This is a genomic window from Defluviitalea raffinosedens (assembly GCF_016908775.1).
Lineage (GTDB): Bacteria > Bacillota > Clostridia > Lachnospirales > Defluviitaleaceae > Defluviitalea > Defluviitalea raffinosedens.
The window spans coordinates 1-46874 of sequence record NZ_JAFBEP010000025.1 but is presented as its reverse complement, the minus strand read 5'-3'; the positions used below and the strand labels follow the sequence as shown (position 1 = coordinate 46874).

Genomic DNA, 46874 nt, shown 5'->3' with positions numbered 1-46874 from the left:
TACTTTTGCCCTTTTGCCATTGTAGACACTTCCTTCCCTTTTTATATTTTAAGGTGTTCGGCTTTTTGTGTCTACACTAATATACTAACACCACTCTTTAATAGGTAAATCATCGGTTATAGTGCCGGACCTAATAAAACGGCCTTCTTCAATAGCTGCAAATGTTGCAACAGTACAAACTATAATTGCACTGTATTTCAAATCGACAATACTTAAGGTCAGCAGAAGGATAAATAGCATTAAGCCAGTAACCTTATTCATAATGGTATGTTCTTCCACAAACTTCTTCTGTACAATAAATCCAGAAACCAAGTTGATAACCTTTATTGCTACAATGGCACCGATCCATAAATAAAGCCATACAGGAATATCCAATGCTGGAATCAACTTTATAAGGCATACTACAACAAAAACAAAATCTGCAATGGTGTCTAGCTTAGAGCCAAATTCACTGACGGTATTTGTCTTTCTTGCTACTATCCCATCAACCATATCAGTGACCCCTGCCAATAGATACAATATATAGAACGTAGGAGAAAGTGCTGTACAGAACAACAACGCAATACTGCACAGGATTCTAACGCTTGTTATGATATTTGCCATGTACTTACTTCTCCCTTCAATTTAGTTCAGTTTCAAAAAGCCACAGTCAGCTTCTTCATATAATCAAAAAGAACCGTCCCTACTGATTATACTATTGATTCCCTATTCTGCTGTATATTTCTCTAACTTTTTCTATAAGTTCTTCATCATTTAGTAGCTCTTCTTCATCCTCTTTATAAGGATCATAAGCAGCACATATTTCTGGCATATCATCTAGAGCTTCTAATAAAGCTTCATCTTCTAATTCAAACATTTCATGCGGAAAATCATAAGAAAAATCATTACAGTCATACTCCCCATTAACTAAATCTTCCATCATTTTCAATAACTTTTCTCTCATATACCGATTTCCACCCCCACATATTCTATATATAACAATAACATTTATTTTGCTTCTTCCCTTCTTATTCTTGCTTTTCTTTGTCTTTCAATTAATCTGGTATAATAAATTGCTGAAAACCCGCGAAATCCCTTGACTGGACTAGGCAAAATATTCATGAATAAATTCGTCTATAAAACTCATCACTATTAAAACCTACCCAATGGATAAACTGTTTCTAAAATCTGACGTAAAAGCATGAGTTAAATAATCATTTCTTTATTGAATTTTTTACAGTTAATATATTTGAAATAGTAATTTGCCAACGGCGAAATTTTTCCGTTGGCAAATCGTAGGCAAAACTATATCTTTTATAAATATTACATATCTCAATCTCACTTATTGACGTGAAAGCCTAACTACCGTCTCTACATGCACACTATGGGCAAACATGTCTACTGGCTGAGCTTCTTCAACTTTATATCCTTTTTCACTTAAGATTTTTAAATCCCTCGCCAAAGTTCCTGGGTCACAGGAGACATAAACGATTCGCTTGGGTTCCATTTTGGCCATGGTTTCAAGCAGGGTTTCGTCGCAGCCTTTTCTTGGGGGATCTACGACGATGACATCCGCTTTGATGCCTTTTTCTTCATAGAGTGCAGGGATGACTTCTTCAGCTTTTCCTACGAAAAATTCTACATTATCTATATGATTGATTTTTGCATTTCTTCTTGCATCTTCAATGGCTGCTTCGACGATTTCTACCCCGTATACTTTCTTTGCTTTTTTGGCAAGGAATAATGAAATGGTTCCAATACCACAATATGCATCCCATACCGTTTCATCCCCGTTAAGCTTCGCATATTCCAAAGCTTTTTCATAAAGCACCTTTGTCTGCATGGGGTTTACCTGAAAGAATGACAGTGGGGATATTTCAAATTTTACATCCCCAATATAGTCGGTGATATAGTCTTGTCCCCATAATGTCGTGATGGTATCTCCTAATATAACATTGGTTTTTTGAGTATTGTGATTCAGGACAATGCTTTTCATATTTGGGATTTTGGTAAGCTGGGCGATCAGTTGATCTTTATGAGGAATATCTTTTCCGTTGATAACAATGCAAACCATAAATTCTTTCGTCTTAAAACCTACTCTTGTCAAGATATGGCGGATAAGGCCCTTATGTTTTTCCTCATCGTACACAGGTACATTATAGGTTTCTATATAGTTTCTCATGATCTTAATGATTTCGTCATTTATGGGGTCCTGTATATAACATTTTGGAATATCCACAATGTCATGACTTCTTTGAGCGTAAAAACCGATTTGCACCTTTCCATCTTTCATCTTTACCGGAAACTGTGCCTTGTTTCTATAGTAAAAGGGTTCTTTCATCCCTAAGGTAGGATGAACAACAACATCTGTAAGTTTCCCTATTCGTTCTATACTATCTTCCACTTTTTTTCTCTTAAAATCCAGTTGAGCCTGATAATCAAAATGCTGGATCTGGCATCCACCACACCTTCTGGCATGGGGGCAAAGGGGAGTAACTCTCAAGGGTGAAGCTTCTATGATGCGAATTAGTTTCCCATATCCATAGCTTTTCTTCACCTTCACAATTCTTACCTCTATTTTATCTCCCGGTAATCCACCTTCAACAAAGATTGTAAAGTCTTTGATTTTTCCTATGCCTTCTCCTTTTGAACCTATGTCCTCTATGGTCATCTCAAAATGCATATTTTTGCTGATTGGCAATTCATCCATTGTATTGTTCCTCCGTTGTTTCTAGTTCAGTAAATCCTTGTTAAGAAGCTCTCTGATCGCTTTTGCCAGTACTTCATCATCACTTTTTCTTAAAGCTTCTTCCAAAGGATCTTTTTTATCCCATATGGAATCTGATGGTTGTTCCACTTTTGGTTCTGCTTTATTGATTAACTTTTTAATATTTGACTTGGTTTTATCATCTTTTTTCACAATATCAATCCTCTCCATTATAATGCTCACATACTGTATCTCTACATATACAATATCGGCATTTTATAAAGCTTGGATTGACATTTTGTTCTCCAGTTTTAAGCATATCCCGCATCTGGGCTAAAATTTGCTTCGTTTTCTTTCTTAAACTCCATGTATTCTTTATAACAAACATATAATTGCTGTATATGAGCCGTCCCTCTTTAGGCCTTTTCCCATACACGTCTTCAATGATCAGAAAATAGGCTGCCAGCTGCATCATATCTCCTTCATGGGGATTTATGTCATTTTCATTAATGGTACCGCTTTTTAATTCAACAGGAATCAAGTTTTTGCTCCATCTTTTTTGGAAAATATAGTCCGGTTTCCCCTGAAGATCATATTTTTCCGAATATAATATTGTACCATATTCTATATTTGGATCCTTATTTTTTTCCTTTTGGTCCGTGTATATAATATCCGCCCCAAAAACCCCTATCTTCGGCCTTTTAACCTGAATATCCGGTTTCTTAAATATCAGAAATAAAAGGGATATACCCAGTAAAAAAGATATCCCCCATATCATGTATAAGCTATTCATATCTCATCACCCAAAAAAGAAGAGCACCCAGAATCAGTACACAAGCAATGCCTAATAAAGTAAGAACAAGTTTCTTCAGTTTATATCGAAAATGATAGCGGTTATGAAAGCGATTTCCTTTTTGGAAATGGCTCATTTCCGTATATTCATATCCATATTCTTCATTTCTTCTTTTTACTAATTCTCTTAATTTTTTATTGCCAAATAGTCTTGTATAATACCATTGATAAGGGCAGTAAACATACTTATTAATCTCTCCGGCGGATATGGTTCTGCTGTCATTATGCATAGCATCACCTGATTAAAAATCGCTCTTTCTAATATTTCTTCCCAGCATTCTGTTAAAGCCAACCCAGCTGCCCTTGGAATGATCCCCCATAATGGCTTCATCGAATAGTTTAATCTTAGCATCCGTATTATCTGCACAATGAATAATCATGGCTTCAATGGTTTTGGGACGTTTGGGAGAACCATATTCAAATTCTCCATGATGTGCCAAAATGCAATGCTTTATAAGCGCTTCCAAATTAGGAGGGAAATTCTTTATCTGGCTGATTTTCTTCCCTACCATCTCTGCTCCAATCATAATATGTCCTAAAAGCTGTCCAAGATCCGTATAATCATTCATCGGAAAATCAGACAGTTCTTCTATCTTTCCAATATCATGGAGCATTGCACCGGCAATCACGATGTCATGATTGGAACTGGAGTAATAATGAGATAAAAAATTCGCATATTCCACAACAGATAAGGTATGTTCCAGTAATCCTCCCATATAGCTGTGGTGCACACTTCGTGCAGCGGAATGATATGTGAATTTGCTTAAAAAAGCTTCATCCTCCACAAAAAAGCTTTGAAGCAACTTTTTAATATATGGATTTTCAACTTTATCTATATATCCTCTTAATTTTTCAAGCATTCCGTTGATATCTTTATCCGTACAGGGAACATAGTCCATAGGATCATATTCCCCTTCCATACTAAGCCTGAGCCTTCGAATACTGATCTGATATTCCCCTTGAAATACACTGACAATTCCATCTATCTTTATAAAAGAGTTTTCCTCAAATTCCTCGATCTCATTGTGTATATCCCAAATCTTTGCATCCACCAAACCTGTTTTATCCTGCAGCTTTAGGGATATGTAAGGCTTCCCTGTTCTTGACTTTAAGGTTTGCTTCTGTTTGCAAAGGTAATGTCCTATTACCTGTTCGCCATCTCTAATGTCCTTTAAATACCGCATCAAAATCCTCCATTCAAAATCCTTTGACTTTGCGTCAAAGCTTCTTATAGATTACACACTCTATTAAGTTTATTCACGGCATGAATTGTGTAATCTATTCTGGCAAACAAAATATGATTGAAGTAGTTTCAATTAAAATTTGTCTCCATATGTTTATGATTATACCTAATATTGAACTTAAATGCTATATGTCATTGAAACATCATTTTTATAAGAAAGTTTTATCCTTTATGGGCAAAGCGAACTTTTATTTTCACAAGAAAGAGTTTCGCTCGCGAAACTCTCGCGCGGAGCACGGTCGGCAAAGCCGACAAAATACGATATGTGCGAATGTGCATCCTGCTCAGAGGGTTTTTTATTGTATAGGAAATCCGGAGGAATTTCCTATACAATAAAAAAAGCGAACAATGTTCGCCTAAACACTGTTCGCCTCCTGTTAACGATTTACTTTACTTTTATCCTGAAGCTGAACTGTAACAGTTTTCTTTGTGGTTCCTCCTCTTACGATCTTAACTTGAATTTTATCCCCTACTTTATGAGATTCTATAATCTTTGTCAGCTGTGCCATAGTTGTAATCTTATGTCCGTCAAATTCAATAATGATATCTCCTGCTCTGATTCCTGCTGCATAAGCTCCACTGCCTTGATATACTTCACGCACTAAAACACCTATAGGAATTTCGTATAATTGAGCTGTATCCTCCGTTATATCTTGTCCCAGAATACCAAGATAAGGTCTTGAAACAGAGCCTTTGTTCACTAATTCTTCAATAATCGGTTTTGCATCATTAATTGGAATTGCAAAACCCATGCCTTCAACACTGGTATCAACTAATTTGACAGTATTAATCCCAATCACTGCTCCTTTGCTTCCCACTAAAGCTCCACCGCTGTTTCCGGGGTTGATTGCTGCATCTGTCTGAATTAAAGTCATTTCTTTATCTGTAAGCTGGACGGTACGATTGAGCGCACTGATTACTCCTGCAGTAACTGTATTGCTGTAAGCTTCTCCCAAGGGGTTCCCTATAGCTACTGCCAGTTCTCCTACTTCTAATTCATCAGAATCTCCAAAAGGAGCAGCTTTAACCTGTCCTCTAATTTCATCCGGCAAATCACTTTTTAATACTTTTACGACTGCTAAGTCAGTTTGAGAATCTGCTCCTACTACAGTTGCCGGTGCGGAATAACTTCCTAAAAAGGTAACCACCAGATTTTGTGCTTTTTCAATAACATGGTAATTGGTCACAATCATTACTTCATTTGAAGTAACATTAAATATAATACCTGAACCGGTACCTTCCTGTTGGTATTGTGCATTCCACCAATCAGTTACCGTATAACGGCTTTTAATTGATACCACTGAAGGACCTATTTTTTTGGCAATTTCAGGAATACTTACTTGTCCCGATAAATAGGATACAGGAGCTATTTCAGCCGAACCTTCTTCTCCCTCACTGGTTTTAATATTATCAAATGAAAATGGTTCTTCCATATCTTCTTCTACTTGTGTATTGCCAAAGTATTTCTCGTTAAGTGCTTGTAATGCCGGTTGCAGTAAGAGTTCATTAAATGGTTTTGCCAACCCTATGCCCAGTCCTACTGACGATCCCCCTACAACTATTCCAAGAGCGATCAAAAGAGCCGTCATCTTCTTGAATCTTGGCTTTTTCGTTTCTGTTTTAATAGTTTGAGTATAGTAATGAGGTTCAACATCTACTGTACGCGTTTCATTTACGTCTATAATACCTTCATCAATTTCTTTCTCTCGGTCCATTCCATGAAATTCATCCATGTTATTACCTCCTCCACAATTCTTACTTGATGATTATATTATATCTATCAGTTTTGAATAAAATATGAACTATTTGTAAATCTTTATAAATACAAGGCTTTTTATTGTATAGGAAATTCGGAGGTATTTCCTATACAATAAAAAAAACGTGCTATCGCACGCTTTAGTTTTTCAGCTCCAAAGTAAAGGTAAAGGCTACTCCTTCTTCAAGATTTTCTACTTTAATCGCTTCCCCATGATTTTTAAGAATCTGCTTAACAATCGAAAGCCCTAAACCCATTCCGGTCTTATCTTTTCCTCTGGATTTATCCCCTTTATGAAATCTGTCCCAGATATAAAGCAAATCTTCCTGTGGAATAGGATCACCGCTATTCTTGACAGATATAAATACCTTATTACTAGCGCGGGTTGTTTCAACCCATATCTTTCCTTCTTCCGGAACGAATTTCACCGCATTATCCAAAAGATTATAGATGACTCTTTGGATCTGCTCCCTGTCCGCAAAAACCATGGTTCTTTCTTCGGCTAATATTAAATTAAGCTCAACCTTTTTATCCAATACTCTCTTTTCAAATTTATCCAATACTCTTCTGATCAGATCATTGACTTCAAACTGATCTTTTTTTAATTCCATTTGCCCGCTTTCCATCTTAGTTAAATCCATGATGTCATTTGTCATTTTAGTAAGCCGGCGCGTTTCATCTAACACGATTTCAAGGTATTTCGTCTGTTTTTCCTGTGGAATGGTTCCGTCCAATATGGCTTGTACAAAGCCTTGAATCGACGTAAGCGGTGAGCGAAGGTCATGAGATATATTTGCAATAAATCCTCGCCTTAATTCTTCTAACTTATTCAGCTCCTCCGCCATATAATTAAAGCTGCCAGCCAATTCAGCCACTTCATCTTCTCCAATAACATCGAGTTTCCTTTGGAAGTCTCCTCCGGCAATTACCTTGGCTACTTCGTTCATTTCTTTCAATGGATTTGTAATCCGCCTGGATAAATAGTATATAAACATAAAGGCAAGTAATCCGGACAATCCTAGGCATAACAAAGTAATTTTATATAATTCTTGTACAGTTCTTTGAATTTCAGGGATAGGGGTATGCATAAACAATGCACCATAAGTTTTACCGTCTATTTGAATTGGATAACCTATAGTAAGTACAGGTTCTTTAAAGTAGCCTCCGAAATTTCCTTTGATCGTAACTATTTTCCCTTCAAATACTTCAGAAATATGTGCAAATGTTAACTTTTGACCTATCCAGGATTTATTTTCTGTTCTTGAAACTACATAAATTCTGCCGTTGGCATCCACAATCCAAATCATAGAATCCAAATATTTGTCCAACACTTCCATTTCGAATTTGAGCTGTTCTAAGTCCATGATTCCTGTATAATATGCTTTCGCATACTGCATTGTTATTTTTTCTCCCTGCTCCAGCATGATCTCTTCTTTTTGGTTGATAAAATACCTTTCAAAAGCTTGGGATAAAATCGCAGCCAGCAGAATAAAACTTCCTAAAATGATTCCCATATATGCAGTAAAAAGTTTTCCAAAGAGGGTCTTAGATATTTTCAAATTTATAACCTACCCCCCAAACTGTTTTTATACTCCAGGTTTCTTTTTGATTCAATTTCTCTCTTATTCTTTTGATATGCACGTCTACTGTTCTGGTATCTCCAATATAATCATATCCCCAAATGCGGTCTAAGAGCTGCTCCCTTGTAAATACCTGATTTGGATTAGATGCAAGAAAATATAAAAGCTCCAGTTCTTTCGGAGGAAGCTCCATCTGTTTTCCATGATAGGTCACAGAATAATTTCCTAAATCAATAGTAAGATTAGGTACAATAATTTTTCTGCTGTTTTCTTCTCTGGGCTCATATCTTCTTAATACAGCTTTAACTCTGGCAACTAATTCTTTGGGTTCAAAAGGTTTTACGATATAATCATCCGCCCCCAGTTCCAGTCCTAAAACTTTATCGAAAGTTTCTCCTTTAGCCGTCAGCATGATAATAGGAATGTTGCTCATTTTTCGTATTTCTTTGCAAACATCGTATCCATCAATTTCAGGAAGCATTATATCCAGTATAACCAGATGAGGTGCAAAAGATGAAAATACCTGCAAGGCAGTTTTTCCGCTATAGACTTCCTTTGTTTCATACCCTTCTTTATCAAGATAAAGGGAAATCAACTCAGCAATGTGTACATCATCATCTACTATTAATATTTTCATTTTGGAAGACAATATTCCCCACCTCCATTCATAGATTAAACCCCTACATATGTAGGGGTCTTTTTATAATCTATTTGCCCATTTTCGCCTTAAGGGCAGCCAACTCATCCATCACGTCTAAATCCTGTCTTGCTTTTTCCAGCTGCTCAAATTCTTTATCCAATGTATTTTCCGACACCTCGTTATTTAATTCTTCCTGAGCTTTCACCTTATCTTCCATTGCTTCTATTTTAGACTCCATTCTTGCAAAACTATCAAATGCGCTGGTATCATTTAATTCTGAAAAGGTTTTATTAACTGTTTCCTGGGCTTTAGCTCTTTTGGATCTGGCAATCAATAATTCCTTTTTCCTCTTTGCTTCTTCTATTTTATCATTAAGTTCCTTAAGAGAATTCTTTAATTTTTCTGTAACTTGTTTTTGGTCATCCAAATGTATTTTATATTCTTCTGCAAGCTTTTCATGCTCTTTCTTTCTTTTTAAAGCTTTAATTGCTAAATCGTCATTTTGCTGACTAACAGCCAGTTCTGCTTTCTCAGCCCATTCATTTTGAAGTTTCAGCTGTTCTTCATACTCTCTTTCCAATTTCTTTTCATCAGCAATTGCCTGCGCTACTTGGGCTTTTGCAGCAGTATATTGTTCCTGCATATCCAGTATGAGCTGCTCCAGCATTTTTTCCGGATCTTCTGCCTTATCAATCAAGTCATTAATATTTGCTTTAATTACATTAACCATCCTGTTAAAAATTCCCATGATACCACTCCCATTGGATATATTTTGAACTGCCTGTAATTTATATTATATCTAAAGTGAATCATCTAATGCAACATAACATTTGAACTAAGATCTTTATTTAAATTCAACTATTGTTACACCTGTTTCCCCTTCTCCGTATTTTCCTAGTCTATAGGATTTTACATGGGGATGTCTTTTAAGATGTTGATGAATCGCTTGTCTTAAGGCTCCGGTCCCTTTTCCATGGATAATCGTAACCTGAGGCAGATTAGCCAAATACGCATCATCCAGATATTTGTCTATATTGCTAAGTGCCTCATCAACCATCTGCCCTCTAAGATCTATTTCAGGCTTGATATGAAGGGCTTTTACAGGTTTCCCAGTAGAACTGATTTTTTTCGTTTTTTTATCTTGCTTTTCCTCGGATTCATCCAAGGCTAAATTGGATAGGTGTACCTTGATCTTCATAATGCCTGCCTGAACCATAACATCTCCATTTTGATCCGGAGGATCAACAACCATGCCGCTTTGATTCAAAGAGGAAATGAATACTTTGTCACCTTTTTTCAGGTTTTTAGGCAATTTTTTCAGAGTTTTCTTAGGAAGCGCCGCTTTTGCTAAATCATCCTCAATATCCTGAAGTCTTCCCCTAAGCTGTCCCCTTGCTTCCTCCATTTCCTTCTGATTAATCACTATCTGAGCTTCTCTGGCTGATTTTTGAAGTTCTTTTAAAATTTTATCCGCTTCATCTTTGGATTGCTGCAAAATTCTTCTTGCTTCCTGCTTTGCTTCCAGTAGAATTTTTTCTTTTTGAGCCTCCAATTTTTCCTTTTGCTTTTCCAGTTGCTTCTTTAATTCTTCCGCTTCTCTGCGGTATTGGGCTGCTCTGTCCTGCTCATAAAGAGCACTTTTTTTACTGATTTCTAAATCCATAATTAAATCTTCAAATTTTTTGTCTTCCTTTGCTATCAGCTGTTTTGCATGATCAATGATAAAATCAGGAAGTCCTAACCGTTTGGAAATAGAAAATGCATTACTTTTACCCGGAATTCCTATGAGCAATTTATAAGTTGGTCGAAGGGTTTCGATATCAAATTCTGACGAAGCATTTTCAATTCCTTCTGTAGACAAAGCATAAATCTTCAATTCACTATAATGGGTTGTCGCTGCTGTACGCACACCCATTTTAAGCAAATAATCCAAAATTGCCATGGCAAGGGCGGCCCCTTCTGTAGGGTCAGTTCCTGCTCCTAATTCGTCAAAAAGCACCAGAGAATTAGGCGTAACTTTTTCTAAAATATGAACAATATTTGTCATATGACTGGAAAAAGTACTAAGACTCTGCTCAATGCTTTGCTCATCTCCAATATCTGCAAAAACCTGGTCAAAAACCGACAGTTCAGAATTGTCAAAAGCCGGAATATGAAGCCCTGCCTGTCCCATTAATGTAAAAAGTCCAAGGGTTTTTAAAGATACTGTCTTTCCACCAGTGTTAGGACCCGTAATGAGAAGCGTGGTAAATTGATCTCCCAAATAAATGTCAATAGGTACAACCTTTTTAGGATCCAGAAGAGGATGCCTACCTTTTTTAATGTTAATTCTTCCTTCCTGGTTGAATTTAGGTTCTACAGCTCTCATTTCCAAAGCCAGCTGTGCTTTAGAAAATATAAAGTCTAACTGAGTAAGTATTTCCATATTCGTCTGTATAATTTCTAAATTTTCTTCCACCATAGAAGTAAGCCAGGCCAGGATTCTTTCAATTTCTAATTTCTCTTTTACTTGCAATTCCCTTAATTGGTTGTTCAATTGTACTACCGCCATAGGCTCTATGAATAATGTAGCACCTGTAGAAGATTGATCATGAATGATTCCTGGAAAGCTATTTCTATATTCTTGCTTTACAGGAACACAATATCGGTCTCCTCTCATGGTAATAACGGATTCTTGCAGCATTGCTTGATTACTGGAAGAATGAATTATTCTCTGAAGCTGTTCTTTAATTCTTTCATTGGTCAACTTCATTTCTCGTCTCAGGTTATAAAGTGTTGTGCTTGCTTCATCTGATATTTCTTCTTCTGAGATGATACATCGGGTGATCTCATTTTCCACTGCCGGAAGAGTGATAATGCTTTCAAAAAGAGAGTCTAAGGTTTCATAGACTTCTTGTTTTCTTTCATCTTTGGAATAGTTCTTAACTTTTTTACATACTCGCAGTAAATCTGCAATATGGATTAGTTCTGTAGCAGAAAGTACTCCTCCGATCTTTACTCGACGAAGAGCACTTCTTGTATCTCTAAAGCCTCCCAGTGGGATACTGCCTTTTCTTATAGTCATGCTTACTGCATCGCTGGTTTCTTTTTGCATCCGGATAATTTCATTGTAATCCGAAGAAGGCTTTAAATGCTCTGCTATTTCCTTTGCCATAGGAGAAACAGCATAATTCGCTAATTTGTGTATAATTTTATGATATTCAAGGGTTTTTAATGTTCTCTCTTCCATAAATTAGATCCTTTCTAATTTCACTGTTACTTTTAATAAAAAAATACCATTGACGATTGACTTGTTTAATTATATCATTAAATCAGTTATCCAACCACCACAATTCCTGTTTTAAGGAGGATATTTATGGGTTATATTGATCCCAAATCGATGTATAACGAAATATTATCAACAATTCATTCGAATTTTACTATTCCTATTAGGGTACCTCAAAAAAACACTGACAATTCATCTTCCGATGCAACTGCTAATACAACTTCCTTCAGTGAAATACTTAAAGGAGAACTAGATGAAATAATCAATTCTTCTAATGGAAATGTAAGTACAGCCGAAATTGAAAATGCTATAAAAGAAGCGGCCGAAAAATACAATATTGATGAAAATCTGATCAAAGCTGTTATTAAACAGGAAAGTAACTTTAATCCATACGCCCTTTCTTCTGCAGGTGCCAGAGGCCTTATGCAACTAATGCCGGGAACAGCCGAAATGCTTGGGGTTGAAAATGTATGGGACGTAGAAGCAAATGTAGATGCCGGTACGCGCTATCTTAGAGATATGCTGATTCAATTCAATGGCAATACCTCTTTAGCCTTAGCTGCCTATAATGCAGGCCCGGGAAACGTAGAAAAATATAATGGGATTCCACCTTTTAGCGAAACTCAAAATTACGTTCCAAAGGTTCTGGCTTACAAAAAGCAATATGATGCATTTAAAAAAGAGTGACGAAAGTCACTCTTTTTTTATAAAACTCTAACTGCTTTTACATATGTACGAATATAATAATCTTCATTCAAACTATTAATGATTACTCCTCTGCTGCTGTCGGCATGAATGAACTTGTTATTTCCAACGTATATTCCAACATGAGATATTCTACCGTTATTACTTCCTGACGTATCGAAAAATACTAAATCACCAGCTTGCAATTCTTGCTTAGAAATAGTCACTCCATCATTTGCCTGTGCACTTGAAGGTCTGCTGAGATAAATTCCAAAGTGAGACATTACAGCTTGGGTAAAACCTGAACAATCAACGCCGCTGGTTAAATCTGTTCCAGCGTATCTATATGGAGTTCCAATAAATCTTTTAGCATACTCAACAATCTCTTCACCTAAATTATTACTATTAGAAGCTTGTCCTTTTTTTTCTGTAACGAAAACATCTTCCATAGTCTTAACGTAATCTCCATGAATCCAAGCTTCATTACCATTATACTTAATCTGATACCAATCCCCGGATTTTCCTGTTACAATTAAAGCATCACCTTTGTTTACTTGTCCCAAAACATTACATCTTGTATTGGGTGCTTGTCTAATATTTACATGATCTCCTGTGGATACTGCGTCCACCGATGCAATCTTTAATAAATCTCTTACAACATATCCTTCTTCGCCATTATTTAATGCAATTACGTAATAATCTCCTTCAGTCCCTATGATTTCTACTTCTTCATTCTTATCTAAAGTTGAAATCGCTTCTTCTGTCTGGCTTGCTTTCCCCCACACATCGACATTATTTTCTAAACTCACTGCTGTTGTTTTTGCATATGTATTTGAAACATTCAAAATCGAAAACAATCCCAAAACAAAAGTTATTGATGTCAGTCTGCCCCATTTTATCATATTATGTCCCCCATATCGATTTTGTTACGTAATTGTTACAATATTATTATATAAATATAAAAGCACTTTGTCAATTACTTTTAAAAATGTTGTGGAATTTTAAATTTTATTAAGCATTTTTACAATAAATTAGTATATTTCCGAACATAATCTGCTGGGCATCATATCTAGAAATCGTTTTAATGGGTGAAAAACCAAGTTTTGACCAAAATCTTACTCCAATATCGTTTTTTTCGGCAATACTGACACAAACACATTCTATCTCACATTGTGATTTAAAAAAATTCATGATTTCCGTCACCAATTCAGTACCGTATCTTTTTCTGCAAAATTCTTTATGAATCATGACAGAACTAATCCATAAAACTTTTTTTCTGCCATAATGAATAGTTCCTTCAATACATCCTACTGGGCGATGATCTGAAATAAGTTTTGCAACACAAAAAAAATTCTGTCGCTCATCGTCTTTTTCAAACTGCTTAAGATACTTTTCGCATAGATTAGTATTATGTCCAATAGCATATAAGTAAAAGTCCATATCCTGATACATATGTTTGATAAAAGGCAGATCTTTTTTTTCTATATCTTTGATCAGCAATCTGTTTGAATAAATAACGTTATCTAACATAAATTTTCCCCTTATGCCCCAAAACTACAAAACTACCTTAATGCTACCATATTTTTTATTTTTTATCAATAAAGCCTCTATGCCGTACTTGTAAAACAAAAGTTCAGCTCTTTAGAAGTAGACGAATTTTTTACTTCATTATTTCAAAATAAAAAAGTTCATGGTTGAACCATAAACTCTTTCTTAGTTTTTTTTAGCTTTTTTTATCTTTTTCTTCTTTTTTATCTTTTTTATAATGAACATTTGGTGCAAGTTCTTCTGAAGTTTCCATTCCATAGATCGATCTTCTGTGTTCTTCAGAACTATTTCTTGCTGCTGAAATTGCCATGGACATTACCAATATCCCCAAGGTAGCACCTATAAAAATTCCAATTATGATTCCAGTCCAGAACATAAGCAACCCTCTTTCTTTATACCTTATTTATTTTTAGGGTATGCTATTTTAGAGGGTTTCATTCAAACAGTTTTTGCAATTTAATAAAAAATTAAAACCCGGCTGTACATCAGTCGGGCTCTAATCCCAATTATACTCTCTTAATTTACCTTCACACATTAATCCATCAAAATTCAATTGTCTCATAGCTTCATAGGCCACAATTGCAACAGAATTGGACAAATTCAGAGAACGCGCTTCATTTCTCATAGGTATTCGTATACACGTATCAGGATAATCTTTTAAAATGCTCTCCGGAATTCCCGCTGTTTCTTTACCAAAGACAATAAAGCAATCTTTAGTATAGGATACTTCAGTATATACATGCTTTGCTTTTGTAGTCGCCATAAAAAGTAATGCATCAGGATATTTAGATTTAAAATCCTCAAAATTCTCATGATAATGAATATTTACCAGATGCCAATAATCTAATCCAGCTCGTTTTAAATATTTGTCTTCAACAGAAAATCCCAATGGTTTAATTAAATGTAAATCTGCTCCGATAGCAGCACAAGTTCTCGCGATATTTCCTGTGTTTTGTGGGATTTCAGGCTCTAATAAAACAATATTCATAGCACTCACTCATTTTCTACTTAGCATCTTGTATTGCTACATCAATTTCAAATGTAGCACCTTGGCTGAGTTGTAATGGAATGCAAATCGTCTGCATTTTAGTTGTGGAAATTTGCATATTATCTCCCATCAGCAATGACGGAGGTGTAATATCAACAGAAACTCCATTGTTATAGAATATTGTTGCTGTATTTCCTAAAATCATATTGGTTAATTCGGCAATAGCACTCTTTGCCATTTCATCTAATTCTGGAACTGGCATTCCCATCATCATTTTAGACGCAATCGAGCAAGCTACATCTATTCCCATACTAAATATAATCTGACCTTTAATGTCTCCGGTAACACCAATAATAATAGCAATCGTATTACTAGCGTAAGGAGATTTCTTGAGATATATTTTTCCAAGTTTCGACTCTTCTTGACATACATCTCTTAATATTGATTGTGTTCCTTGAATGAATGGATTAATAAGGTCAACATTTATAGACATTAAAGATCCCACCTTTGATTATTAAAATTAATTTACTAATTCAACAACTAAGTAAATACTCGTTTATTTTAACATATTAGATTATCAATTACAATAGAATTTGATAAGCCTGAAATTATTTCTACCCTAAAATTTATAAGGATCGTTCTGATTTGTTGCTTGACGAAATGTCAAAAATTTTATATTATTACTATGTAAAAATCATTATTAATAAGGTGGTTATTCCGATGAAAGAGCTTGCACAACGTCTAAAGGAAAAAAACCTGAAGGTAACTCCTCAAAGGCTGGCTATTTTTCAAATGCTTTCTAAAACAGAAGAACATCCCAGTGCTGAAACCATCTATAAATCTTTGGAAGCCACACATCCAACGATGAGTTTAGCAACGGTGTATAAAACTCTTGATGCTTTAAAAAAAGTTAATCTTATTCAGGAGTTAAACGTAGGAGAAGATTGTTTTAGATACGATGCAAATACCAATTCTCATCCTCATCTGATTTGTGTTTCTTGTCGTGAAGTATTTGATATGGGTTCGATTGATTTAGACCATATTCGTTCTAACATCGAAAAAGAAACAAATTTCAAGTTAGTAGATGAGAGACTCTATTTCTATGGTATTTGTCCAAAATGCCAGAATAAATAACCACAAAAGAACAGCCTAGGCTGTTCTTTTGTGGTTATTTATATTGTTCCATAAACTTTTCTATTCTCCTTAAAGCTTCTTTGATATTATCAATCGAGTAGGCATATGAACATCTTATAAATCCTTCTCCACTTTCTCCAAAAGCAGTTCCAGGCACTACAGCTACTTTTTGCTCATATAAAAGTCTTTTGCAGAATTCCTCAGAGGTCATTCCTGTTTTTGCAATGGAAGGAAAAACATAAAAAGCTCCTAACGGTTCAAAGCAATCCATTCCCATCTTTCTAAACCCATCAACCATAATCCTTCTTCTTCGATTAAAAGAGTTTCTCATTTCAGCAACATCCGAATCTCCATTCCTCAGTGCTTCTACTGCTGCATACTGACTGGTTGTGGGAGCGCACATAATGGCATACTGATGAATTTTTGTCATCATGGCAATCAATTCTTCAGGCCCTGCTGCATAGCCCAGTCTCCATCCAGTCATGGCATAAGCCTTGGAAAAACCATTGATCACTAAAGTATTTTCATACATGCCAGGTATAGAAGCAATAGAAACATGCTCCTTATCATATGTCAATTCAGCATAAATCTCATCAGAAATTACCACAATGTCTCTATCCCTCAAAATATCAGCTATTTTTTCAAGATCCTCTTTTTCCATAATTCCACCGGTTGGATTGTTAGGATAAGGAAGAATCAACACCTTAGTTCGATCAGTAATATGAGCTTTAAGTTGCTCAGGTGTCAAGCGAAACTCGTCCTCTGCCTTTGTAGTAATTGTAACAGGAACCCCTCCTGCCATAATGGTGCAAGGTTTATATGAAACATATGAAGGTTCAGGTATTAATACTTCATCTCCCGGATTTAAAAGTGCTCTGAGGGCCAAATCAATTCCTTCACTCGCTCCAACAGTAACAAGGATCTGCGTTTTAGGATTATATTCAATGCTAAAACGTCTTGATAAATATTTACTGATTTCCTCCCTTAGTTCCATTAATCCGGAATTGGAAGTATATACTGTTTTACCTTTTTCTAAATTGTATATTCCCTCTTCTCTTATATGCCAAGGAGTATCAAAATCCGGTTCTCCAACACCCAAAGATATTGCATCTTCCATTTCGTTTGCAATATCGAAAAATTTTCTTATGCCTGATGGCGGAATATCTCTAACAGTCGATGCAATCATTTCTGGCTTCATGGAGATACAACCATCCTCTCGTCCTTACGGGGCGCTTCAAAAGGAATACCATGGTCTTTATATTTTTTAAGAACAAAATGAGTTGCCGTACTTAATACTGATTCCAATGGGGCTAATTTTTGCGCAACAAATAAAGCAACTTCCTTCATTGTTCTTCCTTCAATAATTACAGTTAAGTCAAATCCTCCAGACATTAAATACACAGCTTTTACTTCATTAAATCTATAAATTCTCTCCGCAATTTTATCAAAACCTTCTCCTCTTTGTGGAGTTACCTTTACTTCAATTAACGCAGTCACTAAATCTTTTTTAGTTTTATCCCAATTAATCAAAGTATTATAACCGCAGATAATCTGCTCTTTTTCCATTTGCTTAATCTCTTTTTCAACTTCTTCTTCTGTTGTGTTCAACATAACCGCAATATCTTTTATTTGTATCCTACTATTCTTCTCCAGGATTTCCAGAATTTCTTCTCTCATTGCTTGTCCACCTCTTCTGCCTTTATTTTTTCATAATTTTTCTTAAAATTCATCTATATCCAATCACTTCAGAGGTATTAATTATTATATCTATGGATTTGACCTTTTAATCTTTGCATCTGGATTGCTGCTTTCTAACATGCCAACCAGTTTTGACGCTAAAAAGCAACTATGAACATGCATCCACTGAAAAATAACCTATAGCATATAACTAGCAAAATTCCTATAAGTTCTCCTCCACTGGATGCAATATCATTATAAAAAAACCCGAGCAGTCAAATATCCGTCATCTTTTGCAGTCTTTGATATAGGTCCACTAAAAACAAGAAATATTTCAAACTCCTCTCAAAATAAAGGCTTCTTATGATACAGAATTTTTCTTAAGTTCATCTTTTACCAAATGCCATTGATCTCTCGCAAGTTTCTGAATTCTTTCTGTTCCTGTTCTGGAGTTTATTACTTTAGAAAACCAAACCACAGCTTCTTCATTATTACCAAGTCTTCTATGCAATTCTCCAATTAAATATATTACTGTAGCTTCATCCATATTTTCTAAAGGAAATCTTTCATTGGCATAAGCTTCTAAATATTTTTCAAGCGCATTTGAAAGAAAAGTCCTTTCTTTTTCTTCGTCATTCATAAAACGATACAACCATGCAATTCTCAAACATATTGCAGCTACTTCACTTGCTTTTGCCTTGCTGATCTGAGCACTTATTAATGCCAGCTTAAATCTATTAACAGCTTTTTCATAAGTTATAATCTTTTCCGTTTCCCGAGCAACCCACTTGGGGGTAATATATTCCTGAATTAATTTTGCTCTTTTGGGGGTAATATTAGGGAATGAACTTTGTAATGCTGCATATCCACATAATTGACAAATCCAAACATCGTAAAGCATAGGATTCAACGCTTTGTAGTGCACACAAAAATCAGTATCCCTGCTTTCCACCATATATGCCTTTTTCTTTACAGCAGTCACTGTAAAAGTATTGCCACATACAGGACATTCCACACTTTTCTCATAAAGAAAATTATCAACACACATTTTGATCCTCACTCTCCGATATAAAAACTTTATTCTCCCAAATATCTATATATATTTCAACATTTTTCAAAATAAATTTCTTTTCTCCTTGCTAAAATTAATCTTACCACTTTTTCAGCCGTACTTTCAACACCGATTTAAAGTTCATCTTAGAATTTCTAATCCCTCAAAAACTCTTTATAGCATTGATCAGATTCATACTTTAAAAACATTTAATTTAATTCAATTGAATCTCAATCATAAATTTCATTCTGTTTATTATATGGAAAAATCCACTTCTTGTTTCCACCCAAATACTTATTATGTATTCATTCCTTTACACCTCTTTTCTTAACTTTTTAACCTTTTCATAAGTAATTTTCCATAAATGGAATATATTTTCTGGTCTATGACTTTAGTTGTAGTTCTTGAATGACTTGATATATAAAAAATAAGTCCTACGAACTAGGACTTCATTGTCTAAAAAAAATACTATCAAAACCTTAAGAACATAAATTTCGTAACCGTGCATTACACTGGCTTCATCCATGAATGAAGCACTTTTATTATATATCATTTTATTATGTTTTACAACAATTCAAAAGTTTTTTCTATTATCATTATATTTCTACTGGTAAAAATTATTAGATATATTTTAAGACTTTAATAAAATTTAATTATACAAAAATTTAAATATTTATCGAATTCCTTTATAATCCATCATTTTTACTTTAGTTTGACAAGTAACGTATTCCACAGCAATTCCGCCACCACACCTCTTGTAACTTTTTGATTGTAATTGATATTTTCCTCTTGAACAATACCTATCTCTCTTCCTTTATTAATATAATTATATGGCCAAGTTCCTTCAAGATTTTTGTCTTGTTTCGCAAGTCTTACCATCATTGCCGTAGCTTCTGCATATGTTATATCCTGATTAGGTTTGAAACTTCCATCAGGATAACCTGCAATCAGTCCCAATTTAGCTGATTTTTTTATATGAGCTGAAGCCCAATGACTGTCTTTCACATCTTTAAACTTTTGATCCTCCATACCAATAATAATAGTATTTTCATATCCTAAAACTCGCACTAAAATCGTTGCTATTTCAGCTCTTGTTATATTATTATCCAGTCGAAGAGAGCCATCTTCATATCCAGCTAAAATCTTCAGTGTCCTGAGTTTATTTCCAGCCTGTATTTGCGCATCTGTAGCAGCAAAAGAGGGTTTTAATGACACAACGGACAGTAAAACAATAATAAACACAATTTGAATCCTTTTTAACATATGTATCCCCCCAAACATTTATGTCTAAATTATTATACCATAAAATAAAGATCCCCTTCTAGCACTGGAAAAATTTCATCTTTTTATTGCATAGGAAATCCGAAGGGATTTCCTATGCAATAAAAAAAAGCTTCCATTAAAATAGAAGCTTTTATACTAATTAATAATAATGGGGGCATTGGATGTTTCTAAATCTAGACTGATCTTTTTCTCTGCCATGGAATAATGATTAGAAATCCCTTTGACATAGTTTTTTTCATTGACTTTATAATCCATATTGCCAATATTCACTTGTACTCCATTTAAAGATGTATTCGCTTTTAAGTTGTATCCTACCCTTGAATCTTTTAGTGTGTTCATTTTAACGGCTCCATTGGATGTCTCCAAACTCCATTGATAAAAATCAGATTCTTCTAGCTTGCTTAAACTTACATCCAATAAGATTTCAGCTTCAGATGTTGCAAGCTCCATTTTTTCAATATCACACTGCTTGGCTTGAATCTTTCCGTTAGAAGTTTCTGCTTTCATATATTTTCCTGAGATATTTTCAAGAAGTATTCTCCCGTTACTCGTTTCTGCTTCTAACTTTCCTGTTTTAATATTTTTAAGTTCTATAGCCCCGTTAGAATTATAAAGAGTCATTTCCTCTGCTTTAAATCCATCAATAATAATTTGATCATTGTTGGTTTCCAAATAAAGCTTCTTAAACAACGTATCTGGAACAAATGCCTCCACTGCTACCCTGTTAAAATACCCTTCATCATAATTTAAATAAAAAATGTTTCCCGATTCAATCAATGTTATGTCATGACTGGAGTCTTTAGGAATATAATTTATCTTTGCCGTAATTTTATCACCATTATATCCTTTAATATAAATCATTCCATTCTTGCCATTGAATCTTAGTTCCGCATTGTATTTACTTCCTACATGAAGTTCCACTGTCTTTTCTTTACCTCCAATAAAAGGAGAAAAAGTACTTGAATCTGATAAAGTTCTGGAAAGTTTGTCTGCAAAATACGCAGTTTTATCTAATATTGTTTTAGTCGCTTTTTTTAATTTCGGTTCTAAGTCTTTTGAAAGAATTTCAACTTTTTTCCCAAAATCTGTTTGAACAGATGAAGTAGGTCTGACATTTTTTTCTTTATCTTTTACTGCATTCAAAAGTTCTGTTGCTTCACTAGGAGTAATCTTTCCCTGCTCCAACATTTTTAAGATCATCATCTTTTCTTCACTCATATCTTTAGCCTCCTCATAAACCAATTGCTAATAGTATGCTTTATATAGTTATTAATAAATACGTATAGTTCTCTTTATTGTTTATTCAAAGGCAAAGAAAAATAAAATGTTGTTCCTTTTTTATAAGTACTTTTAAACCAAATCTCTCCACCCATTCGGCTAAGAAGCTCTTTTGCAATCGTCATTCCCAATCCACTGCCTTTTTCTTCAATATTGAATTGCTTATTGGATATCTGAGCAAAACGTTCAAATACTTTACTCTGATCTTCTTTTTTTATCCCTATTCCCGTATCCTCAACAGAAAAAATTGCCCTTTGATTTTCAAAATCCGCCCTGGCAGAAATCGTAATACTGCCTTCATTGGTAAACTTTGCAGCATTTCCGATAATATTGTAAAGTACTTGCTGAATTCTTGTTTCATCCCCCATTATTTTAGGTAAGTTGGGATCAAAATTATATTTAATTTCAATGTTTTTATCCCCGATCAGTGATCTTAATGTCATCGCCCCATTTAATACGATTTCGTATAGATCCACTTCTTCATTTTCAAACTCAACTTTTCCGGCTTCAATTTTTGATAAATCCAAAATGTCATTGATGAGTCTTAAAAGGTATTTACCGCTTTGGTAAATATTATTAAGATCTTTCAAATTCTGTTCCGGAATTTTATCTTCCAGACTGGACATAAGAAGTTCAGAAAAACCAATAATCGTATTTAGAGGGGTTTTTAATTCATGGGATATGTTTGCAATAAACATGGATTTTAATCTATCTAACTCTAATAGATTTTTATTACTTTCTTCCAATCGACTTTTGGTTAATCTAAGTTCTTCATTCACGAATTTTGAATTTTGATAAGCATAAGAAAGCTTTTTATATAATTTAAGAGTATGAATGGAAACAGCCGCCTGTCTGCATAAGATTTCCAACATTTTTTGCTCATCATAATCAAAGTGATGAGCAGATCTGTAATGAAGGCTAAGGACTCCTACAACTTTGTTATTGATTTCTATAGGCCCGGAAATCTGTGCCCAATCCTGTAATCTATCCTTTTTTCTGACTGTTTTCATATACGTAATCTTTTCTTTTCTGACTTTATCAATCAACTCCCAATCAATAGGGTGCATCAGTTCACTGAATAACTCTCCTGTATAATCCGAAATCCGAACACTGTGGGTATCATTATAAAAAGTAACCAAAGAACAGTAATCCTGTGGCAGCAGTGAGCAGGTTTTAGATACGATTTCTCCACATAATTCGTCATAATTGTTGAGATTTAAGATAGGCCTTGCTAATGTTTCAAAAGCCGTTTGGAAATCATTCACAGCAATGTCTGTAAACTGATTGATGACATGATCAAAAAAAGCACCCACATACTTTAACTCATGTTCTTCTAAAACTTTCCATTTCGTAATGACTTCCATAATCGAATATTTTAAAAGAATAATCCTATCTTGAATATGATGAATTTTGGTTCCTCTGTGACTATGCTTTTGCACAATATGAAGAACCAAATCCCTAATCATTTTCTTGCATTTATCTGATGGATTCAGAAAAGATTCTTTCTCATTATCAATAAAATATCCCAAAGCAATCAAAACATTTTTTATTGTAATTGAAGGTGCTTCAATGATTCTATTTTGCTGATCGATATATTCTCGGTCCATCATATTTTTTTCCCAGCCAAATAAAATGTCATCCATATATCTTTCACATCTGTTTACAAAATGGCCCAATCTCCTCACCTCTGAATTCAAATACAGTTTTTGATCCATCTACTTCTTTGATCTTTTTCTCTTTTGATTTAATAATACCATACTTGTATTCTCTTTCATTTGTTCTTGGGTAACAGACTTTTGTTTTTCTTTAACCTTTGGCTTTTTCGTTTTAGACCTTTTTAGTTCCTGTTTCTGACTTTTCTCCTTATTGTATTCTTTTTTTCGATTTCTCATTTTTTTAGCAATCAAGAGTATTCCATTGTCTATTATACTGTGAATAAAACCTACTCTTCTATAGGCGATATCCAAAAGGTATAGTAAAAGACTTAGAATAAGCAGGATCTCTGTAATATCTTTTTTCCCATAAATCGAGTCTTCTATAGGCTTAAAGACTTCTTTTGCATCTGTTAAAATCTTTCCCCCTGTTAACTGGGCAATTTTACTTAAAAGAGTAGTTTCTGCAGTGATTTTGCGAATATCGTATTCTGAAGAATAAGATATATTGATTCCCGTATGAATGGATTCTGTTTCTCCATTCCTGTTAATTTGGAAATTCAACATATAAGCTCCCAAATCATTTCCATCAAATCTCCCAGTGTATTTGCCAGGAGCTGTAGGTTTAAGCACCAGAGTCTCTTGAGTTAAATCCGGTTTAACAACATTCACTTCAATTTCTTCTGTTAGATCTGAATTTTGGACTTCTGCACTTAGTTCGATCTGATCACCTATAACTTTTCCCTCTACTTTAATCGTATCACTCATTGGCTTCCTTAAAACCCATGAAATCATATTTCTGATAATTCTAACCCCAGAATCTGAGGACAGCCAATCAGCACTCCACTGATTGTGAACATCCGAAGTCCATACAGCCGTTTTACCTAATCCGTATCTCCAGACAGCTAAAACAGGATCATCCTTTTCGCTTTTTAAAATCACTTCTGCACGGTTTTTAGGCGTTGTGGAAATATATCCATGAAGTGGCGCCAATTCCTCTATATCCTTCAATATAGGAGAAATTCCTGTTACTTTTGGATAAAAAGTTTCGGTATTGATATAAGTTTTTCCTGCCATCATCGTTTCTTTCATAAAAATTTTAGGCAAATCAGAAAACTCATCGGTATAATAATATCTTCCTCCTCCATTTTGAGCCAATTCCTCCAATAAAACTGTATCAGAAGATCTTCCCACAGCTACTGTGGATAAAGTGATGCCTGATGCTTTCATTTGTCCAAGGAGCTCGCTGTATCCTGATCTTTCTGCCTGACCGTCTGTAAGAAGAATAATATGTTTAACTTTAGTATCTGCGCTGTAAAGCGTTTCATAGGCTTTTCTAAGGGCAGGAATAATACTGGTTCCTCCTCCAGGCGAAATACTTGCAATATCATTCTTAATACTTTCAAGATTATTATCTATTTTTTGAAACTTTACAATTTCTTGAGGCATATCATCAAATGCAATAACTCCTATTTGATCAAAGGAGTGCAGAACTTCTGCTGCACGAATAGCCGCTTCTTTTGCCAGTTCCAGTTTTGAGATACCATAAGGGGCTTCTTCCATACTTCCGGACCTGTCAGTGACAATCATAAGTCCCATATCCGGAATATTGTTTTTATCTTTTAACTCCATTTCTACCGGCAGTATTGTCTCCAAGGGAGTATCAAAATAGTTCCCCAGAGCGTAAGCATTTTCTCCACCGGTTACGACTACTCCTCCTCCCAAATGACTCACATAATACTCTAAATTGCCCAGAAATTTTTCGTCCAAGTCATCCCCTGAGATATTGGCTAAAATAACCCCATCATACTGGGACAATTCATCCATTTGGGTAGGGGAAAGATAAGGTTCAATTGCATTGATTTCAACCTTTGTCCCTTCCAACAATTTTCTAATCTCTTCCCCGCTATGGTCCTTCTCAATTAAAAGCAAATGGGGAATATCTTCCACATTAGTATAGCCATAAGCTACATTATTTTCATTCATGCTGTCTTTGTCCGCTTCCAGTTCAACACGATAAATTCTGCCTCCCCCTTCTTCAGCTTTGTCGGAGAAAGCAAATCTATTTTGTCCTTTTCGAATATTAACCTTTTGAGTCTCTACTAAATTTTTTCCGTTATATATTTTCAAAATTCCCTGAGTATCGACTAAGCTGTCCACCCTTATTTGAACACTAAATTCCTGATGCAGATTTAAATACTGGGGAAGTGTTAAATCCGTGATCTGTACTTCATCAGAAACAGACTTCTGGACAGGAACTACATCCACCTTTATATTCTGCCCTGCCAAGATTTTTGCTTGACTTAATGCATCTCCCAGATTTTCTTGCCCATCTGAAATGAGTACAATCCGCTTTTTGGATTCTTCCGGAATAAGAGAAGAAGATAGCTTTAATCCCTGAGAAATATCTGTAAAATGCGCATTAATAATCGTATCAAATCCTGAAAAAACTGGTTCTGACTTTGGGCTCACTTCCACTGCTGCATTGCCTCCAAAACTCACAATTCCAACTTCATCGTGATCACTTTTGAAAGCAATGGCTTGCTGAATAAAATTCTCCGCCTCTTTTATAGATGCTTTAGAACTATCGGATAGATCTACGGCAAATATGGTGGTGGTTGCATCGATCGTCTTCCTGATTTCAAATCCCATCAAGGAGAAAACAAGCAATATCGCAATGATACATCGAATACTTGTAAGAAATACTTTCTTTTCTCTTCGAATGTATAACCACCATTCAAAGACAAGCAAAAGCAACACTAAGAGTATAAATATGTTTTTTAAATTACGATTTCTTGCAATCTTTTCTTCTTCAGAAGCTTTATTACCAACTTGGACATTATCTTGATTAGTCCTGTCCAAATCAGATTCCAATTCTGTTGGAGGATTGACTGCAAAAGAGTAAAAAACATCTCTGTTTTCACCTTTCTGTTCAAGTACATATATTCCCAATTCATCAATATTTTTATAAGGCTGTACCGGAAAAGGAGGCGCTAATTTCTCAATATTCCCTTTAGGATCTACTAAATTGACCTCCCGAGCTTCCGGCAATATATCAAACTCAATGGTATCTCCTGCAGTGATGTTTTTTAGATTATTGGCCTCAGAAGGAATGAACCACTGCATGATGTTATATATAAAAATAGGAAATTCTTTTTTTAGCGGTAAATCTGTATCATGCAAGTCAAAACCGCAGATAAGAACTTTTTGCTCCTGTAATTCTCCAAAGAAAATTAAAGGTGTTTGATCAGAACCAAGAATTTCTTCTCCCCATTCAGGAAGAACCATTTTCTTGGCTTTAGCAATATCAAAATCCATTTCTTTTATAAATTCAAATAGTCTGCTGCCCGACGGCAAAATATGATCAACTTCTACCTCTCCTTCTACTTGAACCAAAGGATTGTTCGCTTCAGGATTAAAGATCAGTATATGTCCGTCCTCAGGCAGAACAGAAGGCATTTTGCCATCAAAAATATACAAATAATATCCCTTGGGTACTTCTTGGTTTTCAAAATCGCCCTTATATAATTCCACTTGGGGAAGTATGGACATCATCTGTTCTAAAAAAATGTTCTGTTCTGTAATGAGTAAAACTTTTTGCTTTACATCTTCTTGTACCACATCGTACATAATGTTGTCTGTTTTTAAAACATCATCTGAATCGATTTCAGCTTTTAAGATTTCTATATTCTTTGGAACTCCTGCAAAAAAAACATTTGATTCCTGATCCGCTGAAAGTTCTGCTTCCTTTACATCAATAAATTCTTCATCTCCATAAAGGGACACAGATACTTTTCTAGGTGTCTTTCCAAAATTTTTTACTCTTACCAGTACAGCTAATTGCCCTTCTTCCTTTGAATGAGATAATAATACAATCCCGCAATTATCAGAGTTCTTACCTACTTTGACAAATTCTATATCTAAATCAGGAACAAACATATTCTCATCAGAAAACAAATAGATTTTTCCTTTTGTCTGCTCATAAAGGGCCTGCACCAACGAAGCTGTTTCTTCACTGTTGGCCTCTGTATTGGATACCTCTACCTCTCTAAGCTTTTTTATGACTGTATTTTTTTCAGTGGACTTGTTCACCAGAATATAAGGTTCTTTTTCCATCACTATAAGAGAAATTTCTGCATTGGGCTCCAAAGAGTTAATAATGTGTTCCATTTGATTCTTTGCGTTTTCAAACCGATTAGGTTTTTCATCTTCTGCCTGCATACTCATGGAACTGTCAAGAATGAATATGTAATTCCCTGACTTTTCCCATTTCCCGGTCAAATAGGGGTTTGCCAAAGCAATTACAAGCAGAGCTGCTGCAAGAAGCTGTATAAAAAGCAAAAGATTTTTCCTAAGCTTTTGCCAGGGTTGATAAGCCTGAGAATAACTTAATGCCTGCTCCCATAAAAATACACTTGGAACTTTTACTTCTTCATACTTTTGCTTTAAAAGATACATCAAAATAATGATGGGTATAGCAATAAGCCCTAAAAAACCCCATGGATTATAAAAATTCATGGAAACACCTCTTTTTAAATGATGCCTGTCTGTTGAGACAGACAGGCACCAAATGTATTATTCCAGGGAAGAGAAATATTCCTCCACTAAATTTTTAATTCCATATGGAATCGTATCGTCTTCTAAAAATTTAATCGCATCTTGTCTATACTGTTGGTAAACCTCTTCATAAGGAACAGATACTCCTCTGTTCCCGATAGTTTTTTGATCAACTTTATGCATATCTCCCGACTGGTTTTTTATTCCGTCAACCTGTGCATCGTAATCCTGTTTATCTTGAGCTTGCCTTGAATAAATTTTCTCATTGGGCTTATGCCCTTGCCCTCGCCCTTGACCACCACTTTTGTTCTGTCCCTGACCTTGACCAGTTCCGCTTCCTTGTCCTTGACCTTCGCCTTGACCTGTTCCCTGTCCTTGGCCCTGTCCTTCTCCTTGGCCTTTACCAGTTTCACTGCCTTGCTTTTGCCCTTCTTCTTCCTCTGTTCCGCTGCCCTGACTTTGCTGTTGGTTTTCCTCATTCTCCTTATTATTTGGGTTATTAGATGCCATTGCTTTGCTGATATTTTCAATGGCTTCTCTTAAATCCTGGTTTTCCATAGACAAATACTCTAATATTTGGCCTAATTTCTCATACTCATCTGCCAAACCTTCAAGATCACCACTTTTCACTGCCTGTGAATAATCATTTAAAATCTGTTGTAATTCAGAATTATTTTCTATTTCATTAGCAGCGTCTTTTAAGATGCTTGCCAGTTGTTGGATTTGATCTTTATCCATTTTCTTCAGCCGGTTTTGGAGATCATCCAGATTTTTTCTGATCTCAGCTATATTCCCCTGCTGTAGCTGGTCACCCAGAGCCCTTGTTAATTCATGGCTTGATAGTTTTTCTCCTAATTTTCTTAAGTCGCCTTGAACCGACTCTTTAGAAATTTTCTTAAGTTGCTGCTGAGTTCTTTGTGATGCACGAACAATTTCTCCCTTAGTATTCACTTTCTTTAAATCCGCTTTTAACGTATCCAGCTCTTTATTAAGCCTTTTTAATTCTTTTGAAGATATTTTAGGGTTATTTTCCAATTCTTTTTGCAACTTTTCTATTTTTACAATTTCTGATTTCGCTTTTTCTTTTATTTCAAGCTGCAATTCAAGTTTTGACTTTACAGGACTAGGAGTAAACCCTGCAACAATCGTTCCAACCATCAATATACCTATGATCCATAATTTTTTCTTAGGAAGTGAAATAGAATAACGTTTATCAAAATCTGCATTTTTAGCTGCATTAACTGCATCCTCCAGTGCTAATTTGTACATGGGAGTTAAAAAGTTATCCCCTTTTTGTGATATTTCAATCGCGGTAATGAAACGCTCTTTATATCCTAAAGCATCACCTTTTTTAGCTATGTCCTCTATCCCAGGCAATTTAAACAATACTGTTACGCTGGCACAAAGCCATGAAAGAAGAATGACAGATGCAAGAATTATAAACAGATTAGGAATCAGTACCCACTTGGACAATACTATAATACCGAGATCCAAAGTCATACCAGCAATGCAGCCAATAACGATATATTGCATCCATTTTTCCAAAATAATTTTCTTTCGTAAAGGTTTTAATGCTTTATAAAGCTCTGTCAAAATATCCACTTCCTTATACTAATATGCATCTTTAAAATTCTGTTACTTTCGTCGCCTCATCACAGGACGGATCCTGATCACGCTAAAAAATATCATTATGCAGGTAATGATAGCATCAAATATCATATTGACCTGCCAAGGTTGAAATGGAATTTTAGAAATATTGTTACGAACGCCAAGTATATCGCTTACAATATTATAGCCTGCCTGATTTTGAATTACGGATAAAAATCCTACAAACGGATTAGCTCCGGCAATTAACAAAGATTCTCCATAGGTCAATCCTTGTTGCCTGACAATATAAGCGTACTGGTTAAGCAAAGCCAATCCCACAAGGGTACCAATGGAAAGAATAAGAATAAGTAAATATGAGACCACTGTAGCAGTAGTAGTTTTTCTAAAAAATGTTGAGCAAAATATGCCTATACTTCCAACCATAACTGCAGTAGCAATGAAAAAGAAGAACAATAGTAAAATATTCGATGCTGAAACGCCTCCAAATAAGAATATAATACTAAAAACAGGCATTGAAGCTAGTATCAGCAAAATAATCTGACTGATAGACGCCATTAATTTCCCGATGATAATAGAAAAAGGCGAAAGTTTAGTAATAAGAAGAAGATCTAGAGTTTGTCTTTCTCTTTCACCACTTATGGTTCCCGAGGTTAATGCCGGGACTAATATAATTATTAATCCCAATTGGCAGCCTGCAAGAAGAAAATATATGGTCAACGCATTTCCAGGATCAAATCCACCGGTATAAGATTCAAGTTCGTTGATTGACAGGATAAGACCTCCGAACACTGCCAATATTGCTAAATATATAACCAGTAAAGTCGGTGCTTTCCATGTTCGCATCTTTGTTTTTAATTCACGACGAAGTACAGGGTTAATCATGATCACTTTCGCCTCCTTCTGTAATTTGCATAAAGATTTCTTCCAAATTTCCTTCTTTTTCTGAAAAGGAAATAATGGGGATATCTTGTTGAACCATATTTTTTAGAAGATAAGCAAGACTATGATCGTCTCCATCATATTCAATTTCAACTTCATCTACTTTTTCAATAATCTCATGAACATTGGGCTGTTCTTTTAAAATTGTAATCAGTTGATCCATATTGCCCATTACTTTGATTTTAATAATTCTTTTCTGAGTCAGCTGCTGCATAATCTGAGCCACAGTACCATATGCCGCAATCTTTCCTTTATCAATAATACCGATTACAGTACATAACTCAGCTAATTCCGGCAGAATATGAGAACTGATAATAATAGTTTTTCCTAAAGTTTTCAACTGCTTTAGTACTTCCTTCATTTCTACTCTGGCCCTCGGATCTAATCCCGATGCAGGTTCATCCAAAATGAGAATATCCGGATCGTGTATAAGACTTCTGGCAAGACATAATCTTTGCTTCATTCCTCTGGATAGTGTATCTACATAAGCATCTTTTTTATGTGATAAATCAACTAACTCCAATAAATTATTAATAATAGTTTCTCTTTCACTATAGGGAATATGATAGGTGCCTGCATAAAAATCCATATATTCATCTACCTTCAGGTTGTCATAGACTCCAAAAAAGTCGGGCATATAACCTATTTTCTCTCTCAATTTTCTTGGATGCGCTGTAACATCTACTCCATTAATTAATACATTACCAGAAGTAGAGCTTAAAAGCCCTGCCATAATTTTCATAGTAGTTGTTTTTCCTGCTCCGTTTGGTCCAACAAATCCAAAAATTTCTCCATCATTAACCGTCAGAGATAAACCATCAACAGCAGTGAACTTGCCATATTTTTTAACTAAATTCTGTATTTCTAACATTATTGTTTATCTCCTTTCAGGCGTAATTTCGGAATTTCCATTCTATTATCTTTCTGGTCATCCACTAAAACATCAAAACGAATCTGTATCTGTCCTTCAGAGTTTCTATACTTTTGAACATTTTCTTCATAAGGCAGTATGCTTAATTCCTCCCATATTCCACTTTCATTATTAAAAATATATGATCCGTCAACACTAGAGCTTTTCATAAACTGTATTTGAAATTCATCAAGCTTTATACTAGGATCAATCGAATAAGTAAGATCCAAACTACCGCTGCTATGAATGTATATAGATTGATCATACTCCTCCACACTAAATCCAAGATTTCCTGTAATATAAGGTTTTATAATGCCATAGGGAATTTCTATCTGATCTGCTTTTGAATAATCAATTTCAAGAGGTATAATAAATAAGTTTTGATTATAATTCCTGATTTCTTTGTCATTAATTTTTACATCCCCAAAAAGAGATTCTTCACTATAACCGTACAGTACAATAGTAGATTCATTATTACCATAAATATTTTGAGCGTTAAAACTATTTGTGGTTATATGGTATCTATCATTGGAATTTACAAAGATTTCTCTTCTTTGTATTAATCTGTGGATCTCTTCTTTAGATAATTCCCGTCCCCATTTTTTATTCATGGCATTTATGTCATATACCGATCCGAATATCTCGTCCAAAGCTTCATATCGATACTTTGCTCTAGAAGAAATCTGTTTTTCAATATACATTGCATCATCATTTTTTAGTGTATCCAGATAGTAATAATGATCTCCTACAACCAGAATACATGTTTCAAGGTCAAACCCTAAGTGATTTTCAATAGTGCCAATTAAATTATTATCTTTAAAAGTAAGGGATGCATTGATGGGGCCTGCAAAATTTACAGTATGACTTGCAGTAACTGTATTCATCGCCCAGCTTTGATCATTATAAAAAATAAGTTCGTTGGCATTTCCTATTCTAATTTTTGCAGAAATTACTTCTGTCTTTATGCCATTATTGATTACTCTGTTTCTAAAATCCCATGAACTGTCTACATATGAGACTCTGGGCTGAATATTTTCAGCAAAAGTAATCTTACTTTCTCCCGTATCAGGAGTAAAAAACCCTGCACTGATACTTAAGGAAGATGTTGTTTCACCCGTATTTAAACGTACTATTCCAATACTGCTTCCAACTGGAGCATTGAAGATCGTTTTATAACTTAATAAGTAAATTCCTCCTGAAAAAGCGAAAGCAAGAATAGGAATAATGAACCAACCATATTCTCTTTTGTCTTTTACTTTTAAAATCCAGTAAAGAATGGGGCCTACAAGAATAATGTATACACTTATTATAATTAAAACCCCTATTACTAAACCTGTTTGCTGCTGCCTGGGAAACAACCGTAATGTATAGGGGTTTAAATAAGGATCATAATCATAGCTGTCTGATGTATTGCTCGTCTGTGCAAAAACAGGTATATGCTTTATATACAATTCAGTAAGCATATACCTATTCCCATCCCACTGTGCAAATGGATTAATACCTAAATCAAAATGATGAATAATAACACTGCCTGTTTCTTCGTGAATTAAAGTAGTAATAGGCAAATTGCCTAAAAATAAAATGTCCTCTCCATTTTTGATGTCCAAAAGAGCAATCTGAAGAGGCTGACCAGAATCAAGAGTTTTTTCTCCTAATTGCTCCATTGCAGTAAAATCTGTGGTATGAGTAATTCCTTTATTAACTACAGAAGCAATCTCTGAACCCAAACCTTTTAAAACCTTATCCGAATTCGGTCCAGTTCCAAGAATAAGGATTCCACCGCTTTGTACCCACTGATTCATAATATTAATCTGCTCCTTGCTGAGCTTTGAAGTATCAAAATTATTAATGAACACTGTTTCAAAATCATTTAATATATTGATATCAGTTGGAAAATTATTCTCATCTAACTCTATTAATTTATTGCCAATGACTTCACCAAAGCCAACATTTTTTAAGTATTTCAGACTTTGAGGATCTTCTGATAATACACCTACAAATCTGCTTTCAGGCGGAAAAGCAGTAGCATAAATCGTTTTCTTGGCAATACTTTTTTTCCCATCAGTAAGTTCAATATTGAAATAACGCTGCATATTGGAAGTAGTAACAACCATATCAAATTTCTTCGTAGAACCTCTGGGAAGCTCAATGTCTTTTGCATACACAATATAGTCCGTAACATTGTTATATTCTTCCTTTAAGATTTTAACTTGTACTTCTCCCTTAAAATCTTCTCCATTATTGGTTATTTCTATGGTAATTGGAGTTGTTCCTCCCACTTTATACTTGTTATTAAATCCTATTTCACCTTTGATTATAATATCTTCAGTTTCTGCAGCATAGGTAACAAAGGGAAGTATAATACTTAAAATCATGGCTATTACAATCAAAAATGCTAAAAAAGCGGCAAGTTTTCTTTGCTTTTCTTTTGAGCGTCTTCCAAAAAACATAGTATCCCTCCTCATGTTTCATAAATACATGAACGTAAAAATAGGCTAATTTGTTTCATCTTTTTCAATATAAATTAATTCCTTGTCTATACAATATTTTAAATCAATTTTTCTTGAAAAAATTCCTTTTTCAAATGCGATAGCGGCAGTAGTTCCATCAATATTGCTGATTTTTCCTCTACCGTATTTTTTATGGACAATGATTGCGCCTTTTTGAAATTCTTCTGTCGAAGGTTTTTTCGTCATTTCTTCAATAAATCTTGAAGGTTTTACTTCTTCTTCGTATCTTTTCTTGACGGTTGATATTGCCAAGTATTTCTTTGCTCTTGTGATCCCCACATAAAACAGCCTTCTCTCTTCTTCCAATTCAGCTGGGGAAGTACTTTTATTATGAGGAATAACCCCTTCTACAGCTCCTGCAATGCAAACCGCTTCAAATTCAAGACCTTTGGCTCCATGCATGGTAGATAATGTAACAGCATCCACTTCTCCTATAATTCTGCGTTTGCCTTCTTTGATCTCTTCTCCTACATTTTGAATATGGTACATCCATTCCTCGAAACTATCATAATGCTTGGCCGCCTCTTGAATTTCATCCAATAATTCCTTTAAACCTTTAACGCTTATGTTTTTATATTGAGCATACTCCGCCAGGTAATCATCATATCCTATATGTTTCCTGATATAGACAATAGCTTCTCCTGGCTTTTTATTTTTCATGCAATCCAAATGAAATTTAAGTTCTTCCAGTCGATTTACCTGCCATGTTTGCAACTGAGGTGTTTTATATATATTCTCAAAGAGAATTCCACCCTTTTTACACGCTTCAAAAATTACACCTTTACTGATATATCGCTTTGGTTTATTAATAATCCTTTCTAAACTTTCATTATCCTTGATATCTTTAGATAGTTTGATATACGCTAAAAGGTCTTTTGCCACCCAATGTTCATAAACATTTGGAATTTCATCCCTAAGATAAAAAGGAATATTTAAATCCAGCATAATATCTACCAAAGCTCTCGCCTGAAGGTTGGTTCTGAAGATTACTGCAATATCCCGATAAGACAGGCCTTTTTTCCTCCAGTTAAGAATCCATTCTGCAATGTGAAGAGCTTCTTCTTCACTATCTTCCGATTGAATAAAAACTGGTTCATCGCCCTTTGGGTTAATCGTTCTGATTTCTTTTGGATATCTATGCACATTTTTACTGATTACAGAATTGCTTATATCAACAATTTTCCTCGTAGAGCGATAATTTATATCTAAAGTTACTCTTCCCGAGTCCTTGAAATCCTGTGGAAAATGAAGCAAAAACTCTGGTCTTGCTCCTCTGAATTTATAAATGCTTTGATCATCATCTCCTACAATGAACAGATGATTATTAGGAGCACTTAAAAGTTTGATCGTTTCGTACTGAACTTTATTAATATCCTGAAATTCATCGATTAATATATATTTATATCGATTGCTCCAAAAAGAAAGAATATTTTTATGCTCCCGAAGAAGTATATAGCAATCATAAAGCATATCGTCAAAATCAATTTTTTGATGCTGGGATTTATATTGCTCATAATAAGACACTATTTTTCTAAATTGCTCAGATGGTAAAGTCATAGAATTATAGTAAGACAGCTCGATTAAATCGTTTTTAATAAGACCAATTTCATTCTCTAAATCATCCAGAAACTCCTGCTCATCCTGATATTCTATTTCAAGTTCCTCTGCTATCTTCTTTAAAACCTGGCGCTTTTCATCTTCTTTAAGTACTTGGTCTACGTGATACCCGTAAGCATTTCTTAGAATTCTAAAAAAAACAGAATGAAACGTTCCAAATAAAATACTTTTGATTCGAGTACCATTTACATCTTTCATATTAAAAAATCTTGACTTCATTTCTTCTGCAGCAGCTTTTGTAAAAGTAATAACCAAAATACTTCTGGGATCTATAGCATAATAATTTAACAATTCTTTTGATCTGGGGTGATGGATATCGCCTTTCAGTATATCAATATCTTCTTTAGTAATGCCTTCTGGTATTTTACGTGTATTATAAACCATCCCATAGGATATAAGATAATGTAATCTGTGCATAATAACATGGGTTTTCCCGGAGCCAGGACCTGCAATGATCATCTGAGGGCCTTCTCCAGTTAACACTGCTTTTCTTTGATTTTCATTTAAATGTCCATAGGCTTGCTCTATAATTCTATCTCTGATCTTAATAAATTCTTCAATCACATCTGCTTCAAACATAGTTTCTCCTACTGATCTATAATTTTAGTCTTGTATTTCTTTTCTTCTGCCATATACTTAATAAAATTGCGGCTAAAGAAGCTCCAATGGCATCTGCCAGTAAATCGTTGACATCCGGTACCCTGGAAGGAGTAAAATACTGGTGAAATTCGTCAGTAATGCCATACAAAACAGATAAAAAGATAATCACAAAAAATATTTTCGGATGTTTAACTTTCCTGCGCAATGCCCAATAATAAGTAATAGCCAAAACAAAATAAGCTACAAAATGCCCCCAATTAAAGTCAGAAAAAAAAGGAAATGTTCTTTGTAAATCACTTCCAGTCATTGAGGACAAAATAAAAATAATAATCATCCAAATTATGGACGGAATCCAGTATAAAAATTCTTTTTTCTTCATCATCATCTCTCCTTGGGGTTATTATACCATAGGAGAAACGCACTTTGTATAAAAATATATGATTTTACGGAATAAGGAGATTTTCAGCCTATGTCTATCACTATTTGTAAAAAATATATTTTATAATTCTTATGTCATAGACTTTATGGAAAATATATACTATAATAAGCGCAGAAAATAATTATGTAAGGAAGGTTTTTATGAAAATACCATTGTTTTTTAGTCTTTTTATTCTTTTTGTCGTATTTTTTAATATAAAATTACGTAAAGCAAGCAAAGAAATCGAAAATTCAAATGCAAACTTCTGGAAAAGAGAACGGGAGTCCATGTTTGCACGTAAAAAATCTTTAGATCATTTGAACTATATTTCGGTATCTTTAAATGATCTTCCTATGCTTAAAGAGGAAGAATTATTTTCTGATGCCGAAAAAAAGGCTTACAGCCATCAAAAAACCGCTTTGTCTTTGGCTTCTAAACCAATGCTTAACTTAAGCAGCATAAGCAATACGGATTTGAAACTGCAATATGGTCCTGCCAATCTGGAAAACTTGATGAGTTATGAGCAAAACTATGAAAATCTTATAAAATCATTACTGAATTGGGGGAGATATTTAAAAGAAGCAAATCGAACAAGCGATGCTATAGCAGTTCTTGAAAAAGCTGTTTCAATTGGCTCAGATTTAAGCCAAAATTATATTTTGCTATCTGATTTATACCGTGAAACACAGCAAATAGATAAATTATTAAGTTTAAAAAATGAAGTGGAAAACCGTCTGAAGCAAAATGCTATGCAAAAAAAAGTTCTCCAATATATTGACAACATATTAAATATGTAAAGAATAGGAGCGTTCTTATGAATATTGGAATTTTTACTGATACTTATTATCCACAGATTAACGGCGTTGTGACCTCTATTCGTACTTTAGAAAAAGAACTGAATAAACGGGGTCACAAGGTATATATTTTTACTACTTCAAATCCTAATTCTAAGAGAGCTCTACCCAGAGTTTTCAGACTTCCCAGCATGCCTTTTATTTTCCTTCCTTCTCACAGGGTGGGTGTATTATATTCCCCTAAAGCTGTGAGAATTGTAAAACAGCTTGATTTAGATATTATTCATACCCAAACAGAGTTTTCATTAGGGCTTTTTGGTAAAATGCTTTCTAAACAGCTGGGAATTCCTATTGTACATACTTACCATACTATGTATGAAGATTATGTGCATTATATTTCAAAGGGAAAGCTCACGGAGTTTACTCCAAAAATGGCACGTTCTTTAAGTCGTCTGTTCTGCAACCGATGCGATGCAGTAATTGCTCCAACAAATAAAGTAAAAGAGCTCTTACTGGAATACGGGGTGAGAAAACCCATTGAAGTAATCCCCACTGGTATCAACTTTGAACCTTTCAAAAAAGAAAACTATGATCAAGCAGAAATTATAGAACTCAGAAAGCAATTTGGAATACAAGAATCTGATCCAGTGGTTCTGTTTGTTGGAAGAGTGGCAAAAGAGAAAAGTATTGATGTAGTGATTCGTCAAATGCCTGCATTACTTCAAAAACTTCCTGATGCAAAGTTTTTAGTTGTAGGAGACGGCCCTGTAAAAAAAGACTTAGAAGAATTGTGTAAAGAACTGAATATTGAAGAATCTGTTATTTTTGCCGGTGAACAGCCGTGGGATTCTATAGGAAAGTTTTATCAGATAGGAGATGTTTTTGTCAGCGCTTCCGTAACAGAAACCCAAGGACTTACCTTTGCTGAAGCTATGGCTGCTAAAATACCTGTCGTAGCAAAACAGGACAAAAGTATAGAAGGAATCATTCAAGACCATATTAACGGAAGAGTATTTGCTGAAGATGAAGAGTTATCTTCTATTCTTTTTGAGTTATTAACTCAAAAAGATGTTGCTATGCAGCTGGCTGAAAATGCTGCTGCAATGGTGGAACCACTTTCTTCTACTCATTTCGGAGAAAATATTGAAAAAATCTATCAATCTTTAGTAAAATAGGGAAGCTTAAGCTTCCCTATTTTACTGTTGTCTTGTATTTTTCAACATTACTTAAATGTTCTTCATAAGTCTCTGCAAAAAGATGTTTTTGGCTTCCATATGAACTTAAAACATAATAAAAATAAGAATGCATATCAGGGTTTAAAGCTGCTTCAATAGAAGCTTTTCTCGGAGTACAGATAGGCCCTGGTGGAAGCCCCTCAATAATGTATGTATTATATGGAGAATTAACCTTTAAATCTTCATACGTAAGCCTGGATTTATGTTCTCCTAAAGCATAAATCACTGTAGCATCTATTTGAAGCTTCATATTATTTTTCAATCGATTATAAATGACTCCAGCAATGATCGGTCTTTCACTGTCTTCAGCAGCTTCTTTTTCAATCATAGAAGCAATCGTTATAATTTCTACAGGTGTTCGTCCTAAGCTAATAAATTTCTTTGATTCATTTTTGATCCATTGGGCATAGGGTTCTGTAAGAATAGAATGTATTTCTTCAGGAGTTGAAGGCACAGGAATAGAATATTCTCCTTCAAATACAATACCTTCTAAATTGATTTGACCTTGTTTTAAATATGTAAAAAAATCATTCCGTGAAATAATCCCTGCTTTCTCTAACTTTTGGCTTATTTTTTCTACTGTATCTCCTGCGCATACATTTAGAGTAATTACATTCCTTATGTCTTCTTCCTGATGTTTCGGAATAATCTTAAAAGACTTTTGAGAAATGGTTGGGACATTTAGTGTCATCAATTGATAAACTTGATAAATCGTTACACCGGCAAATCCTATTGCCAATATGGAACATCCCAGCATAAGCCACAGATAGTGCTTAATGACCCATTTCTTTATTATTTCCATAATTTCACCCACTATTTTTTCAGCTTTTGTTTTTTATTATCTTTATTCTCTGTTCTCTTTAATTTTCCTTTTGTTCTTTCTAATCTCCGTTATCCCCATATAAAAAAGAAATACTCCAAACAATTTCCGCAAAAGTACAGCATCTAAAGAAATTGCCACAAAAGATCCAATAACAGAACCCACAACTCCTCCGCCAATCAAAAACCAAAGTAATTCTTTTCTTATTCTTTTATTTCGTATGTGGATCACCAGGGCTGCAATCGCCGTTGGGATAAAGTAAATCAAATTGATGCTTTGAGCACTATGCTGACTCATACCCACAAAGATTGTTAAGGCAGGAATTAAAATCGTTCCTCCACCAATTCCCATCCCGCTTATGAGTCCTGACAGCAAACCTATAACAAATAAAATCATCCCATAATCATCCTTATCGAAGCAACAATCATAAATATACCAAAGATTTTATGAAGCCATTGGGGGGAAATTCTGCTCAATAACTTTGCCCCCAGTATTCCTCCGGCCATCCCCCCTACGGCAATATACAGTAGCGATTTCCAATCCAATATTTGATGTCTTACATAAATAAATGTACTCATCATAGATAAAGGTAAAATCACTGCAATAGCTGTTGCATGAGATTCATGTTCCTCAACTTTTAAAATCCTTTCCATGGCAGGAACTACAATTGTTCCTCCTCCCGCTCCAAAAAGGCCATTGGTTAAACCAGTAATTACTCCTACCAAAAGAATCTTGAATTTTTCCTTAACCAAAAAGGTTGCCTCCATTAATTTAAATTTTTATACTTACTTTCCCCTGTTTGGCATAATTTCATTACATGTACCTTAAAAAAATTACACTGAACATTTACCTCTCAGAAACCGCTCCCATTCTCTCTTCTAATCCATACTGACAGTATGGAAGGAGAAAACATTTTTCGCATTTGGGATTTCTTGCAGTACAGATGGCTCGTCCATGGGCAATGATCTGAGTATTATATCGAATCCAATGTTCTTCAGGAAGAATCTTCATTAAATCAAATTCAATTTTTGTAGGATCTGTAAATTTGGTAAGGCCTAGTCTATAAGAAACCCGTTTGACATGAGTATCTACAACAATACTGGGAATGCCATAAATATTTCCCAAAATAACATTGGCTGTTTTTCTTCCTACTCCCGCTAATTGAGTAAGTTCATCTATATTTTTTGGAACTTCCCCCTTATATTTTTCCAGTAATTTCTGCGCACAGAGAATAATGTTTTTGGCCTTATTTCTATAAAATCCCGTGGATTTTATGTCTTGCTCCAATTCCTCTAAATCAGCTTCGGCAAAATCCAAAAGTGATGGATATTTCTTAAATAAATCTTTTGTAACCATATTTACCCGGTCATCGGTACATTGAGCACTTAATATTGTAGCGATCAACAGCTGCCAGGGTGTTTCATAATTTAAATAACATTTAATATCTTTAGGATAATATTCATCTAAAAGTGCTAAGATTTTTTTTACTTTTGCTTTTATCTCCATATAAATTCACCTCATCATTTTTTTGGGAAATAATTTATAAATTTCCATATTATTTCCTGGGAAATTATATCTTTATTTGGGAAATATTGTTTATTGGATTGATACTTTGTAATATGCAGCGTGCCCCAAAATTTGATTTTTTGAATAATAATCAAACAAGATCGCAGTCGTTTTTTTATCTATACTTGGTGATTCTTCGCCACTTCCGATACTTTTAATCCATTCTGTAAAATCAACAGAAAAAATCTCTAAATGGGCCATTCGGCTGATCTGTTTTGATGAATATTCTATTAATTTTGGTAAATAACATTTGATATTCTCTTCATTTCGATAAAAATCCCTTATTTGAGATTTATACATTTCTTCACTGGAATTCATCCATTCCGGCAATTTTTTAGCCTTCTCGAGTAAATATATATCAAATTTCATCAACGCTTTAAGTACTTCTGCCTCTTCTTCCACTTTTTCTTTAAAAAACTCTAATAATATGGTATAGAGTTGGATTTTATTATGCTGAACATGATGATATCCTTTTCTTTCCCAAAAAATAGCCAAAGCTTCATAAAAATCGAAGGGCGTATCAAAAAAAGAAGTGATATATCTGATGCTGTAATAAAAGCGGCCTGAATTATAATATTTTTCTACCATTTCTTCAATCATTTTAAGTTTTAGCATTTCTTCATAATTTAATTCTTTGGTAAACAGGATCTCATAGGGGGCTTTGCTTTTATAAACAAGGCCATATTTCTCCTCGTTTTCTCTCATGCCGGAGCCTTTTAAGACTTTTAAAAATCCTAACTGAAGCTGTTCAGGAAATAAATTATAAACATCATTAAAAGAATTCCTAAAGGAAGCATAATTTTCTCCTGGAAGCCCTGCAATCAAATCCAAATGCTGATGGATATTTTGGCCTTTCTTAATATTTTTCACTACCGTTTTTAGACGTTCAAAATCCATCTTACGATTGATGATTTTTAGAACTTCTCTGTTGGTTGTTTGAACACCTATTTCAAATTGGAATAATCCAGGCCTTGCCTTAGATAAAAAAGCAATAATTTCGTCATCTAATAAATCTGCGGAAATCTCAAAATGGAAATTGGTTGTTCCGTTATCATGTTCTATTAAATAATTCCAGATTGCTCTTGCATGATTTTTATTGCAATTAAAGGTTCTGTCCACAAACTTAACCTGTTTTACTCTCCCGTCTAAAAATCGCTGTAAATCGGAATATACCCTTTCAAGAGACAAAAATCTTACTTTCTTGTCTATTGAAGACAGGCAGTATTGGCATTGATAAGGACATCCTCTGCTGCTTTCATAATAAAGAATTTGATTTTCCATATCTTTAAAATCTTCATACACAAAAGGGATAGCGTCTAAATTCAGAGGGGTACGTTCTTTGTTTTTAATGATCTTCCCATTGGAAGAATATATGATTCCATCTATTCTTTCCAGGGACCTGTCCCCATCTATAAAACTGTGAAGGAGATCGTAAAAAGTTGCTTCTCCTTCTCCATAAACAATGATATCTATTTCTTTATACTCTTTTAGCAGTTTTTCTCCATCATATGATACTTCAGGTCCCCCTAATATAATGAGGGTATCTGGCAATATTTTTTTAATATTGATCACCAAATCTAAAGTCTGTTCAATATTCCATATATAACATGCAAATCCCAATATATCGGGTTTAAGCTTGTACAATTCATTCATAATGTAATTTTCCTCATGATTAATGGTATACTCTGCAATGGTGATGTTGGACTTATATTCTGTACAAAAAGATTTAAGCGATCTAAGGGCTAAAGATGTATGTATATATTTGGCGTTCAATGCAGACAAAACAATATTCATAATAATTCTCCATTCTTTATCATTTGTTTTATTATAGTATAAATTCTCATATTATGAAAGTAGAGTGTCGTAACCGACACTCCATCAAAATAGCTTTAACTTATTTAATGCAATTTACTCGTGGATAATAACCATTGTCCCATGAGGAATATTTTCATAAAACCATTTTGCATCTTCTTCATTCAATCGCACACATCCGTGACTTGCCGGCTTACCTATTTTCTTACGTTCCGATTCTATGATATTCCAGTGATTATCTCTGGGTATGCCATGGAATAAATATTGGTCGATAATTCTTACCCAATAGGTTGCACCTTCATTGAAACGTTTCGAAAAGAAACTGGTACCTCTGTCCTGAATATAAAAAGTCCCAAGTACTGTAGGTTCTTCTTTGGTTCCACCGGAAGCAGGCATCCTTCTTATGATCTCTTTTCCTTTATGGATGATTACTTCATGCTTATCTTTTAAAGAAACCTCTACCCATAGATCGTCATCATTGATAGGCATAGTAATAAACTTTAATATATAAGGATCGGTTTTTTCACCATATTTTGAAATGCCTTGAATACTCACTTCATATTCTTCTCCCGGATTTAAAATCGTATGAGGTAGAAATTCCAATTTATTTTCTTTGATAGATACTTTTTGCTTTACATGATCAATCATAACGATGGCATCCTTTAATTCTTCACTCATTTTGGCAGTAATTTTAGGATATAACCCCACCCATTGAGCAGACTGTTTGGGAGTTGTTTCCACAATCTTAGGTTTGGAAGCGGTACGGATTTGAATTTGAATATCTTCTTTTAGCATGTGTCCACATTGAGCTTTTAATCCCTTTTTGATTAAAAGCAGATAATTGCTTTCATTCTTCATTTTTTCTTTGGGATACAAGTTCCATCTGCTGTAATCCGTGCTTTTTCCATTCTCTTCAAATTCATGGGGTTTTAAATCAAACTTAATATCAGATTGAATAAATTTATGGATATTTCTAAAATCCATAGGAGTGTTAAACTGGAGTACAAGTGGCCCTTCCGTGGGAACATTGTCTTTATTTTCTACTTCTAATAGTTTTGGTTCTGTCTGAAACTGTACGGAAGTTGACAAAGATTTATGTAAAAAAGGAAATTGTGATTTTGCACCATGAATTTTAAATAAAATCTTTTGCCCCTTTAATTCACTGAGTTCAGTTATAGTAACTTTTAGGCGATTATGATCCTCCCATTTTAAATCACATCGGAATTTTGTATTGGGAAGGGAGGATTTAATTTCAATATTTTTTTCAATGTCAAATTGCTCCATAGGAACTAAAAAATTAACTCTTATAACTGCAATATCATCTTGTACATCTACAAGCAGTAAATTATAATGTTGAAAAAATAGCAATATTCCTGCCAAAATCAATAATATGAAAAAGATATTGATATGCTTTCGCAAGTCTGCAAGCAAAACCATGCTTTGACCCCCTCTGTCATTTATTCTTAACTAAATATTAAGACTTGCTTACTTTTTTAGTACTAATAAATGTACAAGCCAGGCTTATTTCTTCTCATTAATGTATATGTTTTTTAAAAATGATATAGTACATTCAAAAAGGCCATATCATCAGAACATTTTATTCTAATGATATGACCTTTTTTACATCTCCTAAAATTTTTTGCGCAGAATAAATAGACTTATTTCCATTAAAAACATAAGCGACTGCCGAAACTATAAAAAAATAAGGCAAATAATTATATCCAAACACCTCTCCCCCAATAAAAATCGGAGCAAGTATTGTATTCGTAGCACCACCAAATACTGCGACATAGCCAAGCGCTGCTGTAAATTCAATGGGCAATCCCATAACAGGCGAGAGCACTGCTCCCAAACTTGCACCTATAGAAAAAAGTGGCGTTACTTCCCCTCCTTGAAAACCAGCACTCAGAGTTAAAATAGTAAGCAGAAATTTTAGTAACCAATCGTATTCATATATTTTCTCATTTGAAAAAGATGCATTGATCAGATTTGTTCCTAAACCTGCATATCTTCCTTTATGCAAGATCAGAAGAAATACACTTAAAATACACCCCAAAATAAATATTCTTAAAATCGGATCCCCAATACGTTGAGCAAAAAACTTTTTGGACCAATTCAATAGATTAGCAAAAAAGCCTCCAATTAACCCAAAAAAAATACCCAGCAAAACAAGTTTTAAAAATAGATATATATTAAACTCCAATGAGTAGTTCAGATTCACACCAAATTTTTCAAGACCTAAAGTATGTGACATATAACTTGCAGTAAAAGCCCCCAAAATACAAGGAAGCAAAGCAGAATATTCAACAACGCCAGCCGTCAAAACTTCCATAGCGAAAAAAATAGCGGCTATAGGTGTCTGAAACAGTCCTGCAAATCCTGCTGCCATACCGGTTATAAGTAAAATCTTGGAACTATTTCTTATGTTGAGCTCTCTTCCTATCGAATAGCCAACTGTTCCACCTATTTGAACTGCTACTCCTTCACGACCAGCACTACCTCCAAATAGATGGGTCAGCCATGTACTCACTATCACCAACGGTACTAATCTCTTTGGTATAGTCTCCTCGTCATTTAATCCTGCTGAAAAAATAAGTGACATTCCTTTTATGCTATTCTTGCCTATCCTGAAATAAGTAAACAGGATCACTATCCCTGTCAACGGAAGGAAGGGGATTAATTGAAAAACATAGCTGTTTCTTATATTGGTAATCTCTAATAGAACTTTACCAAAAAGGGTATCAATTATACCTACAATAATTCCTATTCCAATCGCTGTTAAACCCAGTAAAAATACATCTTTATAAATGCACAATATCTTTTTATAATCTCGTATCTTGATCATTCCTTTCTTCTTCAAAAAAGAAAAATTTCTGCTTGCAAAACTCTCGTCGCCGAGCGCGGTCGGCAAAACCGACAGAATACAACACTACAACACGCGCAAGTTTCATCCTGCTCGAAAGGCTTTTTATTGTATGGGAAATCTGGAGGAATTTCCTATGCAATAAAAAAGCTAATAACTCTGTTGTTCAACAGAAGTCATTAGCTTTAAAAGCGGTTTAGGCTTAATACCAAGGGAGAACTTCATTCCCTTTCATAATTATATCAAATAACGAAAACATAATCATTTATAAAAGTATAAAAGAATAAAAACATAAGCCTATAAGTTACAAGACTTATGTTTCAGATAAGCGCGAGACGGGATTCGAACCCGCGACCCTCGCCTTGGCAAGGCGATGCTCCACCACTGAGCCACTCGCGCACAATTTTTGGAGCGGGTGATGGGAATCGAACCCACGTATCCAGCTTGGAAGGCTGGTGTTCTACCATTGAACTACACCCGCACAGTGCCCAGAACCGGAATCGAACCAGTGACACGAGGATTTTCAGTCCTCTGCTCTACCGACTGAGCTATCTGGGCATTTATGTATTTTTAAAATATGCCGGAGACCGGAATCGAACCGGTACGGTCGGTAAGGACCGCAGGATTTTAAGTCCTGTGCGTCTGCCAGTTCCGCCACTCCGGCGTATTAATATGTAAACTATGGAGGGAGAAGGATTCGAACCTTCGAAGTCTGCGACAACAGATTTACAGTCTGCCCCCTTTGGCCACTCGGGAATCCCTCCACATCATAAAATAATGTATGACAGCAATTACTTCCTTAGAAAGGAGGTGATCCAGCCGCACCTTCCGATACGGCTACCTTGTTACGACTTCACCCCAGTCATCGGTTTCACCTTCGACGGCTCCTCCCATATGGTTAGGTCACCGGCTTCGGGTGCTCCCGACTCCCATGGTGTGACGGGCGGTGTGTACAAGACCCGGGAACGTATTCACCGCGACATGCTGATTCGCGATTACTAGCGATTCCGACTTCATGTAGTCGAGTTGCAGACTACAATCCGAACTGGGACTGCTTTTTTGGGTTTCGCTCCAGGTCGCCCCTTCGCTTCCCTCTGTCGCAGCCATTGTAGCACGTGTGTAGCCCAAGACATAAGGGGCATGATGATTTGACGTCATCCCCACCTTCCTCCAGGTTCACCCTGGCAGTCTCTCTAGAGTGCCCGGCTTTATCCGCTGGCTACTAAAGATAAGGGTTGCGCTCGTTGCGGGACTTAACCCAACATCTCACGACACGAGCTGACGACAACCATGCACCACCTGTCTCT

The 46874-nt window shown here is 34.9% G+C and carries 41 protein-coding genes, 5 tRNA genes, 1 rRNA gene and 1 riboswitch; of the genes, 4 read left to right on the top strand and 43 right to left on the bottom strand.

The genetic code is table 11. The features are described 5' to 3' along the window. Positions 1-84 precede the first annotated feature (84 nt). From JOD07_RS13750 to JOD07_RS13695, 12 genes are all read right to left on the bottom strand, one after another. Positions 85-603 carry a CDP-alcohol phosphatidyltransferase family protein gene (locus JOD07_RS13750; RefSeq protein WP_204614354.1) on the bottom strand — a complete coding sequence of 173 codons (519 nt, stop codon included), beginning with the start codon at positions 601-603 and terminating at the stop codon, positions 85-87. 91 nt (positions 604-694) lie between these two features. After that, positions 695-943 (bottom strand): hypothetical protein, encoded by a 249-nt coding sequence (locus tag JOD07_RS13745; protein ID WP_158740941.1) that lies wholly within the window; start codon positions 941-943, stop codon positions 695-697. Positions 944-1321: 378 nt separating this feature from the next. Then, positions 1322-2689: a 23S rRNA (uracil(1939)-C(5))-methyltransferase RlmD gene (gene rlmD, locus JOD07_RS13740; protein ID WP_204614352.1), complete on the bottom strand. Its 1368-nt coding sequence runs from the start codon at positions 2687-2689 to the stop codon at positions 1322-1324. Between the two features lie 21 nt (positions 2690-2710). Beyond that, positions 2711-2899 (bottom strand): hypothetical protein, encoded by a 189-nt coding sequence (locus JOD07_RS13735; protein ID WP_158740945.1) that lies wholly within the window; start codon positions 2897-2899, stop codon positions 2711-2713. 4 nt (positions 2900-2903) lie between these two features. After that, entirely contained in the window at positions 2904-3479 is a 576-nt protein-coding gene (cas4, locus tag JOD07_RS13730) for a CRISPR-associated protein Cas4 (protein WP_158740947.1), read from the bottom strand. Beyond that, a complete protein-coding gene (locus JOD07_RS13725; protein WP_158740949.1) occupies positions 3472-3768 on the bottom strand; it encodes a hypothetical protein in 297 nt (98 codons plus the stop codon). Before JOD07_RS13725 ends, cas4 begins: the two co-directional genes overlap by 8 nt. 12 nt (positions 3769-3780) lie before the next feature. Further along, positions 3781-4722, bottom strand: a complete 942-nt coding sequence (locus tag JOD07_RS13720) for a 3'-5' exoribonuclease YhaM family protein (protein ID WP_158740951.1) — start codon at positions 4720-4722, stop codon at positions 3781-3783. Positions 4723-5158: 436 nt separating this feature from the next. Beyond that, positions 5159-6514: a S1C family serine protease gene (locus JOD07_RS13715; protein ID WP_204614350.1), complete on the bottom strand. Its 1356-nt coding sequence runs from the start codon at positions 6512-6514 to the stop codon at positions 5159-5161. Positions 6515-6677: 163 nt separating this feature from the next. Further along, positions 6678-8096, bottom strand: coding sequence for a sensor histidine kinase (locus tag JOD07_RS13710; RefSeq protein ID WP_204614347.1), 1419 nt, complete (start codon positions 8094-8096; stop codon positions 6678-6680). Continuing rightward, complete coding sequence (locus tag JOD07_RS13705) at positions 8083-8766, bottom strand: response regulator transcription factor (protein ID WP_158740957.1); 684 nt, start codon at positions 8764-8766, stop codon at positions 8083-8085. Before JOD07_RS13705 ends, JOD07_RS13710 begins: the two co-directional genes overlap by 14 nt. Before the next feature lie 58 nt (positions 8767-8824). Next, the gene (locus JOD07_RS13700) at positions 8825-9505 is read right to left on the bottom strand and encodes a PspA/IM30 family protein (protein ID WP_158740959.1); all 681 of its coding nucleotides are present in this window, start codon (positions 9503-9505) and stop codon (positions 8825-8827) included. A gap of 96 nt (positions 9506-9601) precedes the next feature. After that, complete coding sequence (locus tag JOD07_RS13695) at positions 9602-11986, bottom strand: endonuclease MutS2 (protein ID WP_204614345.1); 2385 nt, start codon at positions 11984-11986, stop codon at positions 9602-9604. Between the two features lie 126 nt (positions 11987-12112). Between JOD07_RS13695 and JOD07_RS13690 the strand changes: the two genes are divergently transcribed. Continuing rightward, on the top strand, positions 12113-12709 hold the full coding sequence (locus tag JOD07_RS13690) for a lytic transglycosylase domain-containing protein (protein WP_158740963.1): 597 nt from the start codon (positions 12113-12115) through the stop codon (positions 12707-12709). 17 nt (positions 12710-12726) lie between these two features. On the opposite strand, the gene JOD07_RS13685 is transcribed toward JOD07_RS13690, so the two are convergent. From JOD07_RS13685 to JOD07_RS13665, 5 genes are all read right to left on the bottom strand, one after another. Further along, on the bottom strand, positions 12727-13608 hold the full coding sequence (locus tag JOD07_RS13685) for a C40 family peptidase (protein ID WP_158740965.1): 882 nt from the start codon (positions 13606-13608) through the stop codon (positions 12727-12729). A gap of 109 nt (positions 13609-13717) precedes the next feature. Next, positions 13718-14236 carry a GNAT family N-acetyltransferase gene (locus JOD07_RS13680; protein WP_158740967.1) on the bottom strand — a complete coding sequence of 173 codons (519 nt, stop codon included), beginning with the start codon at positions 14234-14236 and terminating at the stop codon, positions 13718-13720. A 193-nt stretch (positions 14237-14429) separates the two neighbouring features. Continuing rightward, positions 14430-14630, bottom strand: coding sequence for a hypothetical protein (locus tag JOD07_RS13675; protein ID WP_158740969.1), 201 nt, complete (start codon positions 14628-14630; stop codon positions 14430-14432). A gap of 120 nt (positions 14631-14750) precedes the next feature. Continuing rightward, a complete protein-coding gene (gene trmL, locus JOD07_RS13670) occupies positions 14751-15242 on the bottom strand; it encodes a tRNA (uridine(34)/cytosine(34)/5-carboxymethylaminomethyluridine(34)-2'-O)-methyltransferase TrmL (protein WP_204614343.1) in 492 nt (163 codons plus the stop codon). Positions 15243-15258: 16 nt separating this feature from the next. Beyond that, the gene (locus tag JOD07_RS13665) at positions 15259-15735 is read right to left on the bottom strand and encodes a chemotaxis protein CheX (protein ID WP_207756980.1); all 477 of its coding nucleotides are present in this window, start codon (positions 15733-15735) and stop codon (positions 15259-15261) included. A 227-nt stretch (positions 15736-15962) separates the two neighbouring features. Between JOD07_RS13665 and perR the strand changes: the two genes are divergently transcribed. Beyond that, positions 15963-16376, top strand: a complete 414-nt coding sequence (gene perR / locus JOD07_RS13660; RefSeq protein WP_158740971.1) for a transcriptional regulator PerR — start codon at positions 15963-15965, stop codon at positions 16374-16376. A 34-nt stretch (positions 16377-16410) separates the two neighbouring features. Here the strand turns inward: perR and JOD07_RS13655 are convergent, their stop codons facing one another. From JOD07_RS13655 to JOD07_RS13595, 13 genes are all read right to left on the bottom strand, one after another. After that, entirely contained in the window at positions 16411-17574 is a 1164-nt protein-coding gene (locus tag JOD07_RS13655) for an aminotransferase class I/II-fold pyridoxal phosphate-dependent enzyme (RefSeq protein WP_158740973.1), read from the bottom strand. Then, positions 17571-18053, bottom strand: a complete 483-nt coding sequence (locus JOD07_RS13650; RefSeq protein ID WP_158740975.1) for an Lrp/AsnC family transcriptional regulator — start codon at positions 18051-18053, stop codon at positions 17571-17573. The genes JOD07_RS13655 and JOD07_RS13650 overlap by 4 nt, the downstream gene beginning before the upstream one ends. Positions 18054-18414: 361 nt before the next feature. After that, positions 18415-19101, bottom strand: a complete 687-nt coding sequence (locus tag JOD07_RS13645; protein WP_158740976.1) for a DUF2225 domain-containing protein — start codon at positions 19099-19101, stop codon at positions 18415-18417. A gap of 705 nt (positions 19102-19806) precedes the next feature. Then, positions 19807-20367, bottom strand: a complete 561-nt coding sequence (locus tag JOD07_RS13640) for an S-layer homology domain-containing protein (protein WP_158740977.1) — start codon at positions 20365-20367, stop codon at positions 19807-19809. 156 nt (positions 20368-20523) lie between these two features. Then, complete coding sequence (locus JOD07_RS13635) at positions 20524-21606, bottom strand: DUF4097 family beta strand repeat-containing protein (RefSeq protein ID WP_204614337.1); 1083 nt, start codon at positions 21604-21606, stop codon at positions 20524-20526. Positions 21607-21680: 74 nt separating this feature from the next. Then, positions 21681-23309, bottom strand: coding sequence for a GAF domain-containing sensor histidine kinase (locus JOD07_RS13630; protein ID WP_204614336.1), 1629 nt, complete (start codon positions 23307-23309; stop codon positions 21681-21683). Between the two features lie 72 nt (positions 23310-23381). Further along, positions 23382-27836: a VWA domain-containing protein gene (locus tag JOD07_RS13625; RefSeq protein WP_158740984.1), complete on the bottom strand. Its 4455-nt coding sequence runs from the start codon at positions 27834-27836 to the stop codon at positions 23382-23384. A 57-nt stretch (positions 27837-27893) separates the two neighbouring features. Beyond that, a complete protein-coding gene (locus JOD07_RS13620; RefSeq protein ID WP_204614335.1) occupies positions 27894-29468 on the bottom strand; it encodes an AAA family ATPase in 1575 nt (524 codons plus the stop codon). A gap of 42 nt (positions 29469-29510) precedes the next feature. Continuing rightward, positions 29511-30365, bottom strand: a complete 855-nt coding sequence (locus JOD07_RS13615; protein ID WP_243429338.1) for an ABC transporter permease — start codon at positions 30363-30365, stop codon at positions 29511-29513. Further along, positions 30358-31293 (bottom strand): ABC transporter ATP-binding protein, encoded by a 936-nt coding sequence (locus JOD07_RS13610; protein WP_158740990.1) that lies wholly within the window; start codon positions 31291-31293, stop codon positions 30358-30360. The genes JOD07_RS13615 and JOD07_RS13610 overlap by 8 nt, the downstream gene beginning before the upstream one ends. Next, on the bottom strand, positions 31293-33782 hold the full coding sequence (locus tag JOD07_RS13605) for a hypothetical protein (protein WP_204614333.1): 2490 nt from the start codon (positions 33780-33782) through the stop codon (positions 31293-31295). Before JOD07_RS13605 ends, JOD07_RS13610 begins: the two co-directional genes overlap by 1 nt. Before the next feature lie 45 nt (positions 33783-33827). Further along, entirely contained in the window at positions 33828-36038 is a 2211-nt protein-coding gene (locus tag JOD07_RS13600; protein WP_158740993.1) for an ATP-dependent helicase, read from the bottom strand. A gap of 16 nt (positions 36039-36054) precedes the next feature. Further along, positions 36055-36438, bottom strand: a complete 384-nt coding sequence (locus tag JOD07_RS13595) for a VanZ family protein (RefSeq protein ID WP_158740995.1) — start codon at positions 36436-36438, stop codon at positions 36055-36057. 200 nt (positions 36439-36638) lie between these two features. On the opposite strand from JOD07_RS13595, the gene JOD07_RS13590 reads away from it, so the two are divergent. Both JOD07_RS13590 and JOD07_RS13585 read left to right on the top strand, forming a co-directional pair. Further along, positions 36639-37274 (top strand): hypothetical protein, encoded by a 636-nt coding sequence (locus tag JOD07_RS13590; RefSeq protein ID WP_158740997.1) that lies wholly within the window; start codon positions 36639-36641, stop codon positions 37272-37274. 17 nt (positions 37275-37291) lie between these two features. Continuing rightward, on the top strand, positions 37292-38446 hold the full coding sequence (locus JOD07_RS13585) for a glycosyltransferase family 4 protein (RefSeq protein WP_158740999.1): 1155 nt from the start codon (positions 37292-37294) through the stop codon (positions 38444-38446). Positions 38447-38462: 16 nt separating this feature from the next. Here JOD07_RS13585 and mltG read toward each other — a convergent pair whose 3' ends face one another. The 13 genes from mltG to JOD07_RS13520 form a co-directional block, all read right to left on the bottom strand. Then, complete coding sequence (mltG, locus tag JOD07_RS13580; RefSeq protein WP_204614331.1) at positions 38463-39308, bottom strand: endolytic transglycosylase MltG; 846 nt, start codon at positions 39306-39308, stop codon at positions 38463-38465. A gap of 42 nt (positions 39309-39350) precedes the next feature. Continuing rightward, positions 39351-39722, bottom strand: a complete 372-nt coding sequence (locus JOD07_RS13575; protein WP_204614330.1) for a sulfite exporter TauE/SafE family protein — start codon at positions 39720-39722, stop codon at positions 39351-39353. Beyond that, positions 39719-40078 (bottom strand): sulfite exporter TauE/SafE family protein, encoded by a 360-nt coding sequence (locus JOD07_RS13570; protein ID WP_243144605.1) that lies wholly within the window; start codon positions 40076-40078, stop codon positions 39719-39721. Before JOD07_RS13570 ends, JOD07_RS13575 begins: the two co-directional genes overlap by 4 nt. A 94-nt stretch (positions 40079-40172) precedes the next feature. Further along, complete coding sequence (gene nth / locus JOD07_RS13565; RefSeq protein WP_207756978.1) at positions 40173-40832, bottom strand: endonuclease III; 660 nt, start codon at positions 40830-40832, stop codon at positions 40173-40175. A gap of 90 nt (positions 40833-40922) precedes the next feature. Next, positions 40923-42686, bottom strand: a complete 1764-nt coding sequence (locus tag JOD07_RS13560; protein ID WP_204614329.1) for a B12-binding domain-containing radical SAM protein — start codon at positions 42684-42686, stop codon at positions 40923-40925. A gap of 114 nt (positions 42687-42800) precedes the next feature. After that, positions 42801-44141, bottom strand: a complete 1341-nt coding sequence (locus JOD07_RS15520; protein WP_158741007.1) for a L,D-transpeptidase — start codon at positions 44139-44141, stop codon at positions 42801-42803. Between the two features lie 160 nt (positions 44142-44301). Further along, positions 44302-45549: a chloride channel protein gene (locus JOD07_RS13550; RefSeq protein ID WP_204614328.1), complete on the bottom strand. Its 1248-nt coding sequence runs from the start codon at positions 45547-45549 to the stop codon at positions 44302-44304. A 181-nt stretch (positions 45550-45730) separates the two neighbouring features. Beyond that, a riboswitch (Fluoride riboswitch) is annotated at positions 45731-45805 on the bottom strand. Positions 45806-45894: 89 nt separating this feature from the next. Continuing rightward, a tRNA-Gly gene (locus tag JOD07_RS13545) sits at positions 45895-45966 on the bottom strand. Positions 45967-45974: 8 nt separating this feature from the next. Next, a tRNA-Gly gene (locus tag JOD07_RS13540) sits at positions 45975-46048 on the bottom strand. Between the two features lie 4 nt (positions 46049-46052). Next, a tRNA-Phe gene (locus JOD07_RS13535) sits at positions 46053-46125 on the bottom strand. 20 nt (positions 46126-46145) lie between these two features. Next, positions 46146-46231, bottom strand: a tRNA-Leu gene (locus tag JOD07_RS13530). 18 nt (positions 46232-46249) lie between these two features. Then, positions 46250-46331, bottom strand: a tRNA-Tyr gene (locus JOD07_RS13525). Between the two features lie 39 nt (positions 46332-46370). Beyond that, positions 46371-46874: ribosomal RNA gene (locus JOD07_RS13520) — 16S ribosomal RNA — on the bottom strand; the annotation flags it as partial.

Bases quoted from the DNA above. Each gene is read 5' to 3' on its own strand.
- JOD07_RS13695 (WP_204614345.1), bottom strand. From the start codon at position 11,986: ATGGAAGAGAGAACATTAAAAACCCTTGAATATCATAAAATTATACAC.
- nth (WP_207756978.1), bottom strand. From the start codon at position 40,832: ATGGAGATAAAAGCAAAAGTAAAAAAAATCTTAGCACTTTTAGATGAA.
- JOD07_RS13720 (WP_158740951.1), bottom strand. From the start codon at position 4,722: ATGCGGTATTTAAAGGACATTAGAGATGGCGAACAGGTAATAGGACAT.
- JOD07_RS13610 (WP_158740990.1), bottom strand. From the start codon at position 31,293: ATGTTAGAAATACAGAATTTAGTTAAAAAATATGGCAAGTTCACTGCT.
- cas4 (WP_158740947.1), bottom strand. From the start codon at position 3,479: ATGAATAGCTTATACATGATATGGGGGATATCTTTTTTACTGGGTATA.
- JOD07_RS13625 (WP_158740984.1), bottom strand. From the start codon at position 27,836: ATGAATTTTTATAATCCATGGGGTTTTTTAGGGCTTATTGCTATACCC.
- JOD07_RS13655 (WP_158740973.1), bottom strand. From the start codon at position 17,574: ATGAAGCCAGAAATGATTGCATCGACTGTTAGAGATATTCCGCCATCA.
- JOD07_RS13725 (WP_158740949.1), bottom strand. From the start codon at position 3,768: ATGCATAATGACAGCAGAACCATATCCGCCGGAGAGATTAATAAGTAT.
- JOD07_RS13640 (WP_158740977.1), bottom strand. From the start codon at position 20,367: ATGTTAAAAAGGATTCAAATTGTGTTTATTATTGTTTTACTGTCCGTT.
- JOD07_RS13690 (WP_158740963.1), top strand. From the start codon at position 12,113: ATGGGTTATATTGATCCCAAATCGATGTATAACGAAATATTATCAACA.
- JOD07_RS13560 (WP_204614329.1), bottom strand. From the start codon at position 42,686: ATGAATATTGTTTTGTCTGCATTGAACGCCAAATATATACATACATCT.
- JOD07_RS13590 (WP_158740997.1), top strand. From the start codon at position 36,639: ATGAAAATACCATTGTTTTTTAGTCTTTTTATTCTTTTTGTCGTATTT.
- JOD07_RS13680 (WP_158740967.1), bottom strand. From the start codon at position 14,236: ATGTTAGATAACGTTATTTATTCAAACAGATTGCTGATCAAAGATATA.
- mltG (WP_204614331.1), bottom strand. From the start codon at position 39,308: ATGGAAATAATAAAGAAATGGGTCATTAAGCACTATCTGTGGCTTATG.
- JOD07_RS13675 (WP_158740969.1), bottom strand. From the start codon at position 14,630: ATGTTCTGGACTGGAATCATAATTGGAATTTTTATAGGTGCTACCTTG.
- JOD07_RS13600 (WP_158740993.1), bottom strand. From the start codon at position 36,038: ATGTTTGAAGCAGATGTGATTGAAGAATTTATTAAGATCAGAGATAGA.
- JOD07_RS13700 (WP_158740959.1), bottom strand. From the start codon at position 9,505: ATGGGAATTTTTAACAGGATGGTTAATGTAATTAAAGCAAATATTAAT.
- JOD07_RS13575 (WP_204614330.1), bottom strand. From the start codon at position 39,722: ATGATTTTATTTGTTATAGGTTTGCTGTCAGGACTCATAAGCGGGATG.
- JOD07_RS13715 (WP_204614350.1), bottom strand. From the start codon at position 6,514: ATGGATGAATTTCATGGAATGGACCGAGAGAAAGAAATTGATGAAGGT.
- JOD07_RS13635 (WP_204614337.1), bottom strand. From the start codon at position 21,606: ATGAGTGAAGAAAAGATGATGATCTTAAAAATGTTGGAGCAGGGAAAG.
- JOD07_RS13585 (WP_158740999.1), top strand. From the start codon at position 37,292: ATGAATATTGGAATTTTTACTGATACTTATTATCCACAGATTAACGGC.
- JOD07_RS13630 (WP_204614336.1), bottom strand. From the start codon at position 23,309: ATGGATGACATTTTATTTGGCTGGGAAAAAAATATGATGGACCGAGAA.
- JOD07_RS13595 (WP_158740995.1), bottom strand. From the start codon at position 36,438: ATGAAGAAAAAAGAATTTTTATACTGGATTCCGTCCATAATTTGGATG.
- JOD07_RS13615 (WP_243429338.1), bottom strand. From the start codon at position 30,365: ATGATTAACCCTGTACTTCGTCGTGAATTAAAAACAAAGATGCGAACA.
- JOD07_RS13665 (WP_207756980.1), bottom strand. From the start codon at position 15,735: ATGTCTATAAATGTTGACCTTATTAATCCATTCATTCAAGGAACACAA.
- JOD07_RS13745 (WP_158740941.1), bottom strand. From the start codon at position 943: ATGAGAGAAAAGTTATTGAAAATGATGGAAGATTTAGTTAATGGGGAG.
- JOD07_RS13750 (WP_204614354.1), bottom strand. From the start codon at position 603: ATGGCAAATATCATAACAAGCGTTAGAATCCTGTGCAGTATTGCGTTG.
- rlmD (WP_204614352.1), bottom strand. From the start codon at position 2,689: ATGGATGAATTGCCAATCAGCAAAAATATGCATTTTGAGATGACCATA.
- JOD07_RS13605 (WP_204614333.1), bottom strand. From the start codon at position 33,782: ATGTTTTTTGGAAGACGCTCAAAAGAAAAGCAAAGAAAACTTGCCGCT.
- JOD07_RS13650 (WP_158740975.1), bottom strand. From the start codon at position 18,053: ATGAGAGAAGAAATTCTGGAAATCCTGGAGAAGAATAGTAGGATACAA.
- trmL (WP_204614343.1), bottom strand. From the start codon at position 15,242: ATGAATATTGTTTTATTAGAGCCTGAAATCCCACAAAACACAGGAAAT.
- perR (WP_158740971.1), top strand. From the start codon at position 15,963: ATGAAAGAGCTTGCACAACGTCTAAAGGAAAAAAACCTGAAGGTAACT.
- JOD07_RS15520 (WP_158741007.1), bottom strand. From the start codon at position 44,141: ATGGTTTTGCTTGCAGACTTGCGAAAGCATATCAATATCTTTTTCATA.
- JOD07_RS13550 (WP_204614328.1), bottom strand. From the start codon at position 45,549: ATGATCAAGATACGAGATTATAAAAAGATATTGTGCATTTATAAAGAT.
- JOD07_RS13685 (WP_158740965.1), bottom strand. From the start codon at position 13,608: ATGATAAAATGGGGCAGACTGACATCAATAACTTTTGTTTTGGGATTG.
- JOD07_RS13645 (WP_158740976.1), bottom strand. From the start codon at position 19,101: ATGTGTGTTGATAATTTTCTTTATGAGAAAAGTGTGGAATGTCCTGTA.